A 55,771-nucleotide genomic window follows, 5' to 3' on the forward strand; every position below is an offset into this window, starting at 1 on the left:
CCAAGTCACCCACCGTTCCAGCCACCGACTCCTGCGCCATCCCCACCGCACGACCGAACGTCCGCAACGACGACACCACCGTGTCCGAGAAATTGTCGCGAACTACCCGCAACACTGGCGAGCCCGGCTTCTCGAACGGGGGAACCTCCGGCGTTTGCCCGGTGCCGCGGAAAGTTCCCACCAAAGCCTGCCGTCCTTCCCGCCCGCTGAAATCTGTGACCCGAGCCATAGTCGAGCCGGTGTCCGAATCTATGCGCTCACCGGAGGACTGTCACTGCACGTCGGCAAGAAGATCACCCCGGCCGATTAGTGCCCGAAGACTAACTCCCCGGTGCTACCGGATTGTGCACCACACGCGGGCGTCCCGTCCCCGATTTCGGGACACCGGCATCCTGCGTTACCGGCGCCGGGCGCGGCAGGCAATTTGCAGCAATCGGGGCGGGCGACCACAATGCCGCCATGTTCGATCCCCAGCACCACCTCACGATCGACGCACCGATCATCGGCCGCATCCTCCCCCGGCTTCCCGACCTCCTGGACGCCTTGTTCGAGGCGGGCCTGGCGGCGGTCCCCGGCACAGAAGCGTTGCCCCAGGGGCACTTTCACGACGAGCTCATGCCGACCATCGTGCAGATGACCGCAGCGGTCCTCCGATCGATCGAGGAGCAGCGCTCGCTCACCGCCGAGGAGTTCGACGACGTCGTCGGCGCCACGGTGCGGCAGCTCGCCGAAGACCGGATTCCGCTGAAGCTTCTGATCCGGTCGGTGTACGGCTGGTCGGTCCGGCTCTGGCAGGAGGCGCGGACGGCGGCCGAACCCGAGGATCTGCCCGACCTCTTCGCGTTCTCCGACCGCTTGCTGGAAATCGCCACGCTCCTCACCATGGCGATGGCCGAGGCGCACACGGAGGTGGAACGATCCATCTACGGCACCGAGCGCGAAGCCCGGCGCGCCCTGTGCGCGGCCCTGCTGAAGGGCGCCGACACCACCGAACTGGCGGCGCGCGCCGATATCACCGTGGCCGAGACCTACGACGTGCTCGCCCTGCGTATCGGCCGTTTCGACAAGACCGTTCCACTCGCCGTGAACGCCGTGACGCGCAAGCGAGTCCGGCTGGTGCAGCAGGCCCTGGACACCCTCGCCGGCACCACCGCGCTCAACACCTTCGACGGCAACAACGGGGTCGCGCTGCTGCCCGCCCTCGCGCCGTCGGCCCAGCACGCGCCGTATGCGAATCTCGCCGCCGATCTCGCCGCGAAAGTCGGCGCGGACGTCATCGTCATCGACGCGGGGACCGTGCCGTCCGCCGATCTCACCGCGGCCGCCGCCGAGGCCTCCGAGATCGGCGGGCTGGCCCAAGCTCTCTCGCGACCCACCGGTACCTACCTCCTCGACGACTTCATGCTCGAATACCAGCTGACGCGGCCCGGCCGGTCGCGGGATCGCTTGGCGCAGCGCATCATTCCGCTCGTCGCGCATCCGCATCTGATCGACGCGCTGGAAGCGCACATCAAGCACGGTTCCGACCGCAAGGCGGCCGCCGCCGAGGTGCATCTGCATCCGAACAGCTTCAGCTACCGGCTGCGCCGCATCGGTGAGCTCACCGGATTCGATCCGTCCGACCCCGGGGAATCGCGCCTGCTGGCGGCCGCGCTGACCGTCTACCGGCTCTATCCGCCTCAGACGGTGAGCGAGAACGACGCGCCTTCCTGAACTCCTCGTTTGTTTCGGGAGACAAATCTCGAGGGCCCGTTTCTCCCACCGATGCAGTGACACCGACCCAGACGGTTGTCGATACTGAGCCTCGACCACAGCACCGCGGCGTGCGGCCGCGCCGGTGACACGGCCGCCGCGCACTGCGCGTAGCCACGCGAAAAGCACTGGGCCACAAGCGGATCACCACACGCCGATGACGGCGTGCGGGCCACGCGGCGAGGTGACACCATACCGAGGAGCTGCCCGATGACGTCGCAGACCGCGCATTCGCCGCGCACGACGTCGCCGACGGCCTCCCGCGGCGGGCCCCACGCGCTCGGCGTTCACGCTTGGTGCGATCCGCTCGGAACGGCGGCAGTGCGCGCCAGCCGGGGGTGTCGCACCCGAGCCGCCCGCCGGCGCCGATCCGCACGGCTTCCAGCTCACCCCGATGTCGGGCGGCGAGATGCCCTGTCCCGACACGGAACTCACCGCCGACCGGCTCGCGGCGAGTTGCCTGCCATCACGGATGCCTGTACTCCACCCCGCGATCGTGCCGGAATCCGCCGAGATCGACCGCCTCCCACACCGAATCACTTGCCGGGCCACGAGCCCGCACCGCGTAACCGAGTTCAACCGACCATGAGGAGAACCCCTCGAATGAGTGATCCGAGAAGCGAGTTGCGGGCCGTGCTCGCCGAACCGCGCGAGATCATCGACCGCCTCAGCGATGAGGAGGCGACGACACTGCTCGCGTCGCTGCGGCGCGCGCAGACGCGGCAGCAGCAGAGCCTCGACAGCGCGATCAACAGCGCGCTCGAGGTGTTGCCGCGCCTGGTGCGCATCCCCGCGCGCAAGATCCTGTTCGGGAGGTAGGACCCATGACCGATCTGCGCACCCGCGGGCAGCTGCGCATCCTCGCCCAGACCCTCGACGTGGCCCCGGAGGAGCTGGCGAGCCTCGAGCGCCTCGGGGCCCAGGACCTGCGCGAACTGCGCGAACGCATCTCCGATCACCTCTTCGACGCGCACGCGGCCACCTTCGCCCGCGTCAGCAAACTCGCGCCGCTCGTGCCCAACGCGCTGGCCGCCAAGGTGGCGCTGAAGGCGATCCCGCCCGAGGTCGGCGGGCGCGCCGGCGGCGCCGTGGGACTGGACCACCCCGATCGCGCGGCGGGCCTGCTCGCCGAACTCACCGCCGAGTACATGGCCGACGCCGCGCCGTTCCTGGACCCCAGGGCCATCCCGGTGCTCGCGCCCCGGCTGCCCGCCGAGGTGCTGGTGCCCGGCGCGAACGAGCTGCTGCGTCGCAAGGAGTACACCACCGCGTCGCGTTTCGTGGAGTACGCCACCGACGAGCTGATCCGCGGTTTCGAGCGCGGCATCACCGACGACGTGGGCCTGCTGCACACCGCGGCGCTCACCCCGTCGACCGACCGGCTCAACGACATCGTCCGGGTGCTGCCCGAACAGCGCAGGCTCCGGATTGTCCGCGCCTCGCTCACCGGCTCCGACGACACCCTGGTCGCCGGCATCTCGGTGCTCTCCCGGCTGGAATCCCCCCTGGCCGAGGAGATCACCCGCGATTTCCTGTCCGATCTGGACGAGGCGGCCGTCGACCGCGTGCTGGCCGTCGCCGTGCGCGAGGGCGCGGTCGAGGAACTGCTCTCCGCCCTCTCGGCCGTCGACGACGCCCTGCTCCAGCCCCTCGCCGACGGCCTGTCCCGTGGCGGCGGCAACCTGGTCGGCGCGCTCCTCGACGGCGCGGAAAGCCCTGCGGCGCAACGAGTCCTGCGCGCGTTGGGCGACCGCCTGGACGACCCGACCCGCGAGCTGGTCGCCGAACGGACCGGCCCTGCCGAATGAGCGCAGCGGGTGGCGACCGATCGGCCGCCACCCGCCTCCGGCTAAGCCTCCATCACGGCGAAATCGCTGATCCACCGCCGAATGGCGCCCAGCGTCCGCGCATCGACCGTGCCGGCGATTCCGGCTATCCTGGCGGTGCTGATCGTCCGTGGCTGCTCGGTCATGGCGAAGGAAGCTTTCAACCCGACCGCCTCGCCGCGCAGCCGGACATGATGCGGCCACGCGCGATCGGTGGTGGTCACCGGGACCACGATCACCAGATCGCGCACCGCTCGCAGATAGTCGGTGGTGGAGATGATCACCGCCGGCCGACGCCCCCTCTGCTCACGACCTTTGGTCGGCGAGAGATCGGTCCAGACGACATCACCCGGCCGGAACCGCGACGCGGCGCTCACTCGGCGTCGTCCAGTCCGTCTTCGAGCGCTCCGTCCCACGCCGCGACTTCATCGGCGTACTCCGTATCCGCCGCCGCGTACGCGGCGGCGACGGCGGCGAATCGCATCCGGCGATCATGCTCGTCGAGCAGATTGGCGATGGTCTGCGAGACGGTCCGCCCCTCCGCTTGCGCCAGCGCGCTCACCCGCTCACGCACCGCCTGCTCCACCTTCATGGATGACATCGCGGAACTCATGGCACACCTCCTGGACTGGATACACCAAGGATACCCAAGAGTCATACCCACGTGGATACCCGAAGTGGTAGCTCCGGGCCGCGGCCAGTGGACGGCGGCCAAGTCGTCCGGCGGTTCACCCGCGCGCCGCGCCCCTCGCCCGGGCGCCGCTCGACATCACACCGAAAGAGGGCGTCGGTGCATGCCGATCGGTTCGATTTGTCCTACTCTCGGTGGCGTCGGCATCCGCTACAGAAGAGAGATCATGAAACGCGCCTCGCGCAAACACCGAAAACCCTGCCCGCCCCCGGATGATCCCCCTCCGCGATCTGCCCACCGGGTGATGTCGCGGTGACCGTGGTGAGCATCCTCCTCGGCATCGTGGTCGTGCTTCTCATCACGGCCCTGACCGGATACTTCGTCGCTCAAGAATTCGCCTATATGGCGGTGGACCGATCCCGGCTCAAAGCCAGAGCCGAAGCGGGCGACAGCGCCTCGGCGCGCGCCCTGACCGTCACTCGCCGCACCTCCTTCATGCTGTCCGGCGCCCAACTGGGCATCACCGTCACCGGCCTGCTCGTCGGCTACGTCGCCGAGCCGCTCATCGGCCGCGGATTCGGTGAGCTGCTCGGCGGGGTGGGCATCCCGACCGCCGTCGGCGTCGGGATCGGTGCGGTTCTGGCCATCGCCTTCTCCACCATCGTCCAGATGCTGTTCGGCGAGCTGTTCCCCAAGAACCTCGCCATCGCCAGGCCCGAACCGGTGGCCCGCTGGCTGGCCATGTCCACCACCGTCTACCTGCGCCTGTTCGGCTGGCTGATCTGGCTGTTCGACCAGTCCTCCAATGCGCTGCTACGCCTGCTGCGCATCGAGCCGGTCCACGACGTCGAGCACTCGGCCACGCCGCGTGACCTCGAGCACATCGTGGCCGCCTCGCGTGACGCGGGCGAGCTGCCGCCGGAGCTGTCCACCCTGCTGGACCGGATCCTGGACTTCCCGACCGTCACGGCCGAGCACGCCATGATCCCCCGCGCCCGCGTCGACACCGTGCACGTCGACGAGCCGGTGGCCGACGTACTGGTGCGCATGAGCACCGGGCATACCCGCTATCCGGTGGTCGGCGCCTCCAGCGACGACCTGCGCGGCGTGATCCACCTGCACGACCTGCTGGGTGGACCGGCCACGGGCACGGCGGGCGACCGCGCGCGGCCCGCGGTGCTGGTGCCGGAGTCGGTGCCGCTCACCCAGGTGGTCACCGAACTGGGCGCCGCCAAGGAGGAGATGGCCTTGGTGGTGGACGAGTACGGCGGGTTCGCCGGCGTCGTCACCATCGAGGACATCGCCGAGGAACTGGTCGGCGAGATCGACGACGAGCACGACACCGGCACCGAGTCCCCGATCGTGGAGGCCGGGGACGGCTGGCTCGTCGCGGGCGACCTGCACCTCGACGAGGTGGAGCGCCTGCTCGACCTGGCGCTGCCCGAGGGCGACTACGAGACCATCGCGGGCCTGGTCATCGCCGCGTCGGGCAGCCTGCCCGAGGTCGGCGAACGTGTCGAGATCCCGCTGCCGCCCAATGGCCACGAATTCCTCACCGACGAACCGCCGCCACGGCGCACGGTGATCGCGGAGGTCAGAGCGGTCGACAAGTACGTGCCGTCCTCGGTACTGCTGACCGTGCGGGAGGTCGACGATGAGTAATCCCGTCGTCATCGTCGTAGTCACGATCGGTTTGATCGCGTCCAGCGCGTTCTTCGTCGCGGTGGAGTTCGCCCTCATCGCCGCCCGCAAGCACCGGCTCGAGGACGCCGCGGCTACCAGCCGTTCGGCCCGGGCGGCATTGCGCAGTTCCACGGAGCTGTCCGTGCTGCTGGCCGGCTCGCAGCTGGGCATCACGGTGTGCACGCTAGCGCTCGGCGCGATCACGAAACCGGCGGTGCACCACTGGCTGACACCTCTGTTCGAGACGTGGGGCGCGCCGCTGTGGGCGGCCGATGTGGCCGGATTCGTGCTGGCGCTGATCATCGTGACGTTCCTGCACTTGGTGGTCGGCGAGATGGCACCGAAATCGTGGGCGATCGCGCATCCGGAGAAGTCGGCCACGCTGCTGGCGATCCCGATGCGGGCGTTCATGTGGTTCACCCGTCCGCTGCTGGTCGCGTTGAACCACGCGGCGAACTGGTGCCTGGTGAAGGTGGGCGTCACCCCGGTGAACGAGGTCGAGTCCGGTCAGGACCCGGCCGCGCTGCGCCACCTGGTGGAGCATTCCGCGACCGCGGGCACGCTCGACGAGCGTTACCACGGCAACCTCACCAGCGCGCTGGAATTGGAGCAGCTCACGGTGGGCGATATCGCGCGGGCCGACACCACGCCGAGCGCGGTCACCCCGAGCGCCACCGCCGAGGACATCCAGACGGCGTCGCGCACCACCGGCCACCTGCGCCTGCTGGTGCGTGACGGCGCGGCGATCCGCGGCTTCGTGCACGTGCGCGACAGCCTCACGGCCGCGCCGGGCACCACCGCCGTCGACCTGCTGCGTCCGGTGACCACCCTCACCGCGACGACGCCGGTCTACGAGGCGCTGCGCACCATGCGGGAGACCCGCAACCATCTCGCCGTCGTCACCACCGACGCGGGCGAGCTGGTCGGTCTGCTCACCATCACCGACGTCCTGCAGCGCCTGCTGCCGATGGCGTCGGATCAGGAGGCCGTCGGCGGCTGAGTGCCGCCGCGCGACAACCGCAAGCCGGCGCCCGGTTCCTCGCTCGAGGGGCCGGGCGCCGGCGCGTTGCCGGCTCGAATGCCGGGGCGGTCACCCGGCACACACGCCGACGCGTTCACCGGCACGCACACCGACGTGGTCGCCGGCTCGCACGCTGGGTGCGGGCACCCGGTCGATCGCGGAATCGCTTCGGTCCGCCCGCGTTCGACACGGCCGGTATCAGCGGCTGAGGATGGGCACCAGGTAGGTGCGGGCGAAGGAGTCGAGCCGTTCGGCGGAGTCCAGGTCGATCGCGCCCACGGGTTGCACGATGAGGGAATGCACTACGCGGCAAGCGATTTCGACACGATCGGTGAGATCGGGGTGGTCGGGGCACAGGCCGCGTTCGACCGCGCGACGCAGGATCGCGACGGTCGTGGTGACCGACATCAGGAAGGGCGGTCCGCCCTCGGTGGTCACCTGCCCGAGCAACCGTTCCGGCTCGAGGGCGAGCAGGCGCTCGATCAGCGGGTGCGTGCGCCAGCGCGTGATCACGGTGACGAACACGTCCGCGACGATGTCGTCGAGGGTTTCGTGCCGTTCGGGGATCTCGTCGAGTTCGGTGAGCAACCGCCGCACCTCGCGCGCGGTCACGGCGCGCACCACGTCATCGCGGGAACCGATGCGCCGGTAGACCGTCACGCGATCGACCCCGGCCCGGCGCGCGATGTCCTCGATCGTCGACTTCTTCACGCCCACCCGCTCGAACTGCGCCAGCGCCCCGTCGAGAATGCGCTCCTCGATGGTGTCGGCGGCGGACACATCGGGCGAGGTCTCGGCGGGGGAAGGCACGGCTCAACGGTAACAGTAGCCGAGGCTTCTGCAACAAACACGAATGATTTGTGGCTGCAACATTGCCATGAAATATGTTGCTTTGTTAGCGTAGATCCATGGCTGACGACAGCGCGACGAGGCGCTCCTATCAGGACGAAGCCCACGCCATCCACGCGCGTGACGTCCACTTCGACTTCTCCACGGTCCCCCTGCACTACATCCCCGGCGAGGTGCTCGCGACGCACGTCACCAACGTGATGCACCTGGTGCTGCCGGAGGGCGAACGTGCCATGGCGGCCTGTCTGGCCGAGGCGATGCCGCTCATCGAGGACGAGCGCCTGCGCGAGGAGGTGGCCGGGTTCATCGGCCAGGAATCCATGCACGCGAGCAGTCACGAGGGTGCGCGCGACCATCTCCAGTCGCTCGGCCTCGATGTCGCCTCGTTCGTGGCGAAGGTGGCCTGGCTGGCCGACAACGTGCTCGGCGATCACGGTCTCAGCGGCGCCGCCAAACGGGAGTGGCTGAAGGAACGGCTCGGGTTGTTCGCGGGCATGGAGCATTTCACCGCCGTGATCGGCGAGTGGCTGCTCGAAGCCGACGCACTGCCGCGCGCCGGGATGCACCCCACCATGCTCGACTTGGTGCGCTGGCACGGGGCCGAGGAGGTCGAGCACCGCAGCGTGGTGTTCGACGCCTACATGTACGTCGACGGGGGCTACGCGCGCCGCGCCCGCACCGGGCTGCTCGCGAGCGGACTTCTGTTGCCGCTCTTCGTGATATCGACGGCATACCTGTATCGCAAGGACCCGAGCCCGGCGAAGGGGAAGAACTGGCTGTACCAGTTCGCCAGCGCCACGGTGCGCGGGGTGATCCCGAGTTTCACCACGTTCTTCACCGAGATGCCGCGCTACCTGCGCCCGGGATTCCATCCGTCGCAACTGGGTTCGATGGACAACGCCCTGCGCTACCTCGCGCATTCACCGGCGGCGCGGGCATGACCGCGCCCGGCGCGGTGGCGACGCGGGGACTACGCGCCCTGAGTGCCGTCCTCGGCGTCTACAAGCGGGTGGTCACCACACCGGCGCTCTCCCGGCCGAATCCGGTGCGCCTGCACGGTTTCGACATCGACGTGGTGGTCGCCACCGTCTCCCCTGAGGCCGAGGATGTGGTGAGCCTGACGCTGGCGCGTCCCGGCGGCGCGGCGCTGCCGTCGTGGCGGCCGGGCTCGCACATCGACGTCTTCCTGAATTCCGGTCGGCAGCGCCAATATTCGCTGTGCGGCGACCCCCGCGATCGTCGCCGGTACCGAATCGCGGTGCGCCGCATAGCCGACGGTGGCGGCGGTTCCCTGGAGATGCACTCACTGCGACCGGGCGACCGGCTGCGCATCCGCGGGCCGCGCAATGCGTTCACCTACGTCGAGTCCGCGCCGTCGTATCTGTTCCTCGCGGCGGGCATCGGCATCACGCCGCTGTTGCCGATGGCGCGCGCGGCGGGAGAACGCGGCAGGCTCGTCTACTTGGGTCGCTCCCGCACGACCATGCCGTTTCTCGGGGAGCTGCCCGCGGGTGCGGTCGTGCGCCCCGACGACGAGTCCGGCCTCGCCGACATTCCCGCGCTCCTCGCCGACGCCGCACCGGGCGCGGCCATGTACGTCTGCGGTCCGCCGCCGGTGCTGGAGGCGGCGCAGCGTCACGCGTTCGCCCTGAACCCCACGGGTTCCCTGCACACGGAACGCTTCTCGGCGCTGCCGGTGGTCGACGGGCGCGCCTTCGACCTCACCCTGGCCCGCTCCGGCCACACGGTCCGGGTCGGCGCCGAGGAGACCGCGCTCGATGCGATCCGCCGCGTGCGGCCCGGTGTCGTCTATTCGTGCAGGCAGGGCTTCTGCGGCACCTGCAAGGCCGGCGTGCTGGCGGGTGCGGTAGACCATCGCGACCGCCTCCTGCCGGAGGACGAACGCACCGACCGCATGCTCACCTGCGTGTCCCGCGCCGCGGGCGACGCGCTCGTCCTCGACCTCTGATCCCATCCACACCTCCCGGAGGCAGGTCGATGACCGCAACATCCGACGGCGTCGTCGCCGTGCTGCACGAAAGGATCGGCCGACCATGACCGAACACCACCACATCGTCATCCTCGGGGCGGGATTCGGCGGCATCGGCCTGGCGATCAAGCTGCGCGAAGCCGGTTTCCGCGATCTGGTACTGCTGGAGCGCGCCGCCGACCTGGGCGGCACCTGGCAGGCGAACACCTATCCCGGGTGCGCCTGTGACGTGCCCTCGCACCTGTACAGCTATTCGTTCGCACCGAATCCGAACTGGTCGCGCACCTACGGCAAGCAGCCCGAGATCCTCGCCTATCTGCGCAGGGTGGCCACCGACCACGATGTGGTGCGTCACATCCGGCTGAACACCGAACTCCTGGAAGCGCGCTGGGACGAGGACGCGGCGGTGTGGCGCCTGCGCACGTCGCGGGGTGAACTCACCGCCGACTACTTCCTCTCGGCGGCCGGTGTGTTCACCGAGGCGAAGTACCCCGACCTGCCGGGGCTGGACTCGTTCGCGGGCAAGACATTCCACTCGCTGCACTGGGATCACGAACACGACCTCACCGGCGAGCGGGTCGCCGTGATCGGCACCGGTGCGTCGGCGGTGCAGTTCATCCCCGAGATCGCGCCGAAAGTGGCCGCGCTGACGGTGTTCCAGCGCTCGGCGCCCTGGATCGTGCCCCGGATGGATCGCGGCACACTGGACCTCGAACGGCTGCTGCTACGCCGTGTTCCCCTGGTGCGCAAGGCCATTCGCGGCACCTGGTACGTGCTCATCGAGGGTTTCGGCCTGGTCGGGTTCGTGGACAACCGTTTCCGCCATCCCTACGAACTCCTGGGCCGTGCCCAACTGCTCCGTCAGATCCGCGACACGCGTCTGCGTGAGAAGGTCACGCCGGACTACGTGATCGGTTGCAAGCGCGCCATTTTCGCCGACGCCTACTTCCCCGCATTGGAGCGCGACAACGTCGAGGTGGTGACCGACGGCATCGCCGAGGTCCTCCCCCACGCGATCCGCACCCGCGCGGGCGCCGAGATCCCCGTGGACACCCTGATCTTCGGCACCGGGTTCACCTCCACACCGACCGCCTACGAGCGCATCACCGGCCGCACGGGGCGCAGTGTCGCCGACCTGTACCGCGAAAGGCCGCAGACCTATCTCGGCACCGCGCTGAGCGGGTTCCCGAACTTCTTCTGCACGCTCGGCCCGTTCGGTGTCGCGGGGAACCAGTCCGCGATCTACATGATCGAATCGCAGATCGCCTACATCGTCGACGCATTGGTCACCCTCCGTGCCCGGGGCGTGCGGCGCGTCGAGCTGCGCCCCGCCGTGCAGAACGACTTCGTCGACGAAATGGCCAGGCGCAGTAGCGAAACCGTGTGGCTCACCGGTGGATGCCAGAGTTACTACACCACTGCCGACGGGCAGAACGCCGGACTGTATCCGAGTTGGAGTTTCGAGTATCGCCGGCGCACGAAACACTTCGACATCGGGTCCTACGACGTCGATATCGTCGCGGAACGGGTTGGTGTCCAGTGAAACTCGCGCTTCCGTTGACGCGCGGCGGGTTCGACGTCGCGGGCAAGACAGTCCTCATCACCGGCGCCGCGCAAGGTATCGGTTATGAGCTTGCCACCCTGCTACACGATCGCGGAGCCTCGGTCGCCGTGGTCGATATCGATGCAGTCGCCGCACGCCAGGTGGCCGAAGACCTCGGCAGGCGCGCCCATGCCGTCGAGGCCGATGTCGGCGATCGTGCCGCGATGGCCCGCGCCGTATCGCAGGTGATCGACCGGTTCGGCCGCTTGGACGTGGTCGTCGCCAACGCCGGTATCACCCCGGTTCCGGCGACCGTGCGGACCATGGACCCCGCCGATTTCGATCGCGTCCTGCGAATCAACCTCACCGGCGTGTTCAACACCGTGCACCCGGCGCTGAACCACATTGTCGAGCGGCGCGGGCACGTGGTGGTGGTGTCCTCGTGCGCGGCGTTCGCCCCCGGCATGGGCGGCTCGCCCTACATGATGAGCAAGGCCGCGGTCGAGCAGTTCGGCCGCGCGCTGCGGGTGGAACTGGCCGCGAGCGGCGCCAGCGCGGGCGTGGCGTATTTCGGCGTGGTCGACACCGCGATGACGCACGCCATGCTCGACGCCGACGACCTCGGCCGCCGCCTCGACGCCCTGCTGCCGTGGCCGCTGAACGTGCGGATCACCGCGACCGAAGCCGCCCGCGTCCTCGCCGACGGCATCGCCCGCCGCGCCCCGCGCACCATCGCACCCGCCGGCTGGCAGCCCTACGCCCTGTTGCGCGGCGCGATCAACGTCGCGCTCGACGCGAGCCTGGCCGCCGACGCGACGGTGCACGCCCTACTCCGCGAGATCGAGCGGCAACGCCTCGGCGCAGCGCCCCGCCTCTTCTCGATGCCACCGCTCGACTCCCAAAAGCCCACCCCGTGAACGCAACTCGTTACGCGACAGCGACCGCCGCTTTCTCGCACACCACCTCGATCGATCCGGACGCGGAGGCGAAGCGCGCCCGGTTCCTCGCCGGTCTCGACGCCGACTGGATCGCCACCGGGGCGCGGATGGTGCTCGCCACCTCGATCGCCTCATAGCCGCCCGGGGGAGTCTGCGAGTCCGCTCACAGAGCCGTACCGCCCCGCGCGCTACCGCCGATAGTGAAACGACGTTACGCAAGACGCCTCGGAGCTAGGAGACGAGAAACCTATGGCAGGTCGGCATCGTGTGATCAACCAGCGGGCGAGTGTGCTGCGCGGACTTCCGATCGCGGCGCTGCCGGTCGCCGCGAGCCTCGGGATCGGCGGGACCGCGCAGGCCTACACCGCGCCGCCCCCGGTGGTCGAGTCCGCGGCGGAGGTCTCCGCGCCCGATGTCCGGCCCGTCGCGGCGACCGAAGCGGACGCCGCGGCGTCCGCGTTCGTCCCCGCCGCTGCGGCGGCGAGCCCAACGGTTACGGCCGGCGAGGTGGCGTTCGCCGAGCCGGTCGAAACCACTGCGGCGCAGCAGATTTCCTCCGCCCCTGCCGCGCAGCCGATCTCGACCGCCCCGGTGGTCGCGCAGCCCATCGCCGACGCGAACCAGAACGGCCTGTTCCTCGGCTCGGTGATCGGCCAGGTCGCGGGCGGTGTCGGCGGCGCCCTGGTCGACGGGGCGGCCGGCGCCACCCTCTCGACCGCGCTCGCCCTGCCCACCGCGGGCACGGCGGTGCCGATCGGCACGATCGGCGGCGCGGTCGTCGGCGGCGTGATCGGCACCTACGTGGGCTACTACGCCGGTTCCTTCCTCGGCGCGGCGGTCGCCGAACAGGTCCCCCACCTCATCCCCAACGTCCTGCCCTGACCTCGGCCCGACGCGGTGCGCCGATCCCCTGCGGGCGACCGCGCGGCGCTCACACCGGGCGCCGCGCCACCACCGCGAAATTCAGCGGGATCCGGGGTGTGCCGGGCGGGAGTTCCCACCCGCGCTCACTCGGTACCAGATCGGGGAAGCCGGGCCAGTCCATGTAGGGCAGTTCGGCGACCGCCTCGATGCGCAGGCCCGCGCCCAGGAGCGCGCCGATGATCTCGCCGAGGTCGTGGCGCCATTCGTGGTTGGTGGTGCTGGCGATCTGCCCTTCGGAACCGGCCGTGTACGTGCCCGAGTCGTCGTAGGTGCGCACGCCGCCGCCGGCCAGGTAGTCGTCGGTGATGGTCCATGGCTCGAAGTCCATGGCGCCCAGGATCGGATGGTCGTCGCGGATGACGAACACTCCGCCCGGTTCGAGCAGGTCGCGGATCGAGCGGGCCCAGTTCGCCAGCTCGGGCAACCATACGATCGTGCCCGCACTGGTGACGATCACGTCGAAGCGGCGGTCGATCAGCGCGGAGGCGAACCGGGCGTCGCCCTCCACCCAGGTGAGGGCGCGCCCGTCGGCCTCGGCGATGCGCGCCGCGTGGCGCAACGAGTTCGGCGAGAGGTCCAGGCCGTGCACGTCCACCGCGCCGAGCCGCGCCCAGGACACCGTGTCGGTGCCGATGTGGCATTGCAGGTGCAGCAGCGACCGTCCCTCGATGCCCGAGGCGGGCAGGTGCGGGGCCAGCACCGACAGATCGTTGCGCACCACCACGGAGATGTCCGTGGGGTCGGCGAGAAACCCCTCCACGTCGTACATTTCGGAGCGCGCGTGCACGTCGGCGCGATCGTCCCAGTTCGCCCGGTTCGTGGCGATGGCGTCGGTGTCCCGCATGACAGGTCCCTTCCGGAGTCGGCTTCCGGCGGGATACTTCCGTACCGAAACATCTCACGCGAGCGATTTTCCGGGCAGCGCGCGCCGACCACACCCGCGACCGGTCCGCGACACCTTCCACCGGCCCGGATACGATGCCCGGGTGCCCAGAACGCCCGACGGCGGTGCCGAGGACCGGATCATCGGCGTCGTGCTGGACCTGCTCGAGACCGACGGCTACGACGCGGTGCAACTGCGCGAGGTCGCCCGCCGCGCCCAGGTCTCGCTCACGACGGTCTACCGGACGTTCCCGACGCGCGAGGACCTGATCCTGGCGGCGGTCGAACACTGGATGGCCGCCAACGCCTACGGCGACATCCCCTCCCCGCCCCCTGGCGAATCGCTGCGCGACGGGCTCGTGCGGATGGTGCGCTACATCTTCGTGCCGTGGGACCGGAATCCGCGCATGTGCGCGGCCTACGTCCGGGCCAGGTCCGGTCGCAACGGCGAGCGCCTCGACCGTCAGGGTGTCGAGGCCATCCTGCCCACCGCGAGCGAACTGTTCGCCGGTGTCGACCCCGACTACGCCGCCGATATCGCCTTCGCCCTGTCGAATCTCACCTACGGCCTCCTCAATCGCATCGCCGACGGGTCGCTGGAGGTCGGCGAGATCCTGCCCGCGCTCGAGCGGTTCATCGACCGCCTGACCGGCGACAACGTCCCCTACACCCACCGGTCCGGCGGCCCGGACGCCCAGACGTTCACCATCGGCGAAGCGCTGCTCGGCCCGTACGTCCCCCGGTCGAACCGGGACTGACGCCGCCTGGTCGGCCCCTCCCGGTACCCCGTTCTCCGCGAGTAGTAACTATGTTACCGTTCCGTCGACCCACCGAGCGGTGGGTCATACCTTCTGTGGAACGTGATCCATGACATCCGGGCGACGGCGCCCGGACCGTCGACGAAAGTTGAACTGATGCAACAGCATTGGCGTCCCCGGTCGCGCACGCGACTGCGGGCGGCGGCCGCGGCTCTCGCCGCGGTGTGCGCCGCGGGCCTCACCCTGATCGGCACGAACGCACCGGCCGCCGCCGACCCGGTCGGTCCGTTCTACACGCCGCCCGCCCAGATCCCGGCCGAGCGCGGCGCGATCATCAAGACCGAGCCGATGCCGCTGCTGGCCACCCCGCCCTCGGCCGACGGGTGGCCGCGCCAGGCGCAACGCGTCATGTACACGACGCGACTCCAGGACGGTTCGCCGGTCGCGGTCACCGGAACGTTCATCGACGCCGGCGGACCGTGGCAGGGCGCGGGCCCGCGCCCGACGGTGATCGTGGGGCCCGGCACGTCCGGCCAGGCCGACCGGTGCGCGATGTCGGTGGCGTTCTCCACCGGGATGGCGCTGTTCACCGAGCCACCGGGCCTGTCGGCGAACCAGGAGCTGCCCTCGTCGGCCGCGTGGCACGCGCTGGGGGCGCGAGTGTTCGTGACCGACTACATCGGCCTCGGCACGCCCGGCATCCACACCTTCGCCAATCGCATCGAGGGCGCCCACGCCATCCTGGACGGCGCCCGCGCCGCCCACCGGCTGGCCGGCGTCGGCCCCGAGACGCCCGTGGTGTTCTGGGGCTATTCGCAGGGCGGCGGCGCGGCGGCCGCGGCGGCGGAGATGCAGCCGAGCGACGCGCCGGAACTGAATCTCAAGGGCACCTGGGCCGGGGGGCCGGTCGCGGACCTGGCGGCCATCCTGGACACCATCGACGGCGCGCTCATCGGCGGCGCGATCGGGTTCACGATCAACGGCATGCTCGCCCGCTACCCCGACCTGCAGCGCGCGGTCGACCGCGTCACGAGCCCGTCCGGGCGCGCGATGCTGAACACCCTCAGCGAATCCTGCGTCGGCGACCTGATTCTGAAATACCCGTTCCTGCATACGAGTTCGCTCACCCTGGACGGCCGCAGCCTCTCCGAGCACCTGCACGCCATCCCCGAGGCGGCGCCCGCGCTCGCCGAACTCCGCGTCGGCACACTGAAACCCACCACGCCGGTGCTCGTCACCAGCGGAATCAACGACGACACCGTGCCCTACGGCCAGGCTCGCCGCCTCGCCGAGCAGTGGTGCGACAAGGGCGCGACGGTCACGTTCCGCACCAACCACCTGCCCCCGATCCTGCCCGGCACCACGATCCCCAACCACTTCGGCCCCGACCTCATCGACGGCTACGGCCCGGACAACGCCATCATGTACCTGCTGGACCGGCTGGCGGACAAACCGATCTCGGAGTGCACCTTCGACTGATTCGTACCGAATGACCCGGCGCGAGACCGCTTCCCCGGACAGCGCTCTGACACGCTCACCGCGCCGGGCGACGGTGTCGATCAGGAACGCGCCGATGGCGGTCGAGCCGGTCGGCGGGTGCGCGTGCGGCTCGATCGCGCACCGAAACACGCTGCGCACCAATTGATCACGTGCCTGACGCCCGGGACCCATGGACGCACCAGCGCGTCACCGGAGATGGCACGGCACTCTCTCCCGGCTCAAACACGCTGCACACCAACTGATCACGCGCCCGGCACCCGGGACCGATGGACGCACCGGCGTCACCGGCGAGGATCCGGCTACCCCTGCGGACTGCTCCTACCATCCGGTGTGGCCGAGCAGGGCCGCGCACCGTCCATCGGTCCGAGGCGTTTCAGGCCGCGCCCAGCCGTTCGATTCGATTGTCGCGGTTCAGGATTCGGGCGGCAGTATCGGCGGCGCGAAGACGTCCTCGAGCGGGGTAGGTCCGGTGTAGCGGCGGCAGTTGCAGCGCACCCATTCGCGCAGCCCGTGCGGGGCCCGGCGGGAGATCTCGGCGTGACAGGTGCCGGTGGCGCGGTCGTGCAGCGCCAGGTCGTGGCCGCAGCCGCAGCGCGCGGGGAGTGACCGCCGCGCCGCGCGCGTGTGCCGCCGGTGGCCGAAGCGGCCGACGACCCAGCCGAGGCCGAGCAGACCGGCGCCCACCGCGAGACTGAGGGGATCGAACACTCTTGCAGTGTAGGTAGCCGAGGCGACCGCTCGCATGTTTCGTCACCGAACGCTTATTTTCATCACGCATGCCGGACCGCGAGAACTGTCGAAAACAACCAATCTCCACCCTGATCGACAAGACGGAGCTCGCCCGGTTGACATCAAGCGCACTTCAAGAGCCAAGCGGTGATCCGAGGTAAGGCATACCTTACCTCGCCGGCCAGTGCGCCCCGCTCGACAGGCGACCGCACGCCACAGGAGGAACGCAGCAGACCATGGGCACCTCGACCACGGCACCCGCCTCCCCGCCCGGCGACGACCAGCCCTCCGGACTCGCGAACACGGGCGCCCTCGCGCGGCTGCTCGCCACCGTCCGGCCGCGCTTGATCGCCTGCGGCATCCTCTCGGCCCTCTCCGCCGCCGCGGGCATCGTGCCCTATATCGCCGTCGCCGAGATCGCCCGCGTCATGCTCGACAACCCCACCGACGCCGCGGCGACCGTGTGGACGTGGGTCGGCGTCGGCTCCGCGGGCGCGGCGCTGTGGTTGCTGCTGTTCGTGCAGTCCTCGCGCCTGGGTCACTTCGCCGACGCCGCGATCCTGCACGACCTGCGGGCGCGGATCGTGCGCCACCTCGGCGCCCTGCCGCTCTGGTGGTTCCGCGCACAGGGGTCGGGCCGGTCAAACGCGCGATGACCGGCGATCTGGAGGAGATGCACGAGGTCATCGCGCACTCCCTCGGGCAGCTCACCGGGGCGGTCACCGTCATGGTGGTCGGGGCGGGCTATCTGATGGTCGTCGACCTCCGCATGGCGCTCGTCGCTCTGAGTGTGCTGGCACTGATGGGCCCGTTCTATCGAATCTCCATGCGCTCCATGACAACCCATATGAAGACAACCCATATGAACCGGCTGATCGCCGCCGAGGGCGGGATCAGCGCGGCGAGCGTCGAGTACGCCGACGGCATCCAGGTGGTGAAGGCGTTCGGCACCGGCGGCCGCGTCCTGCGCCGCTTCGACTACGCGGTGGAGGCTCGAAAACGAGTTGTTCGCTGGAACGTCGCGGCCCTACAATCGCGCGTACTCGGCTCGACGGGAGGGAGCCCGCTCATGGCACCGTGGAAATCCAGGCGCCGCCTCAGATTCTCCGTGATGCTCACGTTTCTCGGTGGACTGATCTTCGCCGCGATCCTGATCGCGATCGGCCTGCCCGGCGACCGCGAGGTCCTGGTGTGGGGCGGCAACGAAGTGTCGTCCACCGACGAGTGCATCGAGATCGGCGGCGCCGGTCGCCGTGACTCGTGCGGTGACATCGCCGACACCGAGGTGCGCTACCAGGAGCCCAACGGCTGGCTGATGGCCTTCGGCGGACTCGTGGGCGCCGCGACGCTCGGCACCACCGGGTCGCTGATGCGCAAGGGCCGCAGGTACTACACGATCGACGGCGACGGCGCGGAGTCCCGCGCGGAGCTCGAGCCGGTGGCCCTGCTCCACGGGCTCGGCGAGTTCCGTGCGGCGTTCTTCGCCTCGCGGGGCGCGCTCGTCAACGATCGCGAACTGCTGATCGGCCAGTTCGAATCCGGTCTCGTGCGCTACGACATCGACCAGCGCCCCGGGGGTTACCGATGGGACGAGATCGAATCGGTGCGCACCCGCATCACGACGCAGTTCGAGGAACGCAAGTACAAGGGCACCGAGTTCGAGCACGTCCTCACCTTGGCCGACGGAGCCGTGATGCGCACGCAGGGCACTTACCGTGACCCGCAATGGGATTCGAACGCCGACGCGTCGAACCCCGTGTACCGCTTCGCGGTGCTGATCCAGGCCGTCAACGAGGTCGTGTCGGCCGTGCGGCTCCCCGCGGCGCGCGAGGAGCTGGCCAAGGGCGGATCGCTCGACTTCGACGACATCGTCGTCACGACACAGCATTTGCGCTACCAGGGCAGCGCGACACCGTGGGCGGTGGTGGGCGCGGCCGATATCAAGAACGGGCAGCTCACCTTCCCGCACATCGATCGCCGGTCCCCGGTGGTCCGGAACAAGAGCGTCGGCAAGATCCCGAATCTGCCGCTACTGCTGATGCTCAGCGACGAACTGCGCCAGTCGGGATCGCGCAGAACGGCCTGACGAACCGCGCGGGCGAATGCGTCACGCGCGCACCGGGTTTTCCACGAGTTCGGCCAGCTGACCGGTGACGGTCCCCCACCCGTACTCGAAGCCCAGTTCTTCGTGGCGCGCCCGCGCGGCCGGGTCACCGTGGCGGACGAGCACGCGGTAGTCGGTGCCGCCCGGATGGTCGGCCAGGGTGATCTCGGCGGTCATCGGCACCGGAGCGCCCTGGGCGGGGCGCCGATCCCCGTCGAGGGCGTTGGTGAACACCAGCCGCTCTTCCGGCTCGACCAGCAGAAAGCAGGCGTCCAGGTGCGGGACGAACGTCTCGCCGTCCTCGCTCATCCTGGTCACGAACGCACCAGCCGGGCGCACCTCGAGGCGGTCGACGCGGCACCGGGTCGGCGCGGGCAGCCACCACTGCGCCAGGCTCGCCGGATCGGTCCAGGCCCGCCAGACACTGGCCCGCGAGGCGCGGATGACGCGGTGCAGGGTGAGGTCGAGGTCAGGATTCATCGCTGTTCTCCTTCGGGTCGGTGAGGAACTGCTCGAGGCGATCGGTTCTGGCCTCCCACAGCCGCCGCTGATCGGCCAGCCAGTCGTCGACCAGCGCGAACCGCTCGCGCTCGAGTTCGCACACCCGCACCCGGCCGGTCTTCACCGTGCGGATCAGCCCGCTGGTCTCCAGCACGCGGATGTGCTTCATGAACGACGGCAACGTGATCGGCACCGCCTCGGCCAGTTCGCCCACGCTGGCCGGCCCCGCGCCGAGGCGGTGCACCACCGCCCGGCGCGAAGGATCCGCCAGGGCCGCGAACACCCCGTCCAGCGCTTCCGAATACTTAGCCATGTGGCTAAGTATTCCGAAGCGGGCGTCGCGGCGCAAGCCCGGCGCGCACAGATCCGGTTCTGCTCGCCCTACGCTGTTCATCACCGGAGAACTCGCGCACTCCCGCGAATTCACCGAGGACGCCTACTGTGCCGCCGTGACCACAAGGAGATGATCGTCGTACCCGCCGCGGGCCACTTCGACCTGTGCGACCGCGTCGACCTCACCGACGTCTGAACCCGGCGCCGCACCGGACCGCCGCGAGCACCCGACGAAAGGAAAGGCCCATGGTCGGCAACGACAGGGCACGCGACCACAACCGCACGGGGACCCTCACCCTCGCCCTGGTCATCCTGATCATCGCCCTCACCACCTACCTCGACTCACTCGCCTGCTGACCCGCATTCCCAGCCCGGGCGTACCGAATAGATCGCGAGCGCGGTCACCCAAGCCGTGATCCCTGGCCCCGCACCGAGTCGCCGCACTGGGGTCGAAACGCCGCAGGTCGAGAACGTAGTGGAAGCCGATCCCCCTCGGCGCCCGCTGTCCCATGTGTTCCGGCGTCGAGGGACTCGTCGGTCGCCCATCCGGTCGCGCCGCGAAGACGCTTCGAGATCGGCTGTCGTGGAGATCATTTCATCCACCGCCCAGTCCCAGGGCGGATGCACGGCGGCAGCATCCGCCTGACCCACGCCATCGATGTCGCGCCGGGCGCTGAATGTGGGTGCGGCACGCTCGGATCATCGCCGGGCGATGATCGCTGAGCCCGCCCCGTCCGGCATCACGAGGCGTTGCGGAACGGGATCCGCCAGGCCGATGCCGACGCCGGCGAACGCGAAGACCCGGCCGACCACCGACATGCTCGCCGAGAACCGCGCGTTGGAGCAACGGGTCGCACAGTTGGCGGGGCAACGAGATATTACGTTCTGCGAGTGCGTATTTCACCTCGGAGCACGGCCTGATCCGGCGGTGATCATGCGGTTCGCTCAACTGAGCAGTCAACACCCGGTCGAGTTACCGCTACGGGTCCTGGGCATCGCGTCCTCGACCTCTACGAGTGGCGCGAACGCGCGCAGCAGCCATCACAGCGCCGGGTCGAGGACGAGACGCTGCCGGCCGAGAGTATGGATATCCACATCGGTTCCAGCGGCACCTACGAGTCACCGAGAGTGCATGCGATGGTGCGGCGCAGAGGAATTCGCGTCGGCCGCACACGAGTGGAGCGGTTGATGCGGTCCTGGCGTCCACAGGGAGCCGCGGCCCGCCGACACTCAGACCTCCGCGCGCCGGCGCTCAGGAAGACTCCTTGCCCGTCGTGTGGTCGAACCGTTCCCACTCGCTCGCCCACGCCGCGTGGCGGCGCCGGTCCAGCAACTGCCGGGCGCCCCACGCGATCACCAGCGCACCGCCCACTGTTGCGCTCAGCGTCACAACGCCGGCACTGATCCCGGCCGACACCGCGGTACCGGGTCCGGCCGGCGCGGGCACCGGCTGCCCGTCGCCGGAAAGCCAGACCACCAGGCTGTCACCAGCCGAAGCGGACGCAGAGGTGTCGACGACGGCGGTGCCGCCGTGGCCTGCCTCGGACCACCCGACACGTGCGGTGTACCGCTCGACGGCGTAGCCACGTGGCCCGATCGTCACCGAGCGCGCCGGGGTCTCCCACACCGTCGCGGTGACCGATGTCAAGCGTGCTCTCTCGTCCCGAAGCCGTTCTTCCGCAGCGGAATAGGACGCCGTCCCGACCGCACCTGCCAAAGGTATCGCCGCCAGCACCACGGCCACGAGCAGGACCCACAGCGCAGACTCCCCTCGATCCGACGGCCGCATCAGCGGATTTCGGCTCCACGGTCGCCGATTCCACCGGCACGCCATCGACGGATACCACCCCGGCACCGCCATCACCTGCTTCGCCCGTGACCGCGCGGGGTGATCAGCCGGTCACCTGTATTCGCGTTCAAGATGACTGCTCCTCACTGGATTCGACATGTCACGTGTCCATCGTCCGGAGACGCCACCGAATCGAAGTAGGGCCGTTGGTCCTGCCGAGACCGGACCGTTGGTCTTCTGGCACTGCCCGATGGGGACCAGGACGGTCCAACGTCCTGCTACGAGGGGACGAAGTGCCGTATCGACGGACTTTCCCCGCGCCAAGAATCAGAACCAGGAAATTCCCACCGAGAAGGAGTCGTCATGAGCTGGACAGTCACCGCGGTGCTCATCGCCGCGATTTTCGCGGCCATGGTCATCGTCACCACCTATCTCTCCACCAAGAAACCCTGATCTCGCGGCGAGAGCGACAGGCTTCACGGACCGAATCGAGACCGCGGTGAACCCGATCGAGTCACGAGCGATTCCTCCCGCCGCACCTTCCGTGGTCGCAGCGAGGCCGGCCGGGGCGGTGAGTGCGCACGGGCGGTCGTCGAGGCCGCCCGTTGGCCGAGCGATGGGCCGAGTGGTCCCGCACGTTCCCGATGTGCGGATAACCCGGGGGTCCACCGGTACGGTCCCGCCCACCATCTCCTCCAATGGTCTCGGACCGCTCGGCTGGTGGTGGGCAGCCGGGGCATTCCGGGGGCTTCTACTCGGTTCGACAACACTACCCTTGCCAAACATGCCCGCTGAGCCGTGATGGTCGTTCATCCTCGCTGATCGGGGAGGCGACCCGCGGCCGAGGCCAGCAGCTCGGAGATGCCGCTCTCGATGCCCTCCGCGAGCACGTCGATGTCGGGGGTCGTGTCGTAGTCACCGGTGATCCCGAAGACGAGCCGATCCTCGTAGCTCAGGATCGCGATCGTGGTACGCAGTCGCATCGCGATCGGGATGCACGGCAGGATCTCCAGTACCGGACACCGATTCACGGTCAGCCGCCGGTTCGGGCCGGGCACGTTGGTCGCCAGGGCCGTGACGCTGCGCTGCGGGAAACGCCCCGCCAGCCGGAAGGCCAGCGCGACGACCGCGTAGGGCAGCGACTCGGCCACCACCAGCATCGACCGTTCGGCGTCGGCCTCCCCCCTGGCGCGGTGATGCGCGACCCGGGCGTGGACCGCGGCGAGCCGCGCGACCGGATCGGATTCCTCGACGGGCAGGTGCGGAATGATGGCAGACACGCGATTGTCCAGCACGTGGTCGGCGGTACTCTCGCGGACCGAGACCGGGATCAGGATGCGCACCCGCCGCGCGGCCGGGTCTTCGCCGCGCCGGATGAGCAGCGTGCGGTAGGCCGAGGTGATCGCGGCCAGTGCCACATCGTTGACCGAGGCCGAGTACGCGGTCCCGACCTCGCGCACCTCGGTCAGCGACGCCCGCGCGACGACGTACCGTCGTTGCCGCCCGATCGGGCCGTTCAACGAGGACGACCCGCTCGGCGCGACAGCGGCGAACACCACCGGCACGAGGCTGCGCGCGGTCGAGATCGCCCACCGCGGCGCCGCCACGGGCAGGCGTGCCACCCTGACCGTCAGATCGAACCACCTGGCGGCCGGCCCCCGGGACTTCGGCGATGCCTCCGCCGCGGGCTCGTCGTCCACCGGATCACACAGCCGCTCGAACAGGGTCATCCCCGAGATCCCGTCGACCATGGCGTGATGGGCTTGCACGATCAGCGCCCAGCGATCACCCGCCAGGTGCTCGACGACGACGCACCGCCACAGCGGGTGGTCGCGGTCCAGGCGTTCGGCCAGCTCCGTGGCGATCACCTCACGCAATGCCGATTCGTCGTTCGGCTCGGGCAGAGCGGTCCAGCGAACATGATGGGCCAGGTCGAAATGGGGGTCGGCCTCCCACACCGGCGCCGCCACGTCCCACCGCGACCCCCGCACCCGCTCGCGAAGGCGCCCGACGCGGTCGAGGCACGCTGTCAGCCAGTCGGTGAACTCCGACCGCGTCGGCGCCGGTCCCGCCATGACGGCCACGGCGCCGATCCCCAGGCTGATGTGCCGGTCGGCGTCCTCCAACTCCAGGAATCCTCCGTCCAGGGGATGCAACTCGCTCATCGGTCGACCTCGCGGTAGGTGAACATGCCGTTCGCCACGGCGCGCGACGGCGTACGGCCATTGGAACCATTCTCGCGCGTGGCCATCCGAACCGGACAGAGGCGATGGTCCGCCGAAGACCTCGCGGTGGGCATGTTCGTCGCAGTGGCTTCGGTCCGTGCGGTGGGGGCACCTCGACCCTGCTCCCATCGCAGGGCCGCGAGCGAAGCTGGCAACCGAGGCCGTGCCCTCACCCGGCCCGACCGATCAGCGCCCGCGGGCCGGACGTGAACGGCCTCGCACCGTCGACTCAGCGGAAGGAGGCCGCCACGCAGACCGCGGTCGACTCCCGAGGACCGACGGATGCCTATCGCCGGGACGGGGGCTTCGCCGCGGTCGGACTCGCTCGACACCGAAATGGTGATGGGTCGAAGGTCTCGCCGCTGATCGCGCCGGTCACTGCCTCGTGACCGCGCCACTTCGGTGCCATTGGTCCCCGCGAGACGGGCATACCGGCTCTGCTCGGCGACGACCTGTGCGCGCGAAGCTGGCACCATGACTCCCACACCTTCTCCCCGCGTCGCGATCCTGTTCGCCACCGCGCAGGGCTCCACCCGGGACATCGCGGAATTCATCTACGAGGAACTGATGTCACGTGGCGCGCACGCGGAACTGTGCGACATCGAGCACGCGCCGGACCTGACCGGCGTCGGCACCGTCGTCATCGGCAGCGCCATCCACAACATGGACCTGCTCCCCGGGGCCGATGCCTACATCCGCCACAACCTGCCGACCTTGACCGGTAAGGATGTCCGGCTCTTCACGGTCGGACTCGGGCCTGCCCTACGCGGCCCGGTCGGCCGGTGGGCCGGACGCCAGATCCCGCGCAAGATCGCCGCCGTCCTCGGCATGCTGCACCCGCGCGACTACACCGCCTTCGCCGGCAAATACGAACGCGAAGGAGTGTCCTGGCGCGCCAGAGCGATGTATCGGCTCCTCGGCGGCGCCCGCTACGGCGACCTGCGCGACTGGGATGCCGTGCGGCGCTGGGCAGGCACCATCGCCGACAGCCTGGAACTCCCCCGCTCCTCGACCATCGACACCGCACATCCCTGATCGAGCCGGACGCTCGCACCGCGGGCGTCGCGGTGAATTCCGCGCGCTGCGCGGTGGCGAACGATACGAGCCCGTCGAGCACAACCCGATGATCGGCTACCGAGGCTGCTACCGGTACATCCGCGAACCCGACCTCTTCACCGCCGAACTCTCCGCGCTCGCCGACGCCCGCCACGACAACCCGAATCTGCACATCATGATCCCCTTCGTGCGGACCAGGTGGGAACTGGAAGCCTGCCTGGAAATCGTCGACGCCAGTGCGCTCGGCAGACAACGTGGCCCGCATCGCTGGTGATGGCCGAGGTGCCCTCGGTGCCGCACTGGCTGCCCGAATACGTCGGCCTCGGCATCGATGGCGTCTCCATCGGCGGCAACGACCTGACCCGGCTGATGCTGGGCGTCGACGGCGACTCCGAGGAGTGCGCCGAGCTGTTCGACGAATCGGATCCGGCTGTGCTGGAAGCCATGTCGCGCATCATCGGCGTAGCCCGCCGCCTTGGCATCACGTCGTCGCTGTGCGGCCAGGCGCCCTCGAACCGGCCGGCGTTCGCCGAGCACCTGGTGCGCATGGGCATCACGTCGGTGACGCCGGACGCCGTCGCGGCGACGCGCCAGGTCGTCGCGTCCGCGGAACGCCGCGTCCTGCTCGATCACGCGCTCGCCGGCACCAACCACCCGTCACGCCCGGCGTGACCACTCCCCTTCGAACACCCGACACCGAAAGGCTCGATCATCCTGCTCGGAGCGGCGGCGCTCGAGCTCGGCGCGGCAGGCATCCGGGTCTGCTCGGTGCACCCGGGACCGATCCACACCCCGATGACCACCGAGCTGGACCCCGGTATCGCGGCGGGACAACCACTTCCACGCTTCGGTGAGCCCGAAGAGGTCGCCGCGATGGTCGGCTTCATCGTCACCGAGGCGACGTTCTCCACCGGATCGGAGTTCGGGCTCGACGGCGGCGCGACCGCCGGCGCCGCGCTGGTCCTTCCTTCATGAACTCCGCACGATGGGCGGCAGGCCCGCCGCCCGCACGAGTCTACGAGACCCACACGGGTGTCGTGCTGCTGTGCGGCGCGCGGGCCTGCATGACGGAGAAGAAGCCGCCGCGCACCGACTTCACGTTTCGCCGATGTGGCGGTCCGGCGCGAGGTCGAGGTGTTCGGGCCGCGCGAGCGGCTCGCCCATCGGTCACAGACCGCGCAGTTGCTCGTCGTCGGTAGCCGGGGTCGTGGTGGCTTCCGCGGTCTGCTCCTCGGGTCGACCAGCGACCGGCTGGTCCACCACGCCGAGTGCCCGGTCATGGTCGCGCACCACGACTGATCGGTGTGGGCTCGAGTCCTTGCGGTTCGGTTCGTCCGCCGGAGGCCGGGGGTCGGCGCCACCCGTCGACGCGGTCGCGGCGCGAAACGCCGCGACCGCTGTCGCCAGCGTCGGGAACAACCGTTCGGCACCGATCCGTCCGGTCAGCCCGCAGGCGTCGAGATCATCGCGCAGATCCTGTTTCACCCGGGCCATCGCGAAGACCACGCCGCGCCCGGACAATTCGGCACGCACCTGCTCGACGGCGTCGAGCGCGGTCAGGTCCACCTCGACGTTCGCCTCGGCGCTGAGAACGAACCACCGGAGTTCCCTGCCGCCGGATTCCGCCGCTGCCAGCGCGCGTTTACGGAAGTCCTCCGCATTGGCGAAGCACAACGGCGCGTCATAGCGGTAGATCACCAATCCAGCGATCCGTGTGGCGTCGGGGTAGTCGTCCACATCGTGCATCCCCGCCAGGTGGGGGACGAAGCCGAGCACCGCGTCATGCGCGTGGGCGATCCGTCGTAGCAGGTCCGACACGGACAGGGCGATCGCGACCAGGATGCCGTAGAGCACACCGAGTGCCAAGACGGCAACCACGGTCCCCACCGCGAGTAGGAGTTCGCTGCGGCGGAAACGCGCCAGCCGAGCGAACTCCGACACGTCGATCAGCCGCAGCGCGGCGTAGACCACCAGCGCACCCAGCGCGGCGACGGGGAATCCGGCCAGCACGCCGGTCGCGCCGAACAGCACGACCAGCACCGCGGCACCGGTGACCAGGGCGTAGAGCTGGGTCCGGGCCCCGAGCAGATCAGCGATGGTCGTGCGACTGCCGCTACAACTCACCGGAAAGCCGTGGGTCAGCGCCGTGGCCACGTTCGTCGCACCCAGGGCCGCCAGCTCGACATTCGGCCGCACATGGTCACCGTGCCGTGCCGCGAACGCGCGACCGGTCAGCGCGTTGTCGGAGAATCCCACCACCGCGATACCGACGGCGGGCAGCAACAACGCGGAGACGTCGGCGAACTCGAACTCGGGAAGACCCGGTACCGGCAGCCCGGTCGGCACGCTGCCGATCACCGCGATACCGAATCGCTCCAGTGACAACGCCGATACCGACACGGCCGCCGCCAGGACCGCGATCAACGGGCCCGGCGCACGCGGCAGCCACCGGGCCATGGCGAGCAACGCCACCAGTACCGATCCCGCCAGCAGCGCCGTCGCGGGATGCCACTGGTCGATGCCGGCCACCAGCGAACGCGCCTGCGCGAACACCGTGTCACCCTCGACCGGCACTCCGGTGACTCTCCCCGACTGCCCCACGATCATCAGGCCCGCGGTTCCGGCCAGATAGCCGACCAGCACCGGGTGCGACAACAGATCCGCGAGCACGCCCAGCCTGATCAACGCGCCGAGCAGGCACAGCGCGCCGACCAGCAACGCGAGCAACCCGGCCAGCGCGGCGTACCGCCGGGGGTCGCCGCCGGCCAGCGGCGCCAGCGCCACGGCGGTCAGCAGCGCGGTGGTCGACTCCGGTCCCACCGACAGCTGACGCGAGGTCCCCCACAGCACGTACACGGCCAGCGGGGCGATCGCCGCCCACAGCCCGACCACCGGCGGCAAGCCCGCCACCGTCGCGTACGCCATCACCTGAGGGATCAGATACGCCGCCACGGTCACGCCCGCGACCACATCCGCGCGGAGCCACGAACGCCGATAACCCCGGAATTGCCGCAAGCCCGGCAGCAGACGCGTCACCATCGTTCCGGACTCGACGGGGCAATCGGGCCGCGGGATCGCATGGACCGGTCCGCACCGAATTGTCGCAGGGTACGGCCGATCTCGGCGCCCAATCGCTCGAATCCGGCGCCGGACACGGCACCACGGACGCACCGTCGCCTCGGGCCCGAGGAGGAACCGTGACGAGTGATCCGATGAACCCACGACCACATCCGTCCTTTCCGCTCGCAGGCGCCACAGCGGCGTCGAGCGCCCAACATTCACCGCCGGGGCCGTACCCGGAACCGAGCCGAAGGTCCTCGCCGGGACGGTCACTGGTCCCTGAGGTGCGCGCGACTCCGCATGATCGACGGTGCGGGCGGGGCCGGATCACCCTGTCGTGGCCGAACGCAGAACAGCCAGCCGATCCGCGTATTCCTTCGCGTCGATCTCGCCGCGGGCGAAACGCTCCGCCAGGACATGTTCGGCGCCCGGCGGCGCCGGGTGCGCACGACGCTCGTTGTCCACCCGGAACAGATACCGCAGGGCGAGCACGAAACCGGCGATCAGCAGAGCCCAGAACAGGACCATGCCGAAGCCCATCCAAACGTAGCTCCAGCCACCGACATCGTGGTCGTACCAGTACATTTCAGTCTCCTTCCGTGCCCCGGACCGCGCGGCGCAGCGGTTCGCCGGTAGTGCAACCATGACCCTTCCCGCCACTGCGGGGTAAGGGCCGATAGGCCCCTTCGAGCAGTGCCGATTGCCCCCGATGACTTTGGTCGAAGCTGCTGGGGACCAACGCCTCTCACGAGGAAGCGGGCAGCGGCGAGACAGTGTGTCGACACACCGCGGACACCGTATCCGGTCTGCGGACAGACATCGGAGGAACCACCGTGAGTGACAGCGTCACCGGCGCCGCGTACCACAACAAGCCGGGCCAGAGCCTCGCCGATCCCTACAACATTCCCGGGATCCTGCTCTTCTTCACCGGGATCGTCGGACTCGCCTCGACCTTGACGGCCGCGGGTTACGGCTTCGGCGGCTGGACCACGCTCGGGGCGATCGCGACGGCGACGAGCTTCACCGGGAGCATCGCCGTGTTCGTCCTCGAGCACGAGCGGCTGCGCAGGCTCGCCGCCCGACGCTGAGTCCGCCCGCACGCAGAAGCTGACATGAGCACGACGGCTGGGCAGTTGCTCCTGGTGGTCGCCGTCGTGTTCGCGGTGAACCTGCTGCCGGCGTTCGGGCCGCCGAACGCCCTGCTCGTGGTGTTCTTCGGACTCAACGGGAACCTCGATCCGGTCCCGCTCGTCGTCTGCGCCGCCGTCGCCTCGGGTGCGGGCCGGTATGTCCTCGCCGCCGCCACCCGTCGCGCCGGCGGCCATCTCGGCCCGCGGCGCACAACCAACCTGCGGGCCGCCGGTGACCATCTCACCGGTCGTCGTGGCCGCAAATTCGCCACGATCGGGGTATTCCTCGTCTCACCGCTCCCGTCGGCGCAGTTGTTCGAGGCGGCCGGGCTCCTGGGTCTGCGCCTGTTTCCGCTGACCGCCGCGCATGTCGCGGGACGAACAGTGAGTTTCTCGCTGTACCTCAGCGCCGCCGAGGTCGCCGGGCGCAGTCTCGGCGAGACCCTCACCGCCTCGTTCACCACGCCCTACGGCATCGCCGTACAGATCGTGCTCCTGGTCGGCGTCGTCATGCTGGCCCGCGTCGACTGGACCGGGTATCTCCCGGTGACGACAGCACATCCAGCACAGACCCACCGGGCCGGTGAGCACCGATGGCCCTACCCACCCCCGTCGTCCTCGCCGCGTAGCCCGGCGAAGAAATCCTCGGAGAAGTAGGGCCGGTGCACCAGGGCAGCCGCCGCCGTCGCGATGGCGAGCAGATCGGCCGCGATCGACAGCGCGGTGACCGGCGAAGGCGGACGACAGCCCGTCTCGGAGGACCTCGAAGACGGTCGGCGCGGTCGCTCCGCCGAGGTCGGCCCGCAACAGACTCACGCCACGACGATCGCCATCGCCCGCACTGCGGGCCACGGGACCGCGGACAGGCGTCGTAGAAGTCGGTCGATCAAGTCTGGGTCAGACAGGACGCCGGACACCTGACACTCCTCCTGCTCAGGGCGGGTCGACATCGAGGGCCGGGCCGTCGCCGCCGAGGGTTTCACCGCCCTGAACGCACGCCTGCGTCGTTGTCGCTCATCAGCGACTCCGCGACGGGACGTCGTGGCGTTTCCGGCGGCTTCCCCGCGCTCGTCGGCGCCCGACGAGGCGGCCACCGCGCACGGTGGCCGCCTCGGGTCAGCCCTGCTCCCGGTCGCGGACGACGATCATCGGAATGTCGACCGAGTGCAGCAGGGCGTTGCTCGTGGAGCCCAGCAGCATGCTGGTGAATCCACCGCGTCCGTGACTACCCACCACCAGCAACTGAGCCGAAGCGGCCTCCCGCAGCAGCGCGCGGACCGGGCGGTTGGCGACGACGACGCCGCGCACCGCCACATCCGGATAGCTCTCGCGGTAGCCCGCCAGCGCCTCGGAGAGTTCGGTTTCGGCTGTCTGCCTGCCCGTTTCCCAGCTGAACGCGGGCAGATCGGCGCTGGAGTCGTCGAACGCGTGCACCGCCACGAGGTCGACCTTGCGGCGCGAGGCCTCCTCGAACGCCAGTCGTACCGCGGGCACGCTGTTGTCGGACCCGTCGACGCCGACCAGCACCGGCAGCGCGGCAGACACCGGGTCCGTCGCGACGATGCCCTGGACCACGGCGACCGGGCAGTGGGCATGACGCGTCACGGCGGTACTGACCGAGCCGAGCAGCCCGCGCTGGAAAGCGCCGATGCCGCGGCTGCCGACCACGAGCATCTCCGCCGTGGTCGACCGGTCGATCAGCAGCGGTGCGGCCCGTTCGAACGCGACCTCGGTGGTGATCGTGAGGTCGTCCTCGGGCACCGCCGCGCGGGCCACCCGCGCCGCTTCCCCGACCACTCGCTCGGCGTCCACCCGGAGCCATTCCAGATCCGCCTCACCCAGCGACATCCCCGGGCCGAAGCCTGTCTGGATCGCCGCCGAGGTGAGAATGTGCAGCGGCAGGCGATGCAGCGCCGCTTCGGCCGCCGCCCACGCCGCGGCCTGATAGGAGTTGGCGGAGCCATCGACCGCGGCCAGCACGGGCCGGGGTCGATGGTCGGTGGGCCGCACGGTCTTCTCGGTCATGGTCGAGCCTTTCTGGGGGTCACCGGCCCGTCGCGGGCGTCGACATCCAGCATTCCCGCGACCGCCCCGCGGAAGTCAGGGGCCAAAGTCATTGGTGCGACGGCCGATCGGTTCCGATTCCGCTCCGTGGTCGCGGTGTCACCGCGGCATCAGCTGTGCTCGGGTGCTTGCCGTTCCAGCAGGCGGATGCCGGTCACGATGTCGGGATCGATCGTGATGACGGTGTCCATCATGCCTTCCACCCAGGGCCGTAGCCGCCGCTCGTAGCTCGCGATGCGCCCGGGGCCGCAGACGGCGCGGGCCAGTCCGGTCACCGACACCGACCATCCGACGCGGCGCACCGGATCGATCTCGTCGGCGCCGTAGGTGACCACCACCGGCGAACTGTGGGCGGCGAGCCTGTCCTTCTCGTCCACAGCAGAAGGGCAGACGACCACCGGGTCTGGTGGTCACCCGGGCGTCGACCCTGTCCGGCTGGAATCGGCGCGGATGCGGGACGGTGAAGATCCCCCGGTGCGGGAGCAGCGCGACCGTGCCCGCACCCGGGACGAGCGCGAGCCCGACGTTCGGCGAGGACCGCGCGGCAGCGCATCGCCCTGTCGAGACCACCGCCCTGATCGGCCGTCCGATCGCCGGGTACGACGACGCGCGCGGCCAACTCTGATGCTCGAGCGCGGCGCCCGCGCACCTGCGATCTCCACGGTGCGCTCCGACAGCGACGGCCACCGGATGTCGCGGCGCCGAACCTGCCGGCTCCGCCGCGCAGATCCTGCTCGCATCCCGGCCAGGGGCCAGGCGGGGCATCGTCGGGGCCGGCGGTAACCGAGGCCGGGCGGCTTTCCCGGCTCACGGCTCGGTTCGACGGCGAACGCGCTGGTCCAGTGCGCCCGCTGCCCCGTCCTGGTCATCCATCCGGGCTCCGAGTGAGGAGCGTACGGCACCCTCGGCGTCAGTGATGTTCGGACGTCAGTGATGTTCGGGAAGCATCAGGTCCTCGACGGGGCGACGAGGCGTCACGGCCGGTGGATCCCCGGTATCCCGTGCCCATCCCACGCGCAGGACAGCGTGCGGGAACGCGGTGCCGCCCAGTACTTCGGTCCGGATGAAGTCCCGCCGCGACTCGAGCGGCTGCGTGAGCAAGCATGTCGCCAGACCGATGTTGGTGGCGGTCAGCAGCACCGCGCTGATCGACTCACCGGCACGCAACCTCGACAGCGCATCGTCGCCCGGTGTACCGGCGAGGAAGAACTCGGCGTAATCGACGACCGCGGCTTCCATGCTCTCCGCGGAACCGGATGCGGTCGGCGGCCACGGCGTCCTGCGCCCGGTGCGCCCCTCGCCGAGCGCTCGGCGCGGCGGTGGGACCTGTGCGAGCACAGATCCGCTCGCACAGGTCACCGTCGGTCGACGCGAGCTCGCGTACTCCGCGAGGTGTACGCGGTCGCTGTCGGAGACGAGCCGCACGATGCCGCCCAACGCCGCCGCGCGCTCCCGGAACAGGCCCAGATATCCGGCCGGTATCGGCCTGAGCTGGTAGGGACGATCATCACTGCGCCGCTCGGTGATCGCGTCGCGCAGCGACTTCTCCAGCATCGTGGGGCGATGCGGCACCAAGCGAAGTGACGCCAGCAGACCGGGTCGGGCGGGATCCGGCAGCCGACGGACCACCGTGGCCCACCCGGCCGCCGCGAACGCCACACTCACGTGGTGCAGCGCGATGCCACACCCCAGAAGCGCGTCGCGCGACGCGGGATCGGTCGCGAACGTCGAACAGCGCGGATCGAGGTGGAGGTGAACGCCCTGATCGGTCACCCGCCACCGCCACGGCTGGGTGTTGCGCCGGGACGGCGCACGCCCGGCGAGCGTCAGTGCCGCTGTGACTGTGCGGCGGTCGGGCATTCCGGGGTCCATGGGGTGTCGTCCTTTCGTAGACGTATCCCACGGTGCCATCGCGCCCCGAGCGGAGTTAGAGCACGAAGGCACCGTCCGAGATGACTTCGGGCCGATATCCCAGCTCACCGCCGGCTCCGCTCCGGTGGCGGAGGCCGCCCACCCCGACGACGAGCTGTCGCCGAATATCGGATGCGAGTGCAAGTCGCTGAGCGCGGACTTCTCGCGCGGCGAGGCTCGATGGACCGTATGCGTGCAAGTGGCGAACGACCAGATCGTGACGATGACCTGCCGACTCCGGTTCAGCGCGGCGGGCTGCCACTCCTGCGAGCGGGCGCACGCGCCGCACTTCGACGTCGCACTTCGACCCGCTTCGACCCCGGGGACGAACGGCGGCGCGCGGTCCGCGACGGCGACCTGCTCTGGTTCAGGGCCATCCGCGAGGGCAGGGCGGCGAGCGCGGCTACGACACCGTGGACCGGTCGCGCCGACCGGTCGGTCGAGCATCGGCCACTACTCGACTTCCCTGCGGCCGAGTCCGCCGGGCCGCGGACGCGCTCCCCGAACAGGACTCCTCCGGCCCACGGACCGTGCCGCTGGCCGACGCCTCCGACCTGGCGCACTCGCGCACGGGACCTGTCCACGACCCGGCCTTGGAATTCGTCCGATACCACGCGAACTCGGCCGCCACCGCGCGCCGGTGCCATCGGCCGCGCCAGAGAGCACGGTCGCGGAGAAGGCGGCCGGCCGGCAGCTCACGAGGACCGACCGCGACGCCCGGCCGCGGTCAACGCGATGAGCGCCGCGCAGCTCACCCAATCGTTCGGCAACCGGCGGCTGGTCGGTCCCCAACCGACCACAGACGACCCGCCGCCTGGCTGCGCGGAGCTGACCCGATAGAACTTGGCCTCCGCGGGAAATCCTCCGTCGGGCAAGCGCTTCGCCTCGAGCACGTCGAGAGCCTCGGCGCAGCGTGGATCCTCGATCAACTCGGCCTCGGCCAGCACTGTCAACGCGAACAGGATGTCGTAGTGCCAGTAGCACGGAAAGTGCAGTTCGAGAAAGGATCGATCGATGACCGAGCCGTCGGTGCGGCGGCGGAACAGCCGACGTCCGAGGAACAGCTCCGAGGCGCGCAGGACCGCCTCGCCGACCTCGGGATCTCCGGTGGTGCGGGCACAAGCGTTCAGAGCCCGCAGCGGGACGAGGCTCTCCCCGAAGGACGACACGTGACCGGTCGCTCGCCGATCACAGTTCCAGCCGCCGTCGGGCCATTGAGCACGCAGCAGACGATCGACGAGGTGACCGACGCGCTGGTCCGCCAGCCCCAACCGCAGCAGCGCCCAGACCAGGTTTCCCTCGATGAACGCGTGCAACGTCGGCAGTTCCCGGTCCCGAACCCGGCCGATATAGCGCCGCTCGTACTCCGGCGACAGCAGCCAACCCAGGGCTTGCTCGCGCAACGGCACCAAGGATTCGTCACCGGCCGGATATCCGAGTTCGGCCAACGCGACAAGCACCCAGTGTGCCCCTCGCCACTTCGCGCTGTAGGGGTGGAAGGGCAGTGTGCCGTCGACGAGCCGTTCGGAGAGCAGACGCCGCACGCGCTCACTGCCGGGAATCGCCGCGGCCGCCGTGATCACCGCGGGATCCGACGGCGGCACTCCGAGCACGCCGAGGAGGGTGCGCCAACGGATGGACGGCTCCTCGGAGTGGAGTAGCCGTGCCACGATCGGATCCGCGTCGGCCGGCACTCTCAACACCTTCGCCCTGCGGTACTCCCGGCCGGTTCCGTCGCCGCCAAACCCACCACGTCGATGATCCGCATCCATACCGCCGCGGGCGTGAGAAGGCCGTAGTGCCCGTCGTAGCGGTGGTACAGCACATGGCCGCGACCCCGCTGCGGGTCCCAGTAGAACACGAACGGCCAGCCCGTCAACTCCAGACAGTCGACCGCGGCGTCGATACCGAGCTCGGGTGCGCTCGCGGCACTGATCGAGACGGCCTCCCTGGCCGCGCTCACCTGCTCGGGCCGCGGGTCCAGCTGGGTAAGGCGAAATCCCGTGGAACCCGGCCGATACAGGACGCTGTCGACACCGCTGCCGGATTCGGTGAACAGGTGGAAGTCGTAGTCGAGCAACGCCATATCGAGCGCCGCCTCGTCCCGGGTCTGCGCCGTGCGCGCGAACGACTTGCGACGCAGAATTCCCCGCTCCTCGATGGGGCGGGGAAAGTAGGGCACCTGTTCTCGGACGTGACAGGTTGGGACCAGACTCGCCGAGGCAGGCACCCCACGGGCAGGGCCCTGATGCCGGCGCCCACGCGCATCGGACACAGATTCGCCGGACCTTCGTCACTTCACCTAGTGAAGCACCGCGAGCGGGCGGCAGCCACCGGTGCCGCGCGACCGCGCGCGGGCAGGGCTGTGCGGCCCGGCGGGCGTGGACTGCCGGCCCTTCCGGCCACCTCTCGGACTGAGACAACGCGCCACGAGGAGGTAGCGATGTCATCCACCCTCGGCGAAGTCCCCGATCCCCCGGTGCGCCACGACGGCGCCGGATCAGCGACGGTGCGCCGGCCGGAACCGAACCTCCTCCAGGAATGGTGGGACGAGGTGATGGGCGCTACCGGACGAGATCGGAAACGAGCGCCCGAATCCACGTGACGGAACCCGCGCGTACCGCCGCTGAGTACCGCGCGGTCGTCTTCGACATGGACGGCGTGGTCACCGGCGCGGCCGCGGTCCACGCGAACGTGTGGACCGCTCTGTCCGGCGCGGACTTGCCCGCGCTCGGCGGCGCCGTTCGGTCCCGGCCGGGGGGCGACCGATCACGCTCTCCGTCACTCACAGCCGGGTCACGCGACGCCTGCATCCCAGCACCCGCCACCCGCCCGTGCGTCGAACATGCGGAGCGCACCCCGGGACTCGGGGCAGATCTGGGGCATGCCCTGCCCTGCGACACCACGGTTCCCGCCGGCAGCTGACGACCTCGCGCGATGCCGACGTCAGGCCGGTGCCGTCGCCCGGTGATCGATCCACGCGTTGTAGCCGCCGACCAGGTCACTGACCTGCTCGATGCCCAGCGAGCGAAGCAGTGACGCTGCGACGCTCGAGCGCCATCCGCCCGCGCAGTGCACCACGATCGGCACCCCGGTGGGCAGCTCACCGATCCTGGCACGCAACTGTGCCAACGGAATGGGCATCGCTTCGGGGATGTAGCCGAACTCGCGCTCGCCGGGATTGCGGACGTCGACGAGGGCGACCCGGTCGGCGTCGAGGAGCTGCCGTAGCTGCTCGACGGTCGTTCGCGGCGCCGATTGCACGAGATCGGCCAGCTCAGCGGGAAAGACACCGCCGTGGTCGACCGTGAAGTAGCCGACCGCGTCGTCGGACCCGATGCGGGCCAGTCGCAGCGCGGCGTCCTGTTCCTCGCCAGGGTAGGCGATCAGTACGATCCGGTCACCGATCCCGGCCACCATTCCGCCGGTTTCGGCGAAGCGGCCGTCGAAACCGACATTCACCGATCCGCGCAGGTGCCCGGCGGCGAAATCCTCAGGGGTACGGGCATCGAGGATGACTGTGCCGGACGCCGATTCGTCCCGAACCTGCCGCGCGGTGAACGCCGGGATCACGCGGTGCGGATCCAGCACCGCGCGGTCGCCCTTGTTGAGGGCGGCGTCGACGTGGAAATACTCCGGGACAGCCGGCTGGCCATCGGTGATCAGCGCGACGAAGGATTCCTCGCTCATCGGCCGCACCGACGGATTGGTTCTGCGCTGTTCCCCGATTGTCGAGGTCAGCTCCGCGGACAGGTTCTTCCCGCACGAGGAGCCCGCACCGTGCGCGGGCATGACGATCACCGAGTCCGGCAGTGCCAGCAGAGTCTCGTGGATCGTCCGGTACATCGCCCGCGCGAGATCGGTGGTGGAGCCGTCACCGAGGTTGACCAGGTCGGGTCGGCCCACATCCCCGATGAACAGCGAGTCACCGGTCAGCACCGCCGTCGGCCGGGCCGTCGGATTCTCGCGCACCAGCAGGCTGATCGATTCCCACGTATGCCCGGGAGTGGACAACACCTCCAGGTCGACCTCGCCCAGCGACACACGTTCGCCGTGCGCGAGCCGACGGATCGGATACGCGGTCTCGGCCGCCTCGCCGAAACCGATCCACGCCCCGGTGGCGGCGAGCAGCTCGAGATGACCGGAGACGAAGTCCGCGTGGAAGTGCGTGTTGATCACGCCTTCGATCGTCAATCCGAGTCGCCGTGCGTCGTCGAGATACTCGGTGACGTCGCGCCGCGGATCGACGACGACGGCCCGGCCGGTGCTCTCGTCGCCGATCAGATACGAGGCGTGGGACAGGCATTCGAGGTAGTACTGCTCGAGGATCATCACGTTTTCCTCCAATCCGACGACACGTTCGCGCTGCCGCTGTGGACAGCGTCGCATATACCCCCTAGGGTATGCAAGTACCCCCGGGGGTATTTTTGATCCGGATCCCTACGTCTCCGAGGAGGAGTTATGTGCTATGCCGTCACTTGTTCGACCTGCAAGAAGACCACGTGGGGCGGCTGCGGAGCGCACGTCGACAGCGTGCTGAAATCCGTGCCCGCATCTCGGCGGTGCACCTGTGAGCCGACACCCGATCGCACCGGCACCCCCGGCATCCTCGGCCGCATCCTGGGCCGCTGAGCCTGCTGGCCGAGCGCGCGAGGAAGCCGCCCGATCGAGCGACAGCCCGCACCGCTTCCGCCTCGCCTACCCGCCACCCACCCGGCGAATCATGCCGGAAGACATACCCCCACCCGCATAAGGAAATCAAACGTTGAGCAGCAAGAACACCTTCATCGGCGAGCAGTCGCCGGCGACGTCGGAACGCGAAGACGGATCCGCGCCGCCGGGGACCCCAGCCGGCGCGCTGGCCCGCTGGGGAGCGCGGATGGCCACCCACACGAAGTGGGTTTTCGGCGTGTGGTTGATCGCGCTGGTCGCACTCGGCGCCGCCGCGCCGAGTGTGTTCGACTCCCTGGCGGGCGCAGGCTGGCAGGCCGACGGCTCGGAGTCGGTGCGCGCCCGCGAGCTGGCACAGCAGCACTTCGGCGGAAACTCCTCCGCCGCGGTGCAGGTGGTCGTGCACTCCGACTCCGCACTGGTGTCCGATCCGGCGGTGCAACAGGTCCTGACCGAGGCGATCGCCCTGTTCCAGGGCGACGACCGCTTCAGCCAGGTCATCGCTCCCCAACCCGGGATGACGATCAGTCCGGACGGCCACACCGGCGTCGTGATCGCCGGCGCCGCCGCGAGCACGGACGAGATGGTCAAGGCGGTCGACGACCTCGGGAGCGAGCTGACCGCACTGTCGACGGCCGACATCGAGATCTACCCCACCGGCGCGACCGCACTGTGGAGCGAGTTCAACAGGGCCAACCATGACGCCATGATCAAGGCGGAGATGCTCTCCTGGCCGGTGACACTGGCGATCATGGTGCTCGCGTTCGGCTCACTCGTCGCCGCGGGCCTGCCACTGCTGCTGACCCTCGCGGGCCTGGTGGCCTCCGCGGGCGGACTGGTGCTGCTCAATTCCGCCACCCCGATCTCGGTGTGGGCGATGAACTTCGCCATGATGTTCGCCCTGGCTCTCGGCATCGACTACGCCCTCTTCCTCGTCGCGAGGTTTCGTGACGCGCTGCGCAAGGCCGCGGATACCCGTGCCGCCGTCGCCGAGACGATGGACACCGCGGGCAAGGCGGTCATCCTGTCCGGCCTGACCGTGTTGGTGAGCCTGTCCGCGGTGTTGCTCGTCCCCGCGCCCGCGGTGCGGACCATGGCCGTGGGAATCATGCTCGCCGTCGCGTTCGTCCTCGCCGCCACGCTGACCCTGCTCCCGGCCGCACTGGGCGCCCTGGGCCCGAAGATCAACGCCGGGTCACTGCCCTACGCCACCCGGCAGCAGCACCGGTCCCCCCGGTTCGAATCCTGGGGCAACCTGCTGCACAGGCACCCGTGGCCCTTCGCCATCGGCTCCCTACTCGCGCTGACGGCGCTGGCGATCCCGGTACTCGGCCTGAAGGTGGCCATGCCGTCGATCCAGGTCGTGCCCGCCGACGCTTCCGTGCGCCAGGGCTACGAACTGATCCAGGCCCAGATGGGCGAGGGAGCACCGGGCATGTTCCAGATCATCGCCCCCACGGCCGACGCCGAGGCGACCGCCGCCACCGCGAGGACGACCGAGGGCATCGCCATGGTCACCCCACCGATCCCCAGCGCGGACGGCTCCGATCATCTGATGCTCCAGGCGATTCCAGCGGTCGACCCCTCGGATGAGGCGATGGGCGCGATCCTCGATCGTTTGCGCGCCGATCTGCCGGCGCAGGCACTGGTCGGCGGCGCTCCCGCGGAGAACCTCGACCTTCAGCGAGCACTCGACGACTACCTGCCGGTGATCATCGGTGTCATCCTCGCGCTCGGCTTCACGCTGCTGCTGGCCGCGCTCCAGGCTCCGCTCATCGCCGTCCTCGGGACTGTGGTGAGCCTGCTCTCGACCGCGGCGGCGTTCGGCGTGGCCAGGCTGATCTTCCAGGACGGCCACGGCGCGAGCCTGCTCGGGTTCACCCCGCAGGGCTTCCTGGACGGCTGGGGACCGGTGTTCTTCTTCGCGATGATCTTCGCCATCGCGATGGACTACACGGTGTTCCTGCTCGCGACCGCCAAGGAGCACTACGAGGAATCGGGCGACCCCAACGTTGCGCATGTCATGGGCCTGGCCCATTCGGGCCGCATCATCGCGGCCGCCGCGGCGGTGATGGTCGCGGTGTTCTTCACCTTCGCACTCGCCGAGCCGTTGCCACCCAAGGAGATGGGAATCATCCTCGGCGTCGCCGTGCTGCTGGACGCGGTGTTCATCCGCCTGGTCCTGCTGCCGGTACTGCTGCGCCTGACCGGTCACGCCGCCTGGTGGTCACCCGCCTGGCTGGGCCGCGTGCTACCGAAGGTCACCTTCTCACACGGCTGAGGCGATCGGGGTATGTGTGGCGCGGGTTACCGCACCACACATACCCCCTGGGGTATAGTCGAGTCAGGTTCGTGAAAGGAATCGCCATGGTCGGAAATGACGAGAGTATCGCGCTGGTCCTCAACCGGCTGCGCCGCGCGCACGGGCAGCTCGCCGGGGTGATCTCGATGATCGAGAACGGGCGCGACTGCAAAGAGGTCGTCACCCAGCTCGCGGCGGTCTCGCGCGCGCTGGACAAGGCGGGATTCAAGATCGTCGCCAGTGGACTGCGCGAATGCCTGGCCGGAGACGCCGCCGACGGCAAGGACCCCATGAGCGAAGCGGAGCTCGAGAAGCTCTTCCTAGCCCTCGCCTGACAGTAGCCGCGGGCTCCCTGACTGCCGACCTCGACCGAGGAGAACCACCGTTGAACCTCGCACTGTCCACCACGTTGACGACCTCGTTCGACGACGCCGTCGCTCGGACCCGAGCCGCGTTGCAGGAACAAGGCTTCGGAGTACTGACCGAGATCGACATGCAGGCCACCATGAAGGCCAAACTCGGCGCCGACATGGAGCGGTATCTGATCCTCGGCGCCTGCAATCCGCCGCTCGCGCACCGCGCGGTGGAGGTGAACCGGCAGATCGGATTGCTGCTGCCCTGCAATGTCGTCGTGCGCGAGGACCCGGCCGCGCCGGGCACGGTCCTCGTCGAGGCGATGAATCCGCACCTGCTCGAGCAGGTCACCGATGAACCCGCACTCGCCTCGGTCGCCGACGACGCGGGCCGCCGCCTGCAATCCGCGATCGATGCGCTGACCGTCGAAGACTGACCGCGAGAGCGCGGGGTCCGGAAGGAGCCACCGATGACGATCCTCGTCTCCGTCCTCGTGGGAGCTGTCATCGGAATCCTGCTCGGCCTCCTCGGCGGCGGTGGGTCGATCCTCGCCGTGCCCGGCCTCGTCTACGGACTCGGGATCCCGCTCGGACAGGCGGTTCCGATGTCTCTGCTGGTGGTCGGCCTCTCCGCGCTGGCGGGCGCGGTCCCCAAGATGCGCTCAGGCCGGGTGCAGTGGCGGGTCGCGGCCGTGTTCGCCGTGGCCGGACTGCCCGCCGCGTTCGCCGGGAGCGCCGCGAACCGCGCCCTTCCGCCGGCGCTGGCTCTCGCCGGCTTCGCGCTCGTCATGATCGCCGCCGGAGCCCGGATGCTCGCGAGTGAGGACAGCATCGGTACCGCGTGCCGAGTGGACGGATCGACCGTCAATTGGCGTCGATGCACCTCACGTGCCGTTCCGGTCGGCCTCGGCGTGGGTTTCCTGACCGGGCTGTTCGGGGTCGGTGGCGGTTTTCTCATCGTCCCCGGCCTCGTTCTGCTGCTCGGCATCGAGATGTCGGTAGCCATCGGCACATCTCTGGTGATCGTCACCGCCAACTCGGCCTCGGGATTCGCCGCTTACCTGGGCGATCTCAGCCTCGACTGGCGGGTCGCGGCGGTCTTCGCCACGACGGCCATCGGCGGGTCTCTCGTCGCGGGCCGCTACGGACAACGAGTCGACGTCGCGCGGTTGCAGAGGTGGTTCGCCTTCCTGATCTTCACGGTGGCGGCCTTCGTCCTCGTCGACGTGATCTTCGTGCGCTGACGGTCGCGGTAGCCTTCGTGCTTCTCACGACGACGTCCGCGGCGGGGTGGTGCGATCGATCTCGCGCCGCAGCAGCAGTCCGTAGGTGAACGTGGACTCCCCCGCATTCTAGGCTTCCCTGGTCAGCTGGATCGGACGGTGCTCGGCCACCACCGCGTCCTGGTGCTCGCCGAGCAGATCCTGCACAGCGACCAGACCGGCGACGGTCTGGTCGATTCGCGCGGGATCCAGATCGCGCACCGACTCCACGTAGTACCAGGTGCGCCACACCGGCTTCCGGAGTTCGTGCAGCGCCGCGTCGGTGGCGTCCTCGCCCCTGGCCGAACCGACCCTTCGCATCCGGCGGCTGACACACTCGGCGTCCGGTCGAGTCTCGACGGTCATCACGGTTTCTCGCTGTGTCGGTGACGTTCACTCCCCGCCGTTTACCATCGCGTTCCCCGTTCCCTGGGCACGGGGCCGTTCGTCCATCGCGGTCTTCGTGTGACAGCCCCGATCTGCACGACGAAAGACCTGCCGGCGCGTGCCTCGGGACCCCACCCTCGCTCGCCGTCACGGGAGAGTCGGACTGCGCGACGCATTGAGGCATTTCGTCCTCACCAAACGGGCGTAACGGCCGTCTCGCTGAGGCGCCTTTCCCGCGCACACTGGCTGCCATGAGCGATGAAACAGCCCCCACCCGTTCGGCGGTCCGACTGGGGATTCAGCTGGCGTGCCGCGCTCCGTCGATCCACAACACACAACCGTGGCGATGGGACTTCGACGGTGCGCGGCTGACCTTGCGACGCGACCTCGACAGGCAACTGACCGCCGTCGACCCAGATGGACGCCAGGCTGTGATCAGTTGTGGCGCCGCATTGCAGCACGCCCAGACCGTCTTCGCGTCGCTGCACTGGCGCACCGACGTCGAGCGGATACCCGACCCTACCCAGCCCGACCTCCTGGCGACCATCGACTTCAGCCCGTGGCGCGACCCGCCCACGGCCGTGCTCCGGCGAGCCGAGGCGATCGAGTACCGGTACACCGACCGGCTGCCCATGGCCGCGCCGAGCGGCTGGGCCTCGATCAGATTGGCGCTGGAAGAACTCGTCAGCCGACACGGCCTCACACTGGACATCCTCGACGAGGACGCGCGGACACGACTGTCACTGGCTTCGGAACAGTCCGAGGCGCTGCGCCGGTACGACATGGAGTACCAGTCCGAAATCCGGTGGTGGTCGGGACATTCCCATCTCGCGGAGGGCGTGCCGGCGTCAGCGTTGGTGTCGGAGCCGGAAGCGGCCCGCGTCGGAGTCGTCCGCGACTTCCCGCATCCGAAGATCCCCGCCCGCCGCGGCGAACTTCGCGATCACGCGCGCCTGGCCGTACTCACCGCGACGGACGAGATGCCGCAGACGTGGCTGCGCACCGGCGAGGCGCTCTCGGCGGCACTGCTCGAGTGCACGGCGTCCGGCTTGTCGACCTGCGCACTGACCCATATCACCGAACTGACCGCCGGGCGACGCCTGCTCGGCAGCCTGATCGGCCATCCCGGGATACCGCAGGTCGTCCTGCGCATCGGCCTCGCCCCCGACGACCGACGGCCGCCGCCCACGCCTCGCCGACCTGTGCCCGACGTACTCGGCTGGAGCCGATAGCCCACCAGGAGTTCCACCATGTCGTCCTTCCGCCAACGCAAGACCCGCCGCGCCCTGCGCGCAGGGCTGATCGGTAGTGCCGGATTCGTCGCCCTGTGGGCCTTCGTCGGCGCCGTGGGTCTCGTCAGCGGCGGCGCCGAGCTCGGCCCCGACATCACCGCACGCCTCCCGTTCGGCAGCCCGATCCCGGCCGGTGTGCTGCTGGCCGCGATCGTCGGGGCGCCGATGGCGGCCACCGCCGTGCTCGCCCTGCGCGCCGACCCGATCGCGCCGATCGTGGGTCTCGGCAGCGGCGCCCTTCTGATCGGCTGGGTCACGGTCCAGCCGTTCGTGATCGGTCGGTTCACCTGGCTGCAGCCCGTTGTCGGACTGCTCGGTGTCGCTGTGTGCCTGCTGGCCTACCGGCTCCGTCGCCCGGACCTCCGCACCGGGACCCCCACGGTGCCGTTCGGATCGTCACCGGCGTGACAACCCACCGCCGTCGCCGCTGCTCGAACCGAGGTGCGGCCGCGACCGAGGTCACCGCTCCGATGTGCGGAGACGATCTGCTTCCCGAGGCCCGCCTGCAAGCGATAGGTTCGGTGAGTATCGCGGCGCCCCCGATGTCTGGCCGTGGCTCGTCCGGATGGTCCCGGCCGCACCGGTGCGTACACCTACGACTGGGTCGAGCACCTGTTCTGGCCCGACATGCACAGCTCCCGCGAGATCCTGCCCGCCGTCCGGAACCCTCGGCGTGGGAAACGAACTCGCGCTCGTTCCTTCTCTCCGCCACAGGATCGCCGGATTCACCTCGGGGCCTGTGGGCCGGGCCGACCTCGAGAATGCCCAGGTGCCCGCCCCCGCCGCCCGCCCGCAGCCCAGCGACTATCGGGCGGTATCGAGCGACGCGCAACTCTGCGCCGTAGGCTGGTAGTGCCACAGGAAACGAAAGGTCCGCGCTCATGGTCAAGGTCTTCTTGGTCGACGATCACGAAATCGTTCGGCACGGCGTAGCCGACCTCATCGACCTGGAGCCCGACCTCGAGGTCGTCGGCGAGGCCGGTACCTATGCTCAAGCGCTGGCCCGAATCCCGGCGCTGCGCCCCGAGGTGGCGGTGCTCGATGTCCTGCTCCCCGACGGCAACGGCATCGAACTGTGCCGCGAGCTCCTGTCGGCGAATCCGGAACTGCGGTGTCTGATCCTCACCTCGTTCACCGACGAACAAGCCATGCTCAACGCGATCCTGGCCGGTGCCAGCGGTTACGTCATCAAAGACATCAAGGGCCTCGAACTGATCGCCGCCATCCGCGATGTCAGCGCCGGGAAGTCCCTGTTGGACAATCGTGCCGCCGCGGCGCTGATGGCCAAGTTGCGCACCGAGGCGGCGGGCAAGACGGGTCCACTGGCCACACTCACCGAGCAGGAACGAACCCTGCTCGCGCTCCTCGGCGAAGGCTTGACCAATCGGCAGATCGCCGCGCGCATGTTCTTGGCGGAGAAGACCGTCAAGAACTATGTCTCCCGGCTGCTGACGAAGCTCGGGGTCGAACGCCGCACGCAGGCAGCGGTGATGGCATCCAAGCTCAACGAAGCGTGACGGGGTTCCAGCCCACACCGGGACCCCCCTCGTGGACGACCGTGGAACAATGTCCCCCGTGGACGAACACGGCAAAGACCCCGCGCCGGGTCGGCAGGTCGCCGTCACAGAGACCCTGTCGCAGTTGCGGCTGCGGGAGTTGCTGAGCCAGGTTCAGGACCGCATCGCCCAGATCATCGACGTGCGCGACAACATGGACCGGCTCGTCGAGGCGATGCTCGTCGTCACCTCGGGACTCGATCTCGACGACACGCTGCGCTCGATCGTGCACACCGCCATCGAACTCGTCGACGCCCGGTACGGCGCCTTGGGCGTCCGGGAGACCGACAAGAACAGCAATCAGCTCGCCGAGTTCGTCTACGAGGGCATCGACGACCGCACCCGCGTCCTCATCGGTGACCTCCCCCGCGGCCACGGGGTGCTCGGACTGCTGATCCAAGAGCCCACACCGATCCGGCTCAAGACACTGTCCGACCACTCCTCCTCGGTCGGCTTCCCACCGCATCATCCACCGATGCGGACGTTTCTGGGCGTTCCCGTCAAGGTCCGCGACGAGATCTTCGGCAATCTCTACCTCACCGAGAAGGCCGGGGGGCAGGAGTTCACCGAGGACGACGAGGTCGTCGTCCAAGCCCTGGCCGCCGCGGCCGGTATCGCCATCGCCAACGCGCGCCTGTACGAGGAATCCCGCGTCCGCCAACAGTGGCTCGAAGCGACCCGGGACGTGGCGACCGAACTGCTCGCCGGCGGCGAACCCGACGAGGTCCTCGACCTCGTCACGCAGCGGGCCCTCACCCTCACCCAGTCCGCGTGCACGTTCGTCGCGCTGCCCGAGGATCCCGAGGTACCCCGCGACGAAGTGACCGAGCTGGTGGTGATCGCCGCGGCGGGAATCGACGCCGAAGCGATCATCGGCCAGCGCCTCACCGTCGAGGACTCGCAGTCCGGAGCCGCGTACCGTTCCGAGAAAACGGTCGTGTCCGAGAAGCCGCCCTACAATCTCTTCTCGCACACCAGGTCCCAGTTCGGGCCCGCCGTGGTGGTCCCGTTGCGGGTCGGGTCGGAGGTCATCGGCGTACTCACCACGATCCGGCCCGCGGATACGCAGGCGATGGATGAGCCGACCACCGCCATGCTCACCGCGTTCGCCGATCAAGCCGCGCTGGTCCTGCAACTGTCCGACTCGCAGCGCCGTATGCGCGAACTCGACGTGCTCTCCGACCGCGACCGTATCGCCCGGGGCCTGCACGACCACGTCATCCAGCGGCTTTTCGCGGTCGGGCTGTCCCTGCAGGGCACCGTGCAGCGTGCGCGCACGCCGGAGGTCAAGACCCGGCTGATGGAGACCATCGACGACATCCAATCCATCGTCCAGGACATCCGTCACTCCATCTTCGACCTACAGAGCAACAACACGGCGGATTCCTCGAAGTACCGCAAACACCTCCACGGCATCATCGTCGACACCACCGCCGACAGCGGGCTGCGCACGACAGTCCGCCTCGCCGGGCCCGTCACGGTGCTGGCTCCGCCCCTGTCCGACGACGTCGAAGCGGTCCTGCGCGAAGCCGTCAGCAACGTCGTCCGGCACGCGCGGGCCAGTCTGGTCGCGGTCGAACTCCGGGTGGGCGACGAGGTCACGATCGAAGTCACCGATGACGGCGTCGGCGTCCCCGCCGACCTCTCGCGCCGCAGCGGATTGGCCAATCTCGCCGTCCGCGCCGAAAAAGCCGGTGGGTCTTTCCAACTCGTCGACCGCCCCGAGGGCGGGACCCTCCTGCGCTGGACAGCGCCCCTGCCCTGACGCCTCGGCCACCGCGATCCTGGGGCCGGTTGGTCCGCATACCGACGCCGGACGTCTCTACTCTGCCTGTGCTCCCAGGACGGAGACTACCTGTGCGGAATCTCGCGCATCGGCGCTCGTCCGGCGATCTCCCTCATCCAGTCCGACGGTCTTCCCACGGCACCTCCGCGACCTCGGGCGTTGCGTCCACCGGTTGAACCTGAGCGATACGTCTCCGTTCGCTTCGCTGAATCACTTGCCCTGCACGGCTTGTCGGCATCGGCCGGATCGGTCGGCGATGCCCATGACAACGCTCTGGCGGAGTCGATCATTGGCCTGTCAAGACCGAGGTGATCAACCGGCACGGCCCGTTCAAGCCTCTCACCGAGGTCGAGTTCGCGCTCACGGAGTGGTGCGACTGGTACAGCAACGCCCGCCCGCATTCCCGCCTGGGCTACTTGCCCCCGGTCGAATGCGAAGCTGCCTACTACGCTCAACAACCACCACGCCGACCGGCGCTGGTCTGAAACCGAAGCCGGTCTCTTACCCGTGACGGTTCAGGCTATGCATAGGCTCGCAGAGGCGATGCGCGATCCAAGGTTGCCGAACTCGAGAACTCCGACTGCGTGCTGAGTCTGAAGGGCCATTGCTTTACCGCGTGATCTAGCTGGGCTCATCCCCGCTCGCGTGGGAGCGCACTGATTCACCCGCAGTGTTGCACGCCAAACACCTGACCCAGTCCGCACAGCCGCCGCACGGCCCTGGGCACCGTGCCGGTGTGGATCGAACTGGTCGCCGGGTGGCTGCACCTGCACCCCCGTACGCCGCGGCGCCGACTCGCCGCCGAAGGCACCACGTTCGAGGAGAGTCTCGACGAGGAGCACCGCACGTCGGCGCATCGACTGCTGACCCGGACGGCTCTGCCGTTCACCCACCCTCGAGCGGTGGAGGTGAAACCGCAGCCGCCACTTGGGCTCCCACGCCTTGTGGGGGGGTTTGCTCTGTTGTGCGTCACGAGCATAGGGAGCCGCCCTGCGCCTAGAAGAGTTGGCGCCGCCGAGTCGGCTATCGATGCGGTCCTCGATCGATGGCGTGCGGGTGCCTGCCGCTCAGAAGGTGGGGTCGATGAGGACCTTGCCTTCGACCTGCCCGGCGGCGAGGCGGTCCAAGGAGTCGCCCAGCCTCTCCAGCCCGACTGGCGGCTCGGCGAATTCCTGTCCCAGCGTGGGGTTCTCGGCGAGGATCCGCAGCGCGGCGGGCAGGTCGGTGTCGCAGACGTGTGCGAGGGTTGTCTCGAGGGTGATTTCGCGGAAGATCATCGAGTGTAGGTCGATCTCGGGTTTCTGTTTCGGGATGCCGACGGCCTCGACCCGGCCGCCGTCGGTGACCAGGTCCAGTGCCAGCGCCAGCTGGCCGGGTGCGCCGCTGGCCTCGATCACGACGTCGGGCCGGGCGCCGTCGAAGGCGTCGGTGAGTTCTTCGGGCAGTGCGTCGGATGCGGTCAGGGTGATATCCGCGCCGAGGCGTTTCGCACGGGCCTCGCGGGTTGCGGCGATGTCGATTACAGCGATCTGGTAGTCGCCGAGGTGCCGCAGTCCGGCCAGGACGAACGAGCCGATCGCGCCCGCGCCGATGACCGCGACTCGGTCACCGGTGACCGCGCCGGCGCGGCGGGCGGCGTGGATGCCGACGGCCAGGGGCTGGGCGAGCGCGGCGTGATCGGTATCCAGTCCGGCAGGTAGGGCGCGCAGTGTGACGGAGGGTACGGCAACGTATTCGGCCATCCCGCCGTGGACGTTGAGCCCGAGAGTGCGGTATCGCAGGCATTTGTTGGTGCGGCCTTGGCGGCAACGGCGGCATTCGCCACACCAGATCCCCGCCCCGCTGGCGACGAGGGTGCCGGGCGGGAGCGTGGCATCTGGGTGGGACTTCACGATTTCGCCGACGAATTCGTGACCGGGGATGAGCGGCCCGAGGTGGCCACTGTGCGGGTGGCGGTGGTGCACCGGAAAGACCTTGGGCCCGGCGACCCATTCGCCGGCATCGGTGCCGCAGATCCCCGACCGCAGGACCTTCACCAGCACTTCACCCGGGTTGAGCGTTGGGATGGCGACCTCCTCGATCCGGATGTCGCGGGGACCGTGGTAGAGGGCGGCTCGCATTGTCGATGGCACAGCGGTGTCTTTCGTCGTCTGGATGTCTCGTACTGGGGTGCAGGTCCGGGCCGGCCGTCTGTCGGCCCGGACCTGGCGGGTCATGCCTTGGCGGTGGCTCCGTCGCGGGGATCGATGGCTGGTTCCACTGGGGCGTTGTCGGTCGCCGTGACGTTTTCGGTGCGGGGCAGCAGCAGTGCTACGACCGCGGCCAACGCGAAGAATCCCGCGCAGAGCACCAGTCCACCCTGGAAGCCGATGCTGGTGGCGAGTCCGGCCAGGATGAACGGTGCCAGCGCCGAGACGCCGCGGCCGACGTTGAAGCAGAATCCGGCGCCGGTGGCGCGGGCACGGGTGGGGAACAGTTCGCCGAGGTAGGAACCGAACAGGCCGAAGAAGGCGGTGAAGGCGCCGAAGCACGGGCCCAGCCACAGCAGGACGGTCAGGTCGGTGGTCAGCGCGTAGATCGGCAGTGTCGCGGCGACGCCGAACAGGGTGATCACGATGGTGCGGTGGCGGCCGATGCGGTCGGCGAGGAAGCCGAATCCGTTGTAGCCGGCGAACATTCCGAGATTGACGATGGTGACGAACAGCGCGACCGATCCCTTGTCGAGCCCGCGTTCGGTGGTGAGATAGGTGGGCAGCCACGTCATCGCGCCCCAGTAGCCGAACAGCGCCAGCGCCGCCATGAGAGTGCCCAGCAGGGTGCGTCGGCGCAGCGAGGAGCCCAGCACGTCGCGCACCGAGACCACGTCGTCGGTGCTGTGGGCCTTCTGCTCGGCCCAGGTGGCCGACTCGGAGAAGAAGATCGCCACAATGGCGAACGGCAGCACTACCGCGACGCCGGCGACCAGGAACATCAGCCGCCAGTCCGGCAGGAACCATCCGGAGATGGTCGCGGCCATCGCTCCGCCCGCGGGAAACGCGCTGATCACGAAGGCGGCGGCCCGGCCTCGCTGGTGCTCGGGGAAGGTCTCGACCACGTAGGCCGAGACCACGCTCCACACCGCGCCCAGGCCGATGCCGGCCAAGAACCGCAGCAGCAGAAAGACTTCGAAGTTCGGCACGACCGCGATGGCGGCGGTGAACGCTCCGAAGGTCGCCAAGGACGCGAGCAGGGCCTTCTTGCGGCCGAAGTTGTCGGCGATGTAGCCGCCCAGGACGCTGCTGACGCCGATGCCGACCAGGGTCGCGGTGGCGAGCAGACCGCCCTGGGTGACCGTCAGGCCCATGTCCGTGCGGATGGCGGGCAGACCCATCGACAGCAGGACGATTTCCAGGGCATCGAACAGGTAGGCGAGAAAGCACCCGCCGAGCACGATCCAACGTGTACGTCGCATCGTCGTACCTCCAGTGTGAGCTGCTGGGGGCGCGCCCGGGCAGCGGTGATCTTCGATTCGCGGCGACGAGCGTCGCCGAGCGGGGTGGAGCGGCCCGGAGCGCGGGCTGGTCCGTTGGATCCGTGCCACGAGTGGCGCGGTCGTTGAAGTCCGGGGCGGATACCGTCCGGAGGAATCGCCGCGGGTACGCGGCTAGTGCTCGTCCGACGGGGCGAGGACGAGGTCGAAAGCGATGCTGGTCCAGTCGCCATCGGGGTGGGAGCCGTCGGGGGCTGGGGTGTCGTGGTGCCAGGACACCTCGACCACGAGGTCGTCCTTGACGCCGAACACCGCGTCCGAGGTCAGGTAGGGATCCTCGGCGAGGAAAATGTGCGTGATCAGCGTCCGGAAGCCGGGCGCGCTCACCAGGAAGTGCAGGTGCGCGGGCCGCATGGGGCCCCGGCCGGTGGCGGCGAGCAGATCGCCCACCGGGCCGTCGTGCGGGATCGGATACGGGGAGGGCAGTACCGACCAGAACCGGTATTCGCCGTCGGTGCCCGAACGCAGCCTGCCGCGCCCGGCGGTCCGCCCGTCCGGGTACTGGACGTCGTAGAAGCCGTCGTCGTCGGCCTCCCACACCTCGATCCGCGCGCCGGGGATCGGTTCTCCGGTCACCGAGCGCACCTCGCCCGACACGTGGCAGGCCACCCCCGCCGCGCCCTGGGCGATGTCGCCGCCGAGCGCGATCTCGGGGGCGTCGTCGACGAAGAACGGCCCGAAGACGGTGGATTCGGTGGCGCCGGGCGCGTCGGGTTCGTTGATCGCGACCGTGAGCATGGACAGGCCGAGCACGTCGGAGAGCAGGATGAACTCCTGGCGCCGACTGTCGGTGATATGTCCGGCGCGGGTGAGGAATTCGATCGCGGCCGTCCATTCGGCGTCGGTGAGCCGGACCTCGCGGGCGAAGGCGTGCAGGTGCCGGACGAGGCTGGTCATCACCTGGCGCAAGCGCGGGTCGGGGGTGGCGGCGAAACTGTCGAGGACCTCCGCGGTGACGGCCGCTTCGCGGTCGGTGGTCAGGGTGTCCTCGGCGCTCATCGTGCGGTCTCCCCGGGGTCGGACCCCGCCCACGCGGCCCGCAGGAGAGCGCGCACGCCATCGTCGGTGACCGGGGTGGGGTTGTCGGCGGGGGCGATCGCGGTGATGTCGTCGACGACGGTGTCGATGTCGGCTTCGCTCATACCGAGGTTGCCCAGACCACCGGGCACACCGAGCCCGGTGCCCAGTTCGCGCACGGCGGTGACGATGTCGGTTCGCCCGAGTGCCCGCGCGATGCGGTCGGTGGCCTCGCGAGCGTTGGGCGCGTTGTAGGCCAGCACGTACGGCAGCACGATCGCGTGGGTTTGTGCGTGAGGCAAGTCGAAGGCGCCGCCCAGGACATGGCAGATTTTGTGGTGCAGGCCTGATCCGGCGACGGCGAATGCCGATCCGGCCAAGTAGGCACCCAGCAACAGATCGCTGCGGGCGGCTGAGTCGGTCGCGGAGGCGTCGATGGCGTGCAGACCGGCGACGAGGTGGCGGATGCCGTCCTCGGCGACCGCGCTCGACACCGGGCTGTGCCGAGGCGCCCAGAAGGCTTCCACGCAGTGCGCGACGGCGTTGAGGGCGCTGGCGACCGCGAGCTCGGCCGGCAGGGTCGCGGTCAGGTCGGGGTCGTAGACGACGGTCGTGGGCAGCACCCGCCGGTCGGTGCCGGTGGTCTTGCGGCCGCGGTCGGTCATCCCCCAGACCGGGGTCACCTCGGATCCGGCGTAGGTCGTCGGCACCGCGACGACGGGCAATCCGGTGGTCAGCGCGACGGCTTTGGCGGTGCCGGTGGTGGATCCGCCGCCCACCGACAGCACCAGATCTGCGTCGGCCTCGGTGGCGGCCTTGCGGGCCAGCTCCGCGACCTCGACCGGGACGTGCGGGCGCACCTGGGAGAAGGTGGCCGCGACACGGTCGGCGAACGGCGCGCACAGCGTGGTCGCGAGGTCGCCCTCGGTGTCGGTGGCGATGAGCAGGATGCGCTGGGCGTCCAGCAGATCCAGTTCCCCGGGCAGCCGGGTGCGGGTCGCGCCCGCGCCGAAGACGATGCGGCCGGGCAGACCGTCGTAGGTGAAGGTGGTCATCGGTTCTCCTCGGGGATCACAGTCGGGCTGTAGGCCAGGAGCAGCCATTGTTCGTCGCAGCGCACCCAGACCGCCTGGGCGCGGTTGCCGAGCTGTTTGCGGGTCCCGCCCGCGGTGATGTCGGCGTGCATCCGTCCGGCGACCACCGCGGAGTCGCCTGCGATCACGATCCGGTCAACGGGGTGGTCGATGCGGTGATACACGTAGAAGCCGCTGCGCAGCTTGTCCAGGTAGCTGTCGAGAGTGTCGACCACCGCGTTGGAGTGGGTGTAGACCAACTCGGGATGGGCCAAGGCGGCGAAGGCGTCGACGTCACCGGCCAGCACGGCCGCATAGCGGGCGTCCTCGAGGGCGCGGATCGTCGCTTCGGTCTCGATGGCGAGGGTGTCGCCGGTCATGAGCGAACTCCTGTCTACATTGCGGGAGAGATGATTTCGGAGAAGGCGGGGGCGTTGCTGCGGCGCAGTGCGGTCAGAACCTCAGCCATGTCGGCCTCGGCCAGCCCGCCCGTCACCGCCTCGTCGAGCACCCCGTACGCCGCTTCGGCGCCGGGCAAGAACAGCTGATGGCGGCGGGCCAGATCCAGTGCCAGGCCGAGGTCCTTGCGGATCAGCGATACCGGCGCCGCGACCGGAGTGGACTCCGGTGCGAGGTAGGCCTGTTGCTTGTAGCCCACATACGGCGCCCCGGCGGCACTGTTGGTGAGGATCCCGTAGAAGACGGCGGGGTCCAGTCCGCCGGCCTCGGCAAGCAGAACACCTTCTGCCACAGCCTGACTCAGACCGGCGAGCACCGCGTTGACCGCCAACTTGGCCGTCGAACCGGCACCGGCGGCGCCCGCGTGGAACTGCTTGGCGGTCATCGCCGCCAGTACCGGCTGGACCCTGTCGAACTGTGCGGTGGTGGCGCCGACCATCGTGGTGATCGTGGCGGCCTCGGCCATCGACACGCTGCCCGAGACGGGCGCGTCCACGACCTCGATCCACGACAGCGCCGCCAGCTCGCGGACGACCGCGGGACCAACCGTTCCCATGACGACATGCAGGTGGCCCGGTGCGACATCGGACAACGCCTCGGTGACCAGCGCACGGGTCGCCGCGCCGTCGGGCAGCATGCTGATCGAGATCTCCGTGGCGGCCAGCGCATCGGCGGTGTCGACCGAACGCACCGACGCGGGCAGCTGCTGTGCGACGGGGTCGTAGGCGAGCACGGTGTGCCCGGCAGCGGCCAAATGCGTGGCCATGGGCTTACCCATCCGGCCCAGGCCGGCGAATCCGATCAACATGTCGAGCCCCGCTCGGCGGAACCGGCACGAGCAATGTCGATCGAGGCGGTGGAAGACCGCGGCCACCGGATCGCTGGGGTGTGTTCATGCGGGGAAGACACGAGACTCCTTCGTCGTCGATGACGGGAACGGGGCGAGAACCACCACCAAATATGTTCAGTATCATTGAACACATCTTCAGTGATGTCAACCACTGTCCACTGAGGCGTTCTATGCAGTGGAGTCCTGGCACTCAGTAGCGCGCACGACGGGGACGGCCCTGCCACGACTTTGCGCCTCAAGGGGCGGCCCTGGACCGCCGCCGAGCGTCCACTCGCAGCCGAGCGGGTATGTTCATTGCTAGTGAAACGCTATTGTTCACTGATAGTTGATGAATAGGCAGACAGGGGTGCGCTGATGCAGGACAGAATCGGGCCGGCACTGAAGCAGGCGCGCCTGGATCGCGGAGCGAGCTTGCGAGCTGTCGCCGCGGCGGTCGGGATCTCGGCCAGCCAGCTCTCCCAGATCGAGAACAACAAGTCCCAGCCCTCGGTGAGCACCCTCTACGCCCTGGTCCATCACCTGGAGATTTCCCTCGACGACCTGCTGGGGATCCCGCACCGGCGCACGATTCAACCACCTGCCGATTCGCCCGACAACGCCGGCGGACAGGTTGTTCAGCGCGGCACCGACAACCCCGTGATCGAGATGGCCAACGGGGTCCGCTGGGAAAAACTCGCGGTCGGACCGGGCTCCGACGTCGACGCACTCCTGGTCACCTACGAACCCGGTGCGGCGAGTTCGGTCGACCGGATGCCCATGCGCCACTCCGGGACCGAGTACGCCTACTTGTTCTCCGGGGAACTCACGCTGCTGCTCGGGTTCGACAAGTACACGATCAGCGCAGGCGACTCGCTCTGGTTCGACTCCACCCGCCCGCACATCTATGTCAACCAGACCGACCAGCCCGCACGCGGGGTGTGGTTCGTCTCCGGGCGCCACGAGTCCGGCCCGACCCGGGAATGGGTCGCCGCCCAGCTCGGAGAGCCGACCCCGGGGAGGTCACCTCGGGTGAACAGCGCCGTCGATGCACTCGATCTTCTCGGCGCTGCCACCGCGCGGTCATCGCCGGGCAATCGCGAGGCCTAGACACACGCAGCATGACACCGGCGGCTGGTCACCGACATCGCCGCACACCTACATGGACCCGACCGAATCACTTGCACATGAACAACATCCGTCAACGAGTCCCACCATCAGCCCAGCAGGCAAAGGGGCAGTCGTCGACCTTGTTCTGATCAGCGTTGGGCTGGGCAACCCGGCGCTGATAGCGTCATCCCGTCCTTCAGCGGCGGACTCGCCGAAGCAGCACATCGAGGGCCGTTGCCAGCGGCACCCCATGGCCCAGGAACTCCAGATGCGCGACCTCGCCGACAGCAACATCCTGCCGACCTGGCCCGATGGAAAGCCGACGAAGTAGACAGTGCTGCCCCTGCAAGCTCATTCGGGCGGAAAGCGCGTAGAGGCAGGGGCGAGCATCCACCTACACGGCGTCTAGGAGCACTGTGGGAGGCGGGCATCACGATGCTCGACCCGGTGCGCCGCGGTCGGGTGTATGAAAGCCGCGCCCGCGTCCAGGCCCTGCCGCGGTGGACAGGGCCACGGCGCTGACCGAAAGGTCAGACCCGTTCGAATACAGCCGCCAAGCCCTGTCCGCCGCCGATGCACATCGTTTCGAGTCCGTAGCGACCGCCTCGGCGCGTCAATTCGTGCAGCAGGGTCGCCAGGATCCGAGCGCCGGTGGCACCCACCGGATGGCCGAGGGAGATGCCGGACCCGTTCGGATTGAGGCGAGGGTCGTCGGGGTCGACCTTCCAGGACCGCAGCACGGCCAGCGTCTGGGCGGCGAAGGCCTCGTTGAGTTCGATGACGTCCATGTCGTCGAGCGTGAGGCCCAATCGCGCGAGCGCCTTTTCGGTCGCTGGGACCGGTCCGATGCCCATCCTGGCAGGCTCTACGCCGGCGACCGCCCAGGACGCGAGGCGCGCCATCGGCTGCAGACCGAGCTCGGCGGCCCGTTGGGGGGTGGTCACCACGC

The 55,771-nt window shown here is 69.3% G+C and carries 55 protein-coding genes and 6 pseudogenes (1 of these 61 cut by a window edge); 35 read left to right on the forward strand and 26 right to left on the reverse strand.

The window, feature by feature from the left end; translation table 11 throughout:
- Window positions 1-181 (reverse strand): annotated as a pseudogene (locus DFR74_RS37495) (hypothetical protein); the annotation flags it as partial.
- A 278-nt stretch (window positions 182-459) separates the two neighbouring features.
- Between DFR74_RS37495 and DFR74_RS32625 the strand changes: the two are divergent.
- The 3 genes from DFR74_RS32625 (at window position 460) to DFR74_RS32635 (ending at window position 3,560) form a co-directional block, all read left to right on the forward strand.
- Entirely contained in the window at window positions 460-1,713 is a 1,254-nt protein-coding gene (locus DFR74_RS32625) for a PucR family transcriptional regulator (protein ID WP_067512482.1), read from the forward strand.
- 642 nt (window positions 1,714-2,355) lie between these two features.
- Window positions 2,356-2,571, forward strand: a complete 216-nt coding sequence (locus DFR74_RS32630) for a hypothetical protein (RefSeq protein ID WP_067512484.1) — start codon at window positions 2,356-2,358, stop codon at window positions 2,569-2,571.
- Window positions 2,572-2,576: 5 nt separating this feature from the next.
- Window positions 2,577-3,560, forward strand: coding sequence for a hypothetical protein (locus DFR74_RS32635; protein WP_067512486.1), 984 nt, complete (start codon window positions 2,577-2,579; stop codon window positions 3,558-3,560).
- A 41-nt stretch (window positions 3,561-3,601) separates the two neighbouring features.
- Here DFR74_RS32635 and DFR74_RS32640 read toward each other — a convergent pair whose 3' ends face one another.
- Window positions 3,602-3,955, reverse strand: a complete 354-nt coding sequence (locus DFR74_RS32640; protein WP_067512488.1) for a type II toxin-antitoxin system PemK/MazF family toxin — start codon at window positions 3,953-3,955, stop codon at window positions 3,602-3,604.
- Complete coding sequence (locus DFR74_RS32645) at window positions 3,952-4,191, reverse strand: hypothetical protein (protein ID WP_067512490.1); 240 nt, start codon at window positions 4,189-4,191, stop codon at window positions 3,952-3,954. The genes DFR74_RS32640 and DFR74_RS32645 overlap by 4 nt, the downstream gene beginning before the upstream one ends.
- 330 nt (window positions 4,192-4,521) lie before the next feature.
- Between DFR74_RS32645 and DFR74_RS32650 the strand changes: the two genes are divergently transcribed.
- Together DFR74_RS32650 and DFR74_RS32655 are read left to right on the forward strand one after the other, a co-directional pair.
- Window positions 4,522-5,871: a hemolysin family protein gene (locus tag DFR74_RS32650; RefSeq protein WP_067512491.1), complete on the forward strand. Its 1,350-nt coding sequence runs from the start codon at window positions 4,522-4,524 to the stop codon at window positions 5,869-5,871.
- A complete protein-coding gene (locus DFR74_RS32655) occupies window positions 5,864-6,892 on the forward strand; it encodes a hemolysin family protein (RefSeq protein WP_067512494.1) in 1,029 nt (342 codons plus the stop codon). The genes DFR74_RS32650 and DFR74_RS32655 overlap by 8 nt, the downstream gene beginning before the upstream one ends.
- A gap of 219 nt (window positions 6,893-7,111) precedes the next feature.
- Here DFR74_RS32655 and DFR74_RS32660 read toward each other — a convergent pair whose 3' ends face one another.
- Window positions 7,112-7,723, reverse strand: coding sequence for a TetR/AcrR family transcriptional regulator (locus DFR74_RS32660; RefSeq protein WP_067512495.1), 612 nt, complete (start codon window positions 7,721-7,723; stop codon window positions 7,112-7,114).
- A gap of 98 nt (window positions 7,724-7,821) precedes the next feature.
- On the opposite strand from DFR74_RS32660, the gene DFR74_RS32665 reads away from it, so the two are divergent.
- The 6 genes from DFR74_RS32665 to DFR74_RS32685 all read left to right on the forward strand — a co-directional run bounded on the left by DFR74_RS32665 (window position 7,822) and on the right by DFR74_RS32685 (window position 13,115).
- The gene (locus DFR74_RS32665; protein WP_067512497.1) at window positions 7,822-8,703 is read left to right on the forward strand and encodes a metal-dependent hydrolase; all 882 of its coding nucleotides are present in this window, start codon (window positions 7,822-7,824) and stop codon (window positions 8,701-8,703) included.
- Window positions 8,700-9,731, forward strand: a complete 1,032-nt coding sequence (locus DFR74_RS32670) for a PDR/VanB family oxidoreductase (protein WP_067512499.1) — start codon at window positions 8,700-8,702, stop codon at window positions 9,729-9,731. The genes DFR74_RS32665 and DFR74_RS32670 overlap by 4 nt, the downstream gene beginning before the upstream one ends.
- Window positions 9,732-9,816: 85 nt before the next feature.
- Window positions 9,817-11,295: a flavin-containing monooxygenase gene (locus DFR74_RS32675; RefSeq protein ID WP_067512501.1), complete on the forward strand. Its 1,479-nt coding sequence runs from the start codon at window positions 9,817-9,819 to the stop codon at window positions 11,293-11,295.
- Window positions 11,292-12,212: a short-chain dehydrogenase/reductase gene (locus DFR74_RS32680; RefSeq protein ID WP_067512503.1), complete on the forward strand. Its 921-nt coding sequence runs from the start codon at window positions 11,292-11,294 to the stop codon at window positions 12,210-12,212. Before DFR74_RS32675 ends, DFR74_RS32680 begins: the two co-directional genes overlap by 4 nt.
- Entirely contained in the window at window positions 12,209-12,370 is a 162-nt protein-coding gene (locus DFR74_RS36395) for a hypothetical protein (RefSeq protein ID WP_157115864.1), read from the forward strand. The genes DFR74_RS32680 and DFR74_RS36395 overlap by 4 nt, the downstream gene beginning before the upstream one ends.
- A gap of 112 nt (window positions 12,371-12,482) precedes the next feature.
- Window positions 12,483-13,115 carry a hypothetical protein gene (locus DFR74_RS32685; RefSeq protein WP_147266018.1) on the forward strand — a complete coding sequence of 211 codons (633 nt, stop codon included), beginning with the start codon at window positions 12,483-12,485 and terminating at the stop codon, window positions 13,113-13,115.
- A gap of 49 nt (window positions 13,116-13,164) precedes the next feature.
- Here the strand turns inward: DFR74_RS32685 and DFR74_RS32690 are convergent, their stop codons facing one another.
- Window positions 13,165-14,001, reverse strand: a complete 837-nt coding sequence (locus DFR74_RS32690) for a class I SAM-dependent methyltransferase (protein ID WP_067512507.1) — start codon at window positions 13,999-14,001, stop codon at window positions 13,165-13,167.
- A 142-nt stretch (window positions 14,002-14,143) separates the two neighbouring features.
- Here DFR74_RS32690 and DFR74_RS32695 point away from each other — a divergent pair, with 142 nt between their 5' ends.
- Together DFR74_RS32695 and DFR74_RS32700 are read left to right on the forward strand one after the other, a co-directional pair.
- Window positions 14,144-14,797, forward strand: a complete 654-nt coding sequence (locus DFR74_RS32695) for a TetR family transcriptional regulator (protein WP_067512509.1) — start codon at window positions 14,144-14,146, stop codon at window positions 14,795-14,797.
- Window positions 14,798-14,953: 156 nt separating this feature from the next.
- Entirely contained in the window at window positions 14,954-16,276 is a 1,323-nt protein-coding gene (locus tag DFR74_RS32700) for a lipase family protein (RefSeq protein WP_084538024.1), read from the forward strand.
- A gap of 432 nt (window positions 16,277-16,708) precedes the next feature.
- Here the strand turns inward: DFR74_RS32700 and DFR74_RS32705 are convergent, their stop codons facing one another.
- Entirely contained in the window at window positions 16,709-17,005 is a 297-nt protein-coding gene (locus tag DFR74_RS32705; RefSeq protein ID WP_067512511.1) for a hypothetical protein, read from the reverse strand.
- Window positions 17,006-17,262: 257 nt separating this feature from the next.
- Here DFR74_RS32705 and DFR74_RS37500 point away from each other — a divergent pair, with 257 nt between their 5' ends.
- Window positions 17,263-17,682, forward strand: a complete 420-nt coding sequence (locus tag DFR74_RS37500; RefSeq protein ID WP_232331860.1) for a hypothetical protein — start codon at window positions 17,263-17,265, stop codon at window positions 17,680-17,682.
- Entirely contained in the window at window positions 17,679-19,112 is a 1,434-nt protein-coding gene (locus DFR74_RS36830) for a DUF6585 family protein (protein ID WP_232331861.1), read from the forward strand. The genes DFR74_RS37500 and DFR74_RS36830 overlap by 4 nt, the downstream gene beginning before the upstream one ends.
- Before the next feature lie 21 nt (window positions 19,113-19,133).
- On the opposite strand, the gene DFR74_RS32715 is transcribed toward DFR74_RS36830, so the two are convergent.
- Complete coding sequence (locus DFR74_RS32715) at window positions 19,134-19,610, reverse strand: SRPBCC domain-containing protein (RefSeq protein ID WP_067512513.1); 477 nt, start codon at window positions 19,608-19,610, stop codon at window positions 19,134-19,136.
- The gene (locus tag DFR74_RS32720) at window positions 19,600-19,944 is read right to left on the reverse strand and encodes an ArsR/SmtB family transcription factor (RefSeq protein WP_067512515.1); all 345 of its coding nucleotides are present in this window, start codon (window positions 19,942-19,944) and stop codon (window positions 19,600-19,602) included. Before DFR74_RS32720 ends, DFR74_RS32715 begins: the two co-directional genes overlap by 11 nt.
- 1,103 nt (window positions 19,945-21,047) lie before the next feature.
- On the opposite strand from DFR74_RS32720, the gene DFR74_RS38240 reads away from it, so the two are divergent.
- Window positions 21,048-21,368 (forward strand): IS3 family transposase, encoded by a 321-nt coding sequence (locus DFR74_RS38240; RefSeq protein ID WP_084538026.1) that lies wholly within the window; start codon window positions 21,048-21,050, stop codon window positions 21,366-21,368.
- On the opposite strand, the pseudogene DFR74_RS37505 reads toward DFR74_RS38240, so the two are convergent.
- Both DFR74_RS37505 and DFR74_RS32730 read right to left on the reverse strand, forming a co-directional pair.
- Window positions 21,256-21,825: pseudogene (locus DFR74_RS37505) on the reverse strand (Rv1733c family protein); the annotation flags it as partial. The gene DFR74_RS38240 and the pseudogene DFR74_RS37505 sit on opposite strands and share 113 nt — an antisense overlap.
- A 737-nt stretch (window positions 21,826-22,562) precedes the next feature.
- Complete coding sequence (locus DFR74_RS32730) at window positions 22,563-23,918, reverse strand: wax ester/triacylglycerol synthase family O-acyltransferase (RefSeq protein ID WP_067512519.1); 1,356 nt, start codon at window positions 23,916-23,918, stop codon at window positions 22,563-22,565.
- 534 nt (window positions 23,919-24,452) lie between these two features.
- Between DFR74_RS32730 and DFR74_RS32735 the strand changes: the two genes are divergently transcribed.
- From DFR74_RS32735 to DFR74_RS32750, 4 genes and pseudogenes are all read left to right on the forward strand, one after another.
- Window positions 24,453-25,013 (forward strand): flavodoxin domain-containing protein, encoded by a 561-nt coding sequence (locus tag DFR74_RS32735; protein ID WP_067512521.1) that lies wholly within the window; start codon window positions 24,453-24,455, stop codon window positions 25,011-25,013.
- Window positions 25,014-25,038: 25 nt separating this feature from the next.
- Window positions 25,039-25,706, forward strand: a pseudogene (locus tag DFR74_RS32740) (putative PEP-binding protein); the annotation flags it as partial.
- Window positions 25,707-25,748: 42 nt separating this feature from the next.
- Window positions 25,749-26,009: pseudogene (locus DFR74_RS32745) on the forward strand (SDR family oxidoreductase); the annotation flags it as partial.
- A gap of 123 nt (window positions 26,010-26,132) precedes the next feature.
- Window positions 26,133-26,333 (forward strand): annotated as a pseudogene (locus DFR74_RS32750) (universal stress protein); the annotation flags it as partial.
- An 81-nt stretch (window positions 26,334-26,414) separates the two neighbouring features.
- On the opposite strand, the pseudogene DFR74_RS32755 reads toward DFR74_RS32750, so the two are convergent.
- Window positions 26,415-28,073: pseudogene (locus DFR74_RS32755) on the reverse strand (SulP family inorganic anion transporter); the annotation flags it as partial.
- A 348-nt stretch (window positions 28,074-28,421) separates the two neighbouring features.
- Window positions 28,422-28,679 (reverse strand): SHOCT domain-containing protein, encoded by a 258-nt coding sequence (locus DFR74_RS32760; RefSeq protein WP_067512527.1) that lies wholly within the window; start codon window positions 28,677-28,679, stop codon window positions 28,422-28,424.
- 248 nt (window positions 28,680-28,927) lie between these two features.
- Here DFR74_RS32760 and DFR74_RS32765 point away from each other — a divergent pair, with 248 nt between their 5' ends.
- The gene (locus tag DFR74_RS32765) at window positions 28,928-29,182 is read left to right on the forward strand and encodes a hypothetical protein (RefSeq protein ID WP_067512529.1); all 255 of its coding nucleotides are present in this window, start codon (window positions 28,928-28,930) and stop codon (window positions 29,180-29,182) included.
- 24 nt (window positions 29,183-29,206) lie between these two features.
- Window positions 29,207-29,881 carry a hypothetical protein gene (locus DFR74_RS32770; RefSeq protein ID WP_067512530.1) on the forward strand — a complete coding sequence of 225 codons (675 nt, stop codon included), beginning with the start codon at window positions 29,207-29,209 and terminating at the stop codon, window positions 29,879-29,881.
- Between the two features lie 459 nt (window positions 29,882-30,340).
- Here DFR74_RS32770 and DFR74_RS32775 read toward each other — a convergent pair whose 3' ends face one another.
- Window positions 30,341-31,249, reverse strand: a complete 909-nt coding sequence (locus DFR74_RS32775; RefSeq protein WP_067512532.1) for a universal stress protein — start codon at window positions 31,247-31,249, stop codon at window positions 30,341-30,343.
- Window positions 31,250-31,398: 149 nt separating this feature from the next.
- Window positions 31,399-31,665, reverse strand: coding sequence for a hypothetical protein (locus DFR74_RS32780; RefSeq protein ID WP_067512534.1), 267 nt, complete (start codon window positions 31,663-31,665; stop codon window positions 31,399-31,401).
- A gap of 116 nt (window positions 31,666-31,781) precedes the next feature.
- On the opposite strand from DFR74_RS32780, the gene DFR74_RS37710 reads away from it, so the two are divergent.
- On the forward strand, window positions 31,782-31,913 hold the full coding sequence (locus DFR74_RS37710) for a hypothetical protein (RefSeq protein ID WP_267465341.1): 132 nt from the start codon (window positions 31,782-31,784) through the stop codon (window positions 31,911-31,913).
- A 302-nt stretch (window positions 31,914-32,215) separates the two neighbouring features.
- Here DFR74_RS37710 and DFR74_RS32790 read toward each other — a convergent pair whose 3' ends face one another.
- The 3 genes from DFR74_RS32790 to DFR74_RS32800 form a co-directional block, all read right to left on the reverse strand.
- On the reverse strand, window positions 32,216-33,268 hold the full coding sequence (locus DFR74_RS32790; RefSeq protein ID WP_232331862.1) for a nitroreductase family protein: 1,053 nt from the start codon (window positions 33,266-33,268) through the stop codon (window positions 32,216-32,218).
- A gap of 626 nt (window positions 33,269-33,894) precedes the next feature.
- Window positions 33,895-34,893: a hypothetical protein gene (locus tag DFR74_RS32795; protein ID WP_067512538.1), complete on the reverse strand. Its 999-nt coding sequence runs from the start codon at window positions 34,891-34,893 to the stop codon at window positions 33,895-33,897.
- A 2-nt stretch (window positions 34,894-34,895) separates the two neighbouring features.
- Window positions 34,896-35,381, reverse strand: a complete 486-nt coding sequence (locus DFR74_RS32800) for a sigma 54 modulation/S30EA ribosomal C-terminal domain-containing protein (protein WP_067512540.1) — start codon at window positions 35,379-35,381, stop codon at window positions 34,896-34,898.
- Between the two features lie 261 nt (window positions 35,382-35,642).
- Between DFR74_RS32800 and DFR74_RS36400 the strand changes: the two genes are divergently transcribed.
- Window positions 35,643-35,804, forward strand: coding sequence for a hypothetical protein (locus DFR74_RS36400; RefSeq protein ID WP_157115866.1), 162 nt, complete (start codon window positions 35,643-35,645; stop codon window positions 35,802-35,804).
- A gap of 341 nt (window positions 35,805-36,145) precedes the next feature.
- On the opposite strand, the gene DFR74_RS32810 is transcribed toward DFR74_RS36400, so the two are convergent.
- On the reverse strand, window positions 36,146-37,531 hold the full coding sequence (locus DFR74_RS32810) for an MBL fold metallo-hydrolase (protein WP_067512544.1): 1,386 nt from the start codon (window positions 37,529-37,531) through the stop codon (window positions 36,146-36,148).
- Between the two features lie 547 nt (window positions 37,532-38,078).
- Here DFR74_RS32810 and DFR74_RS32815 point away from each other — a divergent pair.
- The 4 genes from DFR74_RS32815 (at window position 38,079) to DFR74_RS32830 (ending at window position 41,769) form a co-directional block, all read left to right on the forward strand.
- Window positions 38,079-40,151 carry an MMPL family transporter gene (locus tag DFR74_RS32815; RefSeq protein WP_084538030.1) on the forward strand — a complete coding sequence of 691 codons (2,073 nt, stop codon included), beginning with the start codon at window positions 38,079-38,081 and terminating at the stop codon, window positions 40,149-40,151.
- Between the two features lie 86 nt (window positions 40,152-40,237).
- Window positions 40,238-40,507 (forward strand): metal-sensitive transcriptional regulator, encoded by a 270-nt coding sequence (locus DFR74_RS32820; protein WP_067512551.1) that lies wholly within the window; start codon window positions 40,238-40,240, stop codon window positions 40,505-40,507.
- Between the two features lie 50 nt (window positions 40,508-40,557).
- The gene (locus DFR74_RS32825) at window positions 40,558-40,962 is read left to right on the forward strand and encodes a DUF302 domain-containing protein (RefSeq protein ID WP_067512553.1); all 405 of its coding nucleotides are present in this window, start codon (window positions 40,558-40,560) and stop codon (window positions 40,960-40,962) included.
- Window positions 40,963-40,995: 33 nt separating this feature from the next.
- The gene (locus DFR74_RS32830) at window positions 40,996-41,769 is read left to right on the forward strand and encodes a sulfite exporter TauE/SafE family protein (protein ID WP_067512555.1); all 774 of its coding nucleotides are present in this window, start codon (window positions 40,996-40,998) and stop codon (window positions 41,767-41,769) included.
- Window positions 41,770-41,877: 108 nt separating this feature from the next.
- On the opposite strand, the gene DFR74_RS32835 is transcribed toward DFR74_RS32830, so the two are convergent.
- Entirely contained in the window at window positions 41,878-42,108 is a 231-nt protein-coding gene (locus DFR74_RS32835) for a CHAD domain-containing protein (protein WP_170160845.1), read from the reverse strand.
- Between the two features lie 317 nt (window positions 42,109-42,425).
- On the opposite strand from DFR74_RS32835, the gene DFR74_RS32840 reads away from it, so the two are divergent.
- The 5 genes from DFR74_RS32840 (at window position 42,426) to DFR74_RS38185 (ending at window position 47,293) form a co-directional block, all read left to right on the forward strand.
- Window positions 42,426-43,406, forward strand: coding sequence for an Acg family FMN-binding oxidoreductase (locus DFR74_RS32840; protein WP_067512559.1), 981 nt, complete (start codon window positions 42,426-42,428; stop codon window positions 43,404-43,406).
- A gap of 18 nt (window positions 43,407-43,424) precedes the next feature.
- The gene (locus tag DFR74_RS32845; RefSeq protein ID WP_067512562.1) at window positions 43,425-43,874 is read left to right on the forward strand and encodes a hypothetical protein; all 450 of its coding nucleotides are present in this window, start codon (window positions 43,425-43,427) and stop codon (window positions 43,872-43,874) included.
- Between the two features lie 473 nt (window positions 43,875-44,347).
- Complete coding sequence (locus tag DFR74_RS32850; protein ID WP_067512564.1) at window positions 44,348-44,983, forward strand: response regulator; 636 nt, start codon at window positions 44,348-44,350, stop codon at window positions 44,981-44,983.
- A gap of 49 nt (window positions 44,984-45,032) precedes the next feature.
- Window positions 45,033-46,787, forward strand: a complete 1,755-nt coding sequence (locus tag DFR74_RS32855) for a GAF domain-containing sensor histidine kinase (RefSeq protein ID WP_084538031.1) — start codon at window positions 45,033-45,035, stop codon at window positions 46,785-46,787.
- 329 nt (window positions 46,788-47,116) lie between these two features.
- A complete protein-coding gene (locus DFR74_RS38185) occupies window positions 47,117-47,293 on the forward strand; it encodes an integrase core domain-containing protein (protein WP_084538032.1) in 177 nt (58 codons plus the stop codon).
- A gap of 582 nt (window positions 47,294-47,875) precedes the next feature.
- On the opposite strand, the gene DFR74_RS32865 is transcribed toward DFR74_RS38185, so the two are convergent.
- The 6 genes from DFR74_RS32865 to DFR74_RS32890 all read right to left on the reverse strand — a co-directional run bounded on the left by DFR74_RS32865 (window position 47,876) and on the right by DFR74_RS32890 (window position 53,694).
- Window positions 47,876-48,940, reverse strand: coding sequence for a zinc-dependent alcohol dehydrogenase (locus DFR74_RS32865; protein WP_232331864.1), 1,065 nt, complete (start codon window positions 48,938-48,940; stop codon window positions 47,876-47,878).
- 80 nt (window positions 48,941-49,020) lie between these two features.
- Complete coding sequence (locus DFR74_RS32870) at window positions 49,021-50,259, reverse strand: MFS transporter (RefSeq protein WP_067512569.1); 1,239 nt, start codon at window positions 50,257-50,259, stop codon at window positions 49,021-49,023.
- Between the two features lie 192 nt (window positions 50,260-50,451).
- Entirely contained in the window at window positions 50,452-51,336 is an 885-nt protein-coding gene (locus tag DFR74_RS32875; RefSeq protein ID WP_067512571.1) for an intradiol ring-cleavage dioxygenase, read from the reverse strand.
- The gene (locus tag DFR74_RS32880; RefSeq protein ID WP_067512573.1) at window positions 51,333-52,409 is read right to left on the reverse strand and encodes a maleylacetate reductase; all 1,077 of its coding nucleotides are present in this window, start codon (window positions 52,407-52,409) and stop codon (window positions 51,333-51,335) included. The genes DFR74_RS32875 and DFR74_RS32880 overlap by 4 nt, the downstream gene beginning before the upstream one ends.
- Complete coding sequence (locus DFR74_RS32885) at window positions 52,406-52,807, reverse strand: nuclear transport factor 2 family protein (protein ID WP_067512575.1); 402 nt, start codon at window positions 52,805-52,807, stop codon at window positions 52,406-52,408. The genes DFR74_RS32880 and DFR74_RS32885 overlap by 4 nt, the downstream gene beginning before the upstream one ends.
- Window positions 52,808-52,821: 14 nt before the next feature.
- The gene (locus DFR74_RS32890; protein ID WP_067512577.1) at window positions 52,822-53,694 is read right to left on the reverse strand and encodes an NAD(P)-dependent oxidoreductase; all 873 of its coding nucleotides are present in this window, start codon (window positions 53,692-53,694) and stop codon (window positions 52,822-52,824) included.
- Between the two features lie 396 nt (window positions 53,695-54,090).
- On the opposite strand from DFR74_RS32890, the gene DFR74_RS32895 reads away from it, so the two are divergent.
- The gene (locus DFR74_RS32895) at window positions 54,091-54,822 is read left to right on the forward strand and encodes a cupin domain-containing protein (protein ID WP_067512579.1); all 732 of its coding nucleotides are present in this window, start codon (window positions 54,091-54,093) and stop codon (window positions 54,820-54,822) included.
- Between the two features lie 52 nt (window positions 54,823-54,874).
- Window positions 54,875-55,153: a hypothetical protein gene (locus DFR74_RS35700; RefSeq protein ID WP_147266019.1), complete on the forward strand. Its 279-nt coding sequence runs from the start codon at window positions 54,875-54,877 to the stop codon at window positions 55,151-55,153.
- A 199-nt stretch (window positions 55,154-55,352) separates the two neighbouring features.
- On the opposite strand, the gene DFR74_RS32900 is transcribed toward DFR74_RS35700, so the two are convergent.
- Window positions 55,353-55,771 carry the 3' end of an acetyl-CoA C-acetyltransferase gene (locus DFR74_RS32900; protein ID WP_067512581.1) on the reverse strand. It continues 790 nt past the right edge of the window, so only the last 419 of its 1,209 coding nucleotides appear in the window; its start codon lies beyond the right edge, outside the window; its stop codon occupies window positions 55,353-55,355.

The organism is Nocardia puris (assembly GCF_003315035.1).
In the GTDB taxonomy this organism is placed as follows: Bacteria; Actinomycetota; Actinomycetes; order Mycobacteriales; family Mycobacteriaceae; genus Nocardia; species Nocardia puris.

Bases quoted from the DNA above. Each gene is read 5' to 3' on its own strand.
- DFR74_RS32625 (WP_067512482.1), top strand. From the start codon at position 460: ATGTTCGATCCCCAGCACCACCTCACGATCGACGCACCGATCATCGGC.
- DFR74_RS32630 (WP_067512484.1), top strand. From the start codon at position 2,356: ATGAGTGATCCGAGAAGCGAGTTGCGGGCCGTGCTCGCCGAACCGCGC.
- DFR74_RS32635 (WP_067512486.1), top strand. From the start codon at position 2,577: ATGACCGATCTGCGCACCCGCGGGCAGCTGCGCATCCTCGCCCAGACC.
- DFR74_RS32645 (WP_067512490.1), bottom strand. From the start codon at position 4,191: ATGAGTTCCGCGATGTCATCCATGAAGGTGGAGCAGGCGGTGCGTGAG.
- DFR74_RS32655 (WP_067512494.1), top strand. From the start codon at position 5,864: ATGAGTAATCCCGTCGTCATCGTCGTAGTCACGATCGGTTTGATCGCG.
- DFR74_RS32665 (WP_067512497.1), top strand. From the start codon at position 7,822: ATGGCTGACGACAGCGCGACGAGGCGCTCCTATCAGGACGAAGCCCAC.
- DFR74_RS32670 (WP_067512499.1), top strand. From the start codon at position 8,700: ATGACCGCGCCCGGCGCGGTGGCGACGCGGGGACTACGCGCCCTGAGT.
- DFR74_RS32675 (WP_067512501.1), top strand. From the start codon at position 9,817: ATGACCGAACACCACCACATCGTCATCCTCGGGGCGGGATTCGGCGGC.
- DFR74_RS32685 (WP_147266018.1), top strand. From the start codon at position 12,483: ATGGCAGGTCGGCATCGTGTGATCAACCAGCGGGCGAGTGTGCTGCGC.
- DFR74_RS32690 (WP_067512507.1), bottom strand. From the start codon at position 14,001: ATGCGGGACACCGACGCCATCGCCACGAACCGGGCGAACTGGGACGAT.
- DFR74_RS32700 (WP_084538024.1), top strand. From the start codon at position 14,954: ATGCAACAGCATTGGCGTCCCCGGTCGCGCACGCGACTGCGGGCGGCG.
- DFR74_RS37500 (WP_232331860.1), top strand. From the start codon at position 17,263: ATGGGCACCTCGACCACGGCACCCGCCTCCCCGCCCGGCGACGACCAG.
- DFR74_RS36830 (WP_232331861.1), top strand. From the start codon at position 17,679: ATGACCGGCGATCTGGAGGAGATGCACGAGGTCATCGCGCACTCCCTC.
- DFR74_RS32715 (WP_067512513.1), bottom strand. From the start codon at position 19,610: ATGAATCCTGACCTCGACCTCACCCTGCACCGCGTCATCCGCGCCTCG.
- DFR74_RS32720 (WP_067512515.1), bottom strand. From the start codon at position 19,944: ATGGCTAAGTATTCGGAAGCGCTGGACGGGGTGTTCGCGGCCCTGGCG.
- DFR74_RS38240 (WP_084538026.1), top strand. From the start codon at position 21,048: ATGGATATCCACATCGGTTCCAGCGGCACCTACGAGTCACCGAGAGTG.
- DFR74_RS32730 (WP_067512519.1), bottom strand. From the start codon at position 23,918: ATGAGCGAGTTGCATCCCCTGGACGGAGGATTCCTGGAGTTGGAGGAC.
- DFR74_RS32735 (WP_067512521.1), top strand. From the start codon at position 24,453: ATGACTCCCACACCTTCTCCCCGCGTCGCGATCCTGTTCGCCACCGCG.
- DFR74_RS32760 (WP_067512527.1), bottom strand. From the start codon at position 28,679: ATGTACTGGTACGACCACGATGTCGGTGGCTGGAGCTACGTTTGGATG.
- DFR74_RS32770 (WP_067512530.1), top strand. From the start codon at position 29,207: ATGAGCACGACGGCTGGGCAGTTGCTCCTGGTGGTCGCCGTCGTGTTC.
- DFR74_RS32775 (WP_067512532.1), bottom strand. From the start codon at position 31,249: ATGACCGAGAAGACCGTGCGGCCCACCGACCATCGACCCCGGCCCGTG.
- DFR74_RS36400 (WP_157115866.1), top strand. From the start codon at position 35,643: ATGTCATCCACCCTCGGCGAAGTCCCCGATCCCCCGGTGCGCCACGAC.
- DFR74_RS32810 (WP_067512544.1), bottom strand. From the start codon at position 37,531: ATGATCCTCGAGCAGTACTACCTCGAATGCCTGTCCCACGCCTCGTAT.
- DFR74_RS32815 (WP_084538030.1), top strand. From the start codon at position 38,079: ATGGCCACCCACACGAAGTGGGTTTTCGGCGTGTGGTTGATCGCGCTG.
- DFR74_RS32820 (WP_067512551.1), top strand. From the start codon at position 40,238: ATGGTCGGAAATGACGAGAGTATCGCGCTGGTCCTCAACCGGCTGCGC.
- DFR74_RS32830 (WP_067512555.1), top strand. From the start codon at position 40,996: ATGACGATCCTCGTCTCCGTCCTCGTGGGAGCTGTCATCGGAATCCTG.
- DFR74_RS32835 (WP_170160845.1), bottom strand. From the start codon at position 42,108: ATGCGAAGGGTCGGTTCGGCCAGGGGCGAGGACGCCACCGACGCGGCG.
- DFR74_RS32840 (WP_067512559.1), top strand. From the start codon at position 42,426: ATGAGCGATGAAACAGCCCCCACCCGTTCGGCGGTCCGACTGGGGATT.
- DFR74_RS32845 (WP_067512562.1), top strand. From the start codon at position 43,425: ATGTCGTCCTTCCGCCAACGCAAGACCCGCCGCGCCCTGCGCGCAGGG.
- DFR74_RS32850 (WP_067512564.1), top strand. From the start codon at position 44,348: ATGGTCAAGGTCTTCTTGGTCGACGATCACGAAATCGTTCGGCACGGC.
- DFR74_RS32855 (WP_084538031.1), top strand. From the start codon at position 45,033: ATGTCCCCCGTGGACGAACACGGCAAAGACCCCGCGCCGGGTCGGCAG.
- DFR74_RS32870 (WP_067512569.1), bottom strand. From the start codon at position 50,259: ATGCGACGTACACGTTGGATCGTGCTCGGCGGGTGCTTTCTCGCCTAC.
- DFR74_RS32875 (WP_067512571.1), bottom strand. From the start codon at position 51,336: ATGAGCGCCGAGGACACCCTGACCACCGACCGCGAAGCGGCCGTCACC.
- DFR74_RS32880 (WP_067512573.1), bottom strand. From the start codon at position 52,409: ATGACCACCTTCACCTACGACGGTCTGCCCGGCCGCATCGTCTTCGGC.
- DFR74_RS32885 (WP_067512575.1), bottom strand. From the start codon at position 52,807: ATGACCGGCGACACCCTCGCCATCGAGACCGAAGCGACGATCCGCGCC.
- DFR74_RS32890 (WP_067512577.1), bottom strand. From the start codon at position 53,694: ATGTTGATCGGATTCGCCGGCCTGGGCCGGATGGGTAAGCCCATGGCC.
- DFR74_RS32895 (WP_067512579.1), top strand. From the start codon at position 54,091: ATGCAGGACAGAATCGGGCCGGCACTGAAGCAGGCGCGCCTGGATCGC.
- DFR74_RS35700 (WP_147266019.1), top strand. From the start codon at position 54,875: ATGGACCCGACCGAATCACTTGCACATGAACAACATCCGTCAACGAGT.